This window comes from Phycicoccus mangrovi (genome assembly GCF_018729305.1).
Lineage (GTDB): Bacteria > Actinomycetota > Actinomycetes > Actinomycetales > Dermatophilaceae > Phycicoccus > Phycicoccus jejuensis.
In genome coordinates this window covers 57,672-114,475 of the sequence record NZ_JAHHWP010000017.1, presented here as the reverse complement: position 1 = coordinate 114,475, position 56,804 = coordinate 57,672, and the positions used below count along the sequence as shown (strand labels likewise).

The following is a 56,804-nucleotide window of genomic DNA, read 5'->3' as shown; positions in this document are numbered from 1 at the left end:
ACCGAGGGCGTCCTGCGCGAGGGCCTGCGCGTCACCGAGGTGGCGCGAACGGTCGTCGACCTCGCCCGGATACGGTCCTTCGAGTCGGGGCTCACGGCGGCGGACCACGCCCTGCGCCATGCGATGACCACGCCCGAGGCACTGGTCGCAGCGGCCGGTGACGTGCCGCCGCGAGTGTGGGGGCGGCCCCGGGCGCTGCTCGTGGCCGAGCTCGCCGACGGGCGCTCGATGTCGCCGGGCGAGAGCCTGTCCCGGGCCCGCATGTTCACGCTCCGGCTGCCACGCCCGCAGTTGCAGGTCCCGCTGGAGGACGACGAAGGCTTCATCGGGCTCGGTGACTTCGGGTGGCCCGGGGTTGTGGGCGAGTTCGACGGGCGGCGCAAGTACGCCGTCCCCGAGGGGGCCGACGCCGCAGCGGCCGAGCAGGCGCTGTGGGCGGAGAAGCTGCGGGAGGACCGCATCCGGCGCCGATGGCGCCTGGCCCGGTGGGTCTGGGCGGATGCACTCGAGGAGGCCCGGCTCGCACGGATCCTCCTCGCCGAAGGGGTGCGTCCCGTCGCGCGACCCCGGTGGGTCGACCTCGGTGCCCGCGACGCGTCGTGACCCCCCTGCTCCGCGCGACCTGCGGTGGTGCGCGGACGCTCGCAGGGGGATCCGCGCAGATCGCGGGGAGGAGGGGCGCCGCGGGGGAGGCGGCGTGGTCCGGGGGGTGGGGTGCGGGACGGTACGATGATCGCTGATCCCCCACCCCTCGCCGGGGTGACGCGCGCCCGCCCGACGGCGGTGCGCGGCTTCCGAGACACGAGAGAGATCCCGCACGTGGCATCGACCAACGACCTCAAGAACGGCCTCGTCCTCAACCTCGAGGGCCAGCTGTGGTCCGTCGTGGAGTTCCAGCACGTCAAGCCGGGCAAGGGCCCCGCGTTCGTGCGGACGAAGCTCAAGAACGTCCTGTCCGGCAAGGTCGTCGACAAGACGTTCAACGCCGGCGTCAAGGTCGAGACGGCGAACGTCGACAAGCGCACGATGCAGTACCTCTACAACGACGGCACCGACTTCATCTTCATGGACGGTGACACCTACGACCAGCTCCCGGTGAGCCCCGAGGTCGTCGGCGACGCCGCGAAGTACCTCCTCGAGAACCAGGACGCGATCGTGGCCCGCCACGACGGTTCGGTCCTCTACATCGAGCTCCCCGCCTCGGTGATCCTCGAGATCACCTACACCGAGCCGGGCCTCCAGGGCGACCGCTCGACCGGCGGCACGAAGCCGGCGACCCTCGAGACCGGCGCCGAGGTCCAGGTCCCGCTCTTCCTCGAGCAGGGCACGAAGATCAAGGTCGACACCCGCGACGGCTCCTACCTCGGCCGGGTCAGCTGACCCGTGGCCGCTCGCACCAAGGCCCGCAAGCGCGCCCTCGACCTGCTGTTCGAGGCCGAGCAGCGGGGCATCGACGCCGCGGAGCTGCTGCGTGAGCGGCTGGCCACGCCGGTCACGGAGCACGCGCTGCCCGAGCTGACCGCCGACCTCGTCACCGGGGTGTCGGAGCGCCGCGAGACGATCGACGAGCTCATCACCACCTACGCGCAGGGCTGGTCCCTGAAGCGGATGCCCGCCGTCGACCGCAGCATCCTGCGGCTCGGGGCCTGGGAGGTCCTGTACTCGCCGGACGTGCCCGAGGCGGTCGCCATCAGCGAGTGGGTCGGGCTGGCCACCGAGCTCTCGACCGACGACAGCCCGCGGTTCGTCAACGGCCTGCTCGGCCGGCTCGCCGAGGTCAAGCCGACCCTCGCCTGACAACCCGGTTGCCGCAGCCCCGTGTGGGCGGCACGGTCGGGGGATGAGCGTCCGCCCGGCCACCACCGCCGACCTGCCGCTGCTCGGCCCCCTCGAGGACACCGGTCGTCGGGTTCGCCCACGTCCTCGACCTCGGGGGTGCGTGGCACCTGGAGCAGCTCTCGGTCGACCCCCGCCACCAGGGGCGGGGGCACGGCACCGCGCTGCTCGCGGCCGTCGACGCGGAGGTCGCCGCCCGGGGCGGCGGCACGCTCACCCTCATGACGTACGCCGACGTCGCGTGGAACGGCCCGTTCTACGCGCGTCGCGGCTGGGCGGAGGTCGAGTCGCCGGCCCGCCTGGCCCCGGTGCTCGCGGCCGAGGAGCGCGAGGGCCTGGCGCGACACGGTCGGCGGATCGCGATGGAGCGCCGCTGACGCGGTGCTCGCACCCCGTGGGTCAGCGGGCGCCGGCGCTGGCGAAGACCACCTCGGGCCACGGGGACGCGGCGAGCCAGGCCCGGAAGGTCTCGGCGTCGGCGTCCGCCGGCGGGAAGAGCGGCTGGCGTGCGGCCATCGCCGCGACCACCGGTGTGTCGCCGTCGGCCGCGCAGGGGGCCGCACCGGCAGTGGGGGGAGCGATGGTCGTCACGGGGGCCTCCTTCGACATGGGTCGAGTGGTGCGTCGGCACCAGTGCATCACAGTGTGTTGGGTCTGGCATAGCAGGGCGTTATGCGTCTCACAACCCGGATGCCGTCCGTGCCGGACGCCGCCCGTGGGGGCTGGCGTCGGCCGGCGCACCGTGCTGGACTGTGCGGATGAGCACGCTCGGGCCGCGGCTGGCCGCGGCGATCGCCGCCAAGGACCCCGACACCGTCCGCGCGCTCGTCGCCCCGGACGTCGACTTCCGCGGGCTCACCCCCGGCCGCTCGTGGGAGGGCACCGGCGCCGAGGCGCTCGTCGAGGTGCTCTTCGGCTCGTGGTTCGAGCCCTCCGACGAGGTCCGGGCGCTCCTCGACGTCACCGTCGGCGCGCCCGTGGAGGACACCGAGCGCGTCTCGTACCGGCTGTCGCTGCGCAACGGCGACGGGGACTTCACGGCCGAGCAGCAGGCGTACTACCGCACCGAGGGCGAGCGCATCTCGTACCTGCGCGTCCTCTGCTCGGGCTTCCGGCCGCACACCTCCGGCTGACCGGCCGCACCCGCCGCGACGGCAGGGGTCAGCGGCCGTCGCGCGGCGCGAACACCGTCAGGGCCACCGCGTCGGAGTGCTCGCCGCGCACGTACTCGTCGACCCACGCCCGCGCGTCGGGGTAGGCGGACTCGGCGACGACGCGCTCGCACACGGCGTCGACGTCGATCTCGGTGTGCCGCAACGAGACCTGACCCCCGGTCAGCAGGGCCCACGCCCCGCCGACCCGCCCGTAGGGCATCCCGATGCTGCCGGGGTTGACGACGAGCCGGCGGTCGACGAGCCGGACGAACGGCATGTGCGTGTGGCCGCAGCAGACGGTCCGCACCGTCTCGGGCACGTCGGCGAACGCCTCCGCCCACCGCTCCAGCCGCGTGTCGACGAGGACGACCTCGTCGTCGTCGCGGGGGCTGCCGTGGCAGAAGAGCACGTCGCCGAACCCCTCGATCGACCGGACCGCGGGGTGGGGGAGCCCGGCGAGCAGCTCCACCTGGTCGGGCCGCAGCACCTCCGCCGCGAAGACCGACTCGGGATGCTCGCAGCGGCCGCCGCGAGCGACCTCGACGACCTCGCGGTCGGCGTTGCCCCGCACGAGCAGCACCCGGTCGCCGAGCGCGGTGAGGGCGTCGAGCGTCTCGACGGGCATCGGCCCCGACACGAGGTCGCCGGTCACGACGACGAGGTCGGCGGCGCGGACGTCGGGCTCGGCGAGGACGGCCCCGAGCACGGGGAGGACCCCGTGCGTGTCGGACAGCAGGGCGACGGAGCGGACGGCGGCGACCATCCACCGACCCTAGGGCGTGGCGGCGTCCACGGGGCGGGCCGGAGTGCGACCCGTCCGCCGCCGGCCGCTAGAGTGGCCACCGCAAGACCGCTCGACGTCCTTTAACGACCTGTCCCGTGAGGCAGGGAAGGAGGTCCGCGCCTGTGCGCGCTGACGACATGCTGCCCACCGCAGACGATGCCGCCGCTCCCGGTGCCCCCCGCACCGTGATGAGCGAGCCGGACGTCGCGAGAGCCCTCCGCCGCATCGCCCACGAGATCGTCGAGCGCAACAAGGGCGCCGACGACCTCGTGCTGCTCGGCATCCCGACCCGCGGGGTCGAGCTGTCGCGGCGCCTCGCGGCCCTCCTCCAGGAGGTCGAGGGCGTCGAGGTCCCGGTCGGGGCGCTCGACATCACGATGTTCCGCGACGACCTGCGCCACCAGCCGACCCGGGCGCCGATGCCGACGCGCATCCCGGCGGGCGGCGTCGACGACCGCGTCGTCGTCCTCGTCGACGACGTCCTCTACTCGGGCCGGACGATCCGCGCGGCGCTTGACGCCCTCGCCGACCTCGGCCGTCCGCGGGCCGTGCGCCTCGCGGTGCTCGTCGACCGCGGCCACCGCGAGCTGCCGATCCGGGCCGACCACGTCGGCAAGAACCTGCCGACGGCCCACAGCGAGCGGGTCATGGTGCGGCTCACCGGGGTCGACGACGCCGGCGACTCGGTGACCATCGCCTCCGGCGAGACGCGCGCCGGCCGCCCCTCGACGCCGGGAGGTGCGCGATGAGGCACCTGCTCTCCAGCGCGGACCTGACCCGCGACGACGTCCGGATGCTCCTGGCCACCGCGGCCGAGATGCACGACGTGCAGCGGCGTGACGTCAAGAAGCTGCCGACCCTGCGCGGCCGCACGATCATCAACCTCTTCTTCGAGGACTCCACCCGCACCCGCAGCAGCTTCGAGATCGCGGGCAAGTGGATGAGCGCCGACACCATCAACATCACGGGCAAGGGCTCCTCGACGAGCAAGGGCGAGTCCCTGCGCGACACCGTGATGACGATCGACGCGATGAGCGTCGACTGCGTCGTCATCCGCCACATGGCCAGCGGCGCCGCGCACCAGGTGGCGCAGTGGGTCGACGCGAGCGTCGTCAACGCCGGCGACGGCACCCACGAGCACCCCACGCAGGCCCTGCTCGACGCGTACACGATGGAGCAGCGCCTCGGCAGCCTCGAGGGCCGCCGGGTCGCGATCGTCGGCGACCTCACGCACAGCCGGGTCTTCCGATCCAACGCCATCACGCTGCGCCGCCTCGGCGCCGAGGTCACGCTCGTCGCGCCGCCGACGCTCATGCCGAGCGGCATCCGGCCCTGGGCCGAGCGCGACGGCCTGCACCTGACCGACGACCTCGACGCCGTGCTCGCCGACGGCCCCGACGCGGTGATGATGCTCCGCGTCCAGCGCGAGCGGATGAGCGGCGGCTTCTTCCCGACCCCGAGGGAGTACACCGTGGGCTTCGGCCTGACCCGCGACCGGCTGCGCGCCCTGACCGACGCCAACCCCGAGGCGGTCATCTGCCACCCGGGCCCGATGAACCGCGGCCTCGAGATCAGCGCCGACGCCGCGGACGGGGCCCGCAGCCTCGTCCTCGACCAGGTGTCGGCGGGGGTGGCGGTGCGGATGGCCGTGCTCTACCACCTGCTGGCCGGCGAGGAGGTGGCCGCGTGAGCGACCTGCTCATCACCGGGGTCACCTGGCACGACGCCGACGGCACGCCGCGGACGGGCGACGTCGCCGTCCGCGAGGGGACGGTCACCGAGGTCGGCCGGGTCGAGGACACCGAGGGCCTGACCCGCCACGACGCCGACGGCCTCACCCTCCTGCCCGGCTTCGTCGACCTGCACACCCACCTGCGCCAGCCCGGCCGCGAGGACGCCGAGACCGTCGTGTCCGGCTCGCGCGCCGCCGCGGTCGGCGGCTACACGGCGGTCCTCGCGATGGCCAACACGATGCCGGTCACCGACACCGCCGAGGCGGCCGAGCACGTCCAGCGCCTCGGGCGCGACTGCGGGCTCGTCGACGTCGTCCCGGTCGGAGCCGTGACCAAGGGCCTCGAGGGCGCCGAGCTCGCGGAGCTCGGGCTCATGCACCGCAGCCGTGCCCGGGTCACCGTCTTCTCCGACGACGGGCGCTGCGTCGCCGACCCCCGCGTCATGCGCCGCGCGCTGGAGTACCTGCGGCCCTTCGACGGCGTCATCAGCCAGCACAGCCAGGACCCCTCGCTCGCCGGCCCGCAGGCCTGCTGCCACGAGGGCGAGCTGTCCGGGCGCCTCGGCCTGCCGGGGTGGCCGCCGGTCGCGGAGGCGAGCATCATCGCCCGCGACGCGATGCTCGCCCGGCACACCGGCGGGCGGGTCCACGTCGCGCACGTGAGCACCGCCGAGGGCCTCGACGTCGTGCGCTGGGCCAAGGAGCGCGGCATCCGGATGACCGCAGAGGTCGCGCCGCACCACCTCGCGCTCGGCACCGACCTGCTGACCGGGTACGACCCGGTCTACAAGGTCAACCCGCCGCTGCGTCCCACCGAGGACCAGGAGGCGCTGCGCGAGGGCCTGGCCGACGGCACGATCGACGCCGTCGCCACCGACCACGCCCCGCACGCGCGGCACGACAAGGAGCACGCGTTCGTCGACGCCGCCTTCGGGATGCTCGGCCTCGAGACCGCGTTCTCGGTCGTGCACGACCTCCTCGTCGCCACCGGCCGGATGACGATGGCCGACCTCGCCCGCGTCCTCTCGACGGCGCCGGCGGGCATCGCCCGCCTCGCCGACCACGGCCGTCCCGTCGCCCCCGGCGAGCCGGCCAACCTCGTGCTCGTCGACCCCACGGCAGCGGTCACCGTCGACCGTGACGCCTCCCACTCCCTGTCCCGCAACACCCCGTGGCACGGGCGCACCCTCACCGGGGCCGTGCTCACGACGATCCTGCGCGGTGCCGTCACCGCGCGGGAAGGAGAGCCCGCACCGTGCTGACCACCCGCGAACCCGCCGTCCTCGTCCTCGAGGACGGGCGCACCTTCACCGGCTCCGCCTACGGCCGCCGCGGCGAGACCGTCGGCGAGGCCGTCTTCTCGACCGGCATGACCGGCTACCAGGAGACGCTCACCGACCCGAGCTACCACCGCCAGGTCGTCGTCATGACGGCGCCGCACGTCGGCAACACCGGCTGGAACGACGAGGACGACGAGTCGGGCCGCATCTGGGTCGCGGGCTACGTCGTGCGCGACCCGGCGCTGCGCCCCTCGAGCTGGCGCAGCCGCCGCACCCTCGAGGACGAGCTCGACGCGCAGGGCGTGGTCGGCATCTGCGACGTCGACACCCGGGCCCTGACCCGCCACCTGCGCGAGCGCGGCGCGATGCGGGTCGGCATCTTCTCCGGCGAGCTCGCCGCGCGTCCGCGGCCCGAGCTCCTGCAGCGGGTCACCGAGGCGCCGCCGATGACCGGCGCGTCGCTCGCCGCGGAGGTCGCGACGAAGGAGGCCTACGTCGTGCCCCCGGTGGGGGAGAAGCGTTTCACCGTCGCCGCCGTCGACCTCGGCATCAAGTCCAACACCCCGCGGATGATGGCCGAGCGCGGCATCGAGGTGCACGTGCTGCCGGCCACGGCGACCCTCGACGAGGTCCGCGCCGTCGGCCCCGACGGTGTCTTCTTCTCCAACGGCCCCGGTGACCCGGCGACGGCCGAGGTGCAGGCCGAGCTGCTGCGCGGCGTGATGCGCGAGGGCATCCCGTACTTCGGCATCTGCTTCGGCAACCAGATCCTCGGCAGGGCGCTCGGGTTCGGCACGTACAAGCTCAAGTACGGCCACCGCGGCATCAACCAGCCGGTCATGGACCGCACGACCGGCAAGGTCGAGGTCACGGCGCACAACCACGGGTTCGCCGTCGACGCCCCGCTCGAGGGGTCCACGACGACCGACTTCGGCGAGGCGAGCGTCAGCCACGTCTGCCTCAACGACGACGTCGTCGAGGGCCTCGAGGTCCGGCGGGACGAGCGCCTCGTCGCCTTCTCCGTCCAGTACCACCCGGAGGCCGCGGCCGGCCCGCACGACGCCGCCTACCTCTTCGACCGCTTCTGCGATCTCATGACCACCACCCAGGAGGTGCGCGCCTGATGCCGAAGCGCGACGACATCAAGAGCGTCCTCGTCATCGGCTCCGGCCCGATCGTCATCGGGCAGGCGTGCGAGTTCGACTACTCCGGCACCCAGGCCTGCCGGGTGCTGCGCGAGGAGGGCCTCCGCGTCGTCCTCGTCAACTCCAACCCGGCGACGATCATGACCGACCCGGAGTTCGCGGACGCCACCTACATCGAGCCGATCACCCCCGAGATCGTCGAGAAGATCATCGCCAAGGAGCGGCCGGACGCGGTCCTCGCGACCCTCGGCGGCCAGACCGCGCTCAACTGTGCGATGGAGCTGCACGAGCGCGGCGTCCTCGAGCGCTACGGCTGCCCGCTCATCGGCGCCAACGTCGAGGCCATCCAGCTCGGCGAGGACCGCGAGAAGTTCAAGGGCGTCGTCGACCGCTGCGGCGCCGAGTCGGCCCGCTCGGCCATCTGCCACACGATGGACGACCTCATGGCCGCCGCCGACGACCTCGGCTACCCGGTCGTCGTCCGCCCGTCCTTCACGATGGGCGGCCTCGGCTCCGGCTTCGCGCACACCCCGGAGGAGCTGCGTCGCATCGGCGGCGCGGGCCTGCAGTACAGCCCGGTCACCGAGGTGCTCCTCGAGGAGTCGATCCTCGGCTGGAAGGAGTACGAGCTCGAGCTGATGCGCGACACGGCCGACAACGTCGTCGTCGTCTGCTCCATCGAGAACCTCGACCCGATGGGCGTGCACACCGGCGACTCGATCACCGTCGCCCCGGCCCTCACCCTGACCGACCGCGAGTACCAGCGGCTGCGCGACATCAGCATCGCCGTCATCCGCGAGGTCGGCGTCGACACCGGCGGCTGCAACATCCAGTTCGCGGTCAACCCCGACGACGGGCGGATCATCGTCATCGAGATGAACCCGCGCGTCTCGCGCTCCTCGGCACTGGCGTCGAAGGCCACCGGCTTCCCGATCGCGAAGATCGCGGCGCGGATGGCCATCGGGTACACGCTCGACGAGGTGCCCAACGACATCACGCAGGAGACCCCGGCCTCCTTCGAGCCGACGCTCGACTACGTCGTCGTCAAGTGCCCGCGCTTCGCGTTCGAGAAGTTCCCCGCGGCCGACGACACGCTGACCACGACGATGAAGTCGGTCGGTGAGGCGATGGCCATCGGGCGCTCCTTCACCGAGGCGCTCCAGAAGGCGCTGCGCTCGCTCGAGAAGGCCGGCAGCAGCTTCCACTGGGACGGCCCGCGGCCGACGACCGAGGCGGCCCGCGCGCTGCTCGACTCGGCGCGCCGGCCCACCGACGGCCGCCTCGTCCAGGTCCAGCAGGCGCTGCGCGGCGGGCTGTCGGTCGAGGAGGTCCACGACGCGACCGGCATCGACCCGTGGTTCCTCGACCAGATCGAGCTCGTCAACGAGGTCGCCGAGCACGTCGCGACCGCCGAGGAGCTCACCCCCGAGCTGCTGCGCCTCGCGAAGCGGCACGGCTTCAGCGACACCCAGCTCGCGTCGCTGCGTCGGATGCCCGAGGCCGTCGTCCGCGGCGTCCGCCACGCCCTGGGGGTGCGCCCGGTCTACAAGACGGTCGACACCTGCGCGGCCGAGTTCGCCGCCCGCACGCCCTACCACTACAGCGCCTACGACGAGGAGACCGAGGTGACGCCGCGCGAGCGGCCGGCCGTCCTCATCCTCGGCTCGGGGCCGAACCGGATCGGGCAGGGCGTCGAGTTCGACTACTCCTGCGTCCACGCGAGCTTCGCCCTGCGCGACGCCGGCTACGACACCGTGATGGTCAACTGCAACCCCGAGACGGTCTCGACCGACTACGACACGAGCAGCCGCCTCTACTTCGAGCCGCTGACCCTCGAGGACGTCCTCGAGGTCGTCCACGCCGAGCAGCAGGCCGGCCCGGTGGCGGGCGTCGTCGTCCAGCTCGGCGGGCAGACGCCGCTCGGCCTGGCCAAGGCGCTCAAGGAGGCCGGTGTGCCGATCGTCGGCACCTCGCCCGAGGCGATCGACCTCGCCGAGGACCGGGGCGCGTTCGGCCGCGTCCTCCACGAGGCGGACCTGCCCGCCCCGAAGCACGGCACGGCGTACAGCGCGGCCGAGGCCGTCGAGATCGCGCGGGAGATCGGCTACCCGGTGCTCGTGCGCCCGTCGTACGTCCTCGGCGGCCGCGGCATGGAGATCGTCTACGACGACGAGACCCTCTCGGGCTACGTCGAGCGGGCGACCGTCGCGAGCCCCGAGCACCCGGTGCTCGTCGACCGCTTCCTCGACGACGCGATCGAGATCGACGTCGACGTCCTCTACGACGGCGAGGAGATGTACCTCGGCGGGATCATGGAGCACGTCGAGGAGGCCGGCATCCACTCCGGTGACTCCTCGTGCGCGCTGCCGCCGGTCACCCTCGGCGCGACCGAGCTCGAGCGGGTCCGCGAGTCGACCCGGCGCCTCGCCGAGGGCATCGGCGTGCGGGGCCTCATGAACGTCCAGTTCGCGCTCGCGCAGGACATCCTCTACGTCCTCGAGGCCAACCCGCGCGCCTCGCGCACGGTGCCGTTCGTCGCCAAGGCGACCGGTGTGGCCCTCGCCAACGCGGCGGCCCGGATCATGCTCGGCGCCTCGATCGCGCAGCTGCGCGAGGAGGGCGTCCTGCCCCGCCACGTCGACGGCGGCCGGATGCCGGCCAGCGCTCCGGTGTCGGTCAAGGAGGCCGTGCTGCCGTTCAAGCGGTTCCGGACCGCCGAGGGCCTGGTCGTCGACAGCCTGCTCGGCCCGGAGATGCGCTCGACCGGTGAGGTCATGGGCATCGACCGCGACTTCGGCCGCGCGTTCGCCAAGAGCCAGCTCGGCGCGATCAGCGGGCTGCCCACGAGCGGAACGGTGTTCGTGTCCGTGGCCAACCGCGACAAGCGCGCGATCATCTTCCCGGTCAAGCGGCTGGTCGACCTCGGCTTCCGCATCCTGTCGACGTCGGGCACGGCAGAGGTGCTGCACCGCAACGGGATCGAGGCCGATGTCGTGCGCAAGCACGCCGAGCGCGGCGAGCACGAGCAGTCGGTCGTCGACCTCATCAACGCCGGCGAGATCGACATGGTCGTCAACAGCCCGAGCGGCCCGAGCGCCACGACGCGCGCCGACGGCTACGCCATCCGGGCCGCGACGGCCGCGATGGACAAGCCGATCGTCACCACCGTCCAGCAGCTGTCGGCGGCCGTCCTCGCCATCGAGGCCGTGCAGCGCGACGATCTCGACGTCATGTCGCTCCAGGAGCACACGGCGGCCCTCGACCTGTTCGGCATCGGGGCGCAGGCGTGAGCGGGAGCGGGGTCGTCCAGGTCGCCGGCGAGGTCGTCGCCAACCGGCGGGTCGGGGCCTACCACCACCTGACGATCGTCGCGCCGGGCGTCGCCGAGCTCGCCCGGCCGGGCCAGTTCGTCGCGCTCGCCGTCGGCGGCCCGACGTCGGCCAACCTCCTGCGTCGGTGCTTCTCGCTGCACAAGGTCAAGGCGTCCGGCACCTACGGCGGCACCCTCGACGTCGTCGTCGCGGCGCACGGCCCGGGCACGCAGTGGCTGACCGGCCTGTCGACGCACGACCCCGTCGACGTCGTCGCGCCCCTCGGCCGGCCCTTCCCGCTGCCGGCCGAGCCGGTGCCCTGCGTCCTCGTCGGCGGCGGCTACGGCTCCGCGCCGCTGTTCTGGCTGGCCGAGGCCCTGCGCGAGCGGGGCTGCCACGTCGAGATGGTGCTCGGCGCGGCCTCCGAGGACCGGCTCTTCGGCGTCGTCGAGGCGCGGCGCAGCGCCGACGGCGTCACCGTCACCACCGACGACGGCTCGGCCGGGCGCAAGGGCTGGGTCTCCGACGTCCTCGGCGAGGTCGTCGACCGCACGGGCGCCGGCGTCGTCTACGCGTGCGGCCCGATGGGGATGCTCCGCTCGGTCACCGAGGTCGCGCGGGCCCACGGGGCCGTCGCGCAGGTGGCCGTCGAGGAGTCGATGGCCTGCGGCATCGGCGTCTGCATGACCTGCGTCATGCCGGTGCGCGGCACCGACGGCACGACCCGGATGGTCCGTTCCTGCGTCGAGGGGCCGGTGTTCCGCGGCGACCTCGTGCGCTGGGACGCCATCGGCGGCGGCATCACCCGCGTGCCCGAGGACGCGGTCGGCGCCCCGAGGCCGGGGGGTCACTGATGGTCGACATGAGCACGTCGCTCGCCGGCGCCGCGCTGCCCAACCCGGTGATGACCGCGTCCGGCTGCGCCGCCAACGGCAAGGAGCTGCACCGCTTCTTCCCGGTCTCCGACCTCGGCGCGTTCGTCACCAAGACGGTCATGCGCGACCCGCGCTCCGGCCGGCCGACGCCGCGGATGGCCGAGACCTCGTCCGGGATGCTCAACTCGATCGGCCTCCAGGGGCCCGGCATCGACGCCTTCTGCGAGCAGGACCTGCCGTGGCTCGCCGCGCAGGGCGCCCGGGTGCTCGTCTCGGTCGCGGGCAACACCGCCGAGGAGTTCGGGGAGGTCGTCCAGCGCCTCGTCGCCTCGCCCGCGTGGCCGTGCGTCGTCGGGGTCGAGGCGAACATCTCCTGCCCGAACGTCGCCAACCGCGGGCTCGTCTTCGCCTGCGACCCGGTCTCGTCCGAGCGCGTCGTGCAGATCGTCCGCACCCGTGTGCCCGAGGGGGTGCCGGTGTTCGCCAAGCTCACCCCCGACGTCACCGACATCGTCGCGATCGCCGACGCGGTCCTGCGCGCCGGGGCCGACGGCCTGACGATGATCAACACCCTGCTCGGCATCGTCATCGACACCGACCTGCTGCGCCCGCAGCTCGCCGGCGTCACCGGCGGGCTCTCCGGCCCGGCCGTGCGCCCGGTCGCGGTCCGCGCCGTGTGGCAGGTCACCGCCGCGATGCGCGCGGGCGCCATCCCGACCGCGCCGGTCATCGGCGTCGGGGGAGTGCGCACCGGGGCCGACGCGCTCGAGCTCGTCGCCGCCGGCGCCTCGGCCGTGCAGGTCGGCACCGCCACGTTCAACGACCCGTCCGCGCCGCGGCACGTGCTCGCCGAGCTCGAGGAGCACCTCGCGCGGCACGGCTTCACCCGCTTCGCCGACGCCGTCGGCGTCGCCCACGAGAGGATCGCCACGCTGTGAGCCCCCGACCCTTCGGTGCGCGGCTGCGCGCCGCGATGGACGAGCACGGCCCGTTCTGCCCCGGCATCGACCCGCACGCAGCCCTCCTCGAGGCCTGGGGCCTGCCCGACACGGTCGACGGCCTCGAGCGCTTCGCGATGACCTGCGTCGAGGCCTTCGGCGGGCAGGTCGCCTGCGTCAAGCCGCAGTCCGCGTTCTTCGAGCGCTTCGGCTCGCGCGGCGTCGCCGTCCTGGAGCGGACGCTCGAGGCCCTGCGCGAGGCCGGCACGCTGTCGCTGCTCGACGCCAAGCGCGGCGACATCGGGACGACGATGGGCGGCTACGCGCAGGCGTACCTCTCCGACGACTCGCCGGTGCGCGCCGACGCGGTGACCGTCAGCCCGTTCCTCGGGTACGGCTCGCTGCGGCCCGCGCTCGACCTCGCCGCCGCCACCGGGCGGGGCGTGTTCGTCCTCGCGCTCACCTCCAACCCGGAGGGACCGTCCGTCCAGCACGCGGCCGTCGACGGGCGCACCGTCGCCGCGTCGGTCGTCGGGGGCGCCGCCGCCGACAACGCCGACGCGCGCGCCGCGGGCGGTCTCGGGAGCGTCGGGCTCGTCGTCGGGGCCACGGTCGGCGACGCCGCCCACACCCTCGGCCTCGACCTCGCCGGGTCGGCGGCGCCCCTGCTCGCGCCGGGCCTCGGCGCCCAGGGCGGGACCCCCGAGGGCCTGCGTGCGACCTTCGGCGACGCGCTGCCCCAGGTGCTCGGCAACAGCTCGCGCGAGGTGCTCGGAGCGGGCCCGGACGTCGCCTCCCTGCGCGCCGCGGCCCGCCGTTCCGCGGCCGAGCTGGCGGCCGTGGTCGAGGCGGCGCAGCCCTGAGTCGGGAGCGCTCCCGCGACCGGTAGAGTCGGCCGGGTACAGCCGGGTGTTGAGCAGCCAGCACTCGCAGTGACAGCAAGGATCCGATCCCGTGGCTCTCCCCCCGCTCACCCAGGAACAGCGCGCGGCCGCGCTCGAGAAGGCCGCTGCCTCACGACGTGAACGTGCCGAGGTGAAGAACCGCCTCAAGCACGGCGGCGCGTCCCTCGGTGGCGTCATCGAGGACGGGAAGGTGAACGACGTCATCGGCAAGATGCGTGTCTCCGCCCTCCTCGAGTCGATGCCCGGCGTCGGCCGGGTGCGAGCCCGCCAGATCATGGAGGAGGTCGGCATCAGCGAGAGCCGACGCGTCCGTGGCCTGGGCCAGAACCAGGTCGCGGCGCTGTTGCAGCGCTTCGGGCGGCAGTGACGGCGCGCTCACGCCTCACGGTCCTCGCCGGTCCCACCGCGGTCGGCAAGGGGACCCTCGCGGCGTACGTCCGGGAGCACCACCCCGAGGTGTGGCTGTCGGTGTCGGCGACGACCCGGCGGCCGCGACCCGGAGAGGTCGAGGGCGTGCACTACCACTTCGTCTCCGACGACGAGTTCGACCGGATGGTCGAGCAGGGCGAGCTCCTCGAGTGGGCCGTCGTCCACGGCCGGGCCAAGTACGGCACGCCCCGCGGCCCGGTCGAGGAGGTCCTCGCGACCGGTCGTCCGGCCCTGCTCGAGATCGACCTCCAGGGCGCCCGGCAGGTCCGCGAGACCATGCCCGACGCGTTCTTCGTCTTCCTCGCGCCCCCGAGCTGGGACGAGCTGGTCCGCCGGCTGGTCGGCCGGGGCACCGAGGACGAGGAGGAGCGCGCGGCGCGCCTCGACACCGCGCGCATCGAGCTCGCGGCCGCGGAGGAGTTCGACGTCACCGTCGTCAACGACGACGTTCGGCGCGCGGCCGAGGACCTCGTATCATGGACACGAACCCCTGTCCCCGCAACGAAACGAGACTGACGCGTGTCCGGAACCACGGCGAACCCCATCGGCATCACCAACCCGCCGATCGACGAGCTCCTCGAGCAGGCCGACTCCAAGTACGCCCTCGTCCTCTACTCCGCGAAGCGGGCCCGGCAGATCAACGCCTACTACGCCCAGCTCCAGGAGGGTCTCCTCGAGTACGTCGGCCCGCTCGTCGACTCCGAGGTCCACGAGAAGCCGCTCTCCATCGCCCTGCGCGAGATCAACGAGGGGCTGCTCACCTCCGAGCCCACCACCGAGCCCTCCGAGGGCTGACGCCCGTGAAGGTCGTCCTCGGGGTCGCCGGGGGCATCGCCGCCTACAAGGCGTGCTCGCTCCTGCGCCTGCTCTCCGAGGCCGGCCACGACGTCACCGTCGTCCCCACCGCCTCCGCCCTCCACTTCGTCGGCGAGGCGACGTGGGCGGCGCTGTCGGGCAAGCCGGTCCACACCGACGTGTGGTCCGACATCACCGAGGTCCCGCACGTGCGCATCGGCCAGGAGGCCGACCTCGTCGTCGTCGCCCCGGCCACGGCCGACCTGCTCGCGCGGGCGGCCACCGGCCAGGCCGACGACCTGCTGACCAACGTCCTGCTCACCGCGCGGTGCCCGGTCGTCATGGCCCCGGCCATGCACACCGAGATGTACGAGCACCCGGCGACGCAGGCGAACATCGCCACCCTCACCGAGCGCGGCGTGCACGTCGTGCCGCCGGCGTCGGGGCGGCTGACCGGCCGCGACACCGGCCCGGGGCGCCTGCCCGAGCCGGAGCAGCTCTTCGAGGTCTGCGTGCGCGAGCTCGCGCGGGGCGCCGGGGGAGCGGTGTCGGCGGGTGCCGAGGCCGCTCCGGCTCCCCGGGGTGACCTCGCGGGCCGGCGCGTCGTCGTCACCGCCGGTGGCACCCGCGAGCCGCTGGACCCCGTCCGCTACCTCGGCAACCGGTCCTCCGGCAAGCAGGGGTACGCCCTCGCCGCCGTCGCGGCAGGGCGCGGCGCCGAGGTCGTCCTCGTCTCCGCCGCCTCGCTCGAGGCCCCCGCCGGGGTGCGGGTCGTCCGCGTCGAGACGGCCCTCGAGATGGAGGCCGCCGTGCGCACCGAGGCGGCCGAGGCCGACGTCGTCGTCATGGCGGCGGCCGTCGCCGACTTCCGGCCGTCGAGCTACGCCGACCACAAGATCAAGAAGACGCACGAGCCCGGTGCCGACGGGAGCGCGGACGAGTCCGCGCCGGTCGTCACCCTGGTGCGCAACCCCGACATCCTCGCCGGCCTCGTCGCCTCGCGCGGTGCAGCGGCGTTGCCGGTCGTCGTCGGGTTCGCCGCCGAGACCGGCGACGAGAGCGCCTCGGTGCTCGAGCACGGGCGCGCCAAGCTCGCCCGCAAGGGCTGCGACGTCCTCGTCGTCAACGAGGTCGGCGCCGACGTGACGTTCGGCAAGGACGACAACACCGTGCACGTCCTGCGCCGGGGGAGCGACGCCGTCCTCGACGTCGGTCCGGTCACGAAGACCGCGGTCGCGCAGGCCGTCTGGGACGTCGTCACCGACCTCCTCTGACCGGTCGGTCTGCAGCCCCGCGGCACCGGCGTCCAGTCTCACCCGTCGAGTGAACAGGACACGCCGCCTGCGCTGGTGCGCACGCGGCGTGTTCTGTTCACTCGACGGGTCGAACGGGTCGGTCAGCGGCGGGCGCCGGCCTTCTTGCCGCGGGGGCCCTTGGCCGCGGGCTGCGCGTCGGCCTCGGCGTCCTCCGCCTCGACCTCCTCGTCGATTTCGGGCTCGGTCTCCTCGACGTCCTCCGGCTCGGTCTCGGCGTCCGGCTCCTGCGCCTCGACGGGCTGCGCGTCGGCGTCGGTCTCGTGGACCTCCTCGACGGCGACGTCGTCGACCGCGACCTCGTCGGGCTCCGGCTCCGCGGCGGGGGCGGGCTCCTCGACGGCCCCGACGGCCGCCGGGCCGCCGAGCGTCGCGAGCATGTTGCGGACGTTGGAGAGCTGGGCCGTGATGCTGTCGCGCCGGGCGGTCGCGGCGGCCAGCTCGCGCTCGGAGTCGCGCCGCACACGGTCGGCCTGCTCCTTGGCGGTGCGGACGAGGGCGGCGGCCTCGGCCCGCGCCGCCTCGAGGACACGGGCGGCCTCGCCGGTCTTCGCGGCGTGGTCCTCCTCGGACTCGCGGGCGAGCAGGTCGGCGCGCTCCTGCACGGCGGCGAGGGCGTCGTCCTGGGCGGCGATCTGCGCGTTGAACTCGGCCGCGGCGGCCTCGCGGCGCTCGCCGAGCGTCTTCTCGAAGTCCGCGGCCTGCTGCGCGGTGCGGGCCCGCTGCTGCTCGTAGTAGGCCTCGGCCTCCTCGCGCCGGGCGGCGGCCTCGCGGGCCGCGTCGTCGACGATCGCGTCGGCCTCGGCCTTCGCCTGCGCGACGACCTGGGCCGCGGCGGCGTCGGCCCGGCCGCGCACCTCCTCGGCGTAGCGGTCGGCCTCGGCCCGCGCCAGCGCGGACTCCTCGGTGGCGACGCGCCGGGCCTCGTCGGCGTCGGCGGTCGCGGCGGCGCGGATGGCGCCGGCCTCCTCGTCGGCGAGCCCGAGCATCGTCCCGATGCGCTCGCCGAGGTCGGCGTAGGTCGGGCTGGACGCCTTGCGCGCGTCCTCCTCGAGGGCGGCGAGCCGGGAGCGGTGCTCCTCGAGCTGCGCCGCAGCCGCCTCGTGGTCCTGGCGCGCCTTGGTCAGCTGCACCGAGGTCTCGGCGGCCTCCTGCCGCGCCGACTCCGACTCCTGGCGAGCGGTGTCGACGGCCTGGTGCAGGGCGGCGAGGTGGGCGTCGACCTGCACCGGGTCGTAGCCGCGGAAGACGGTCGGGAACTCGGGCTGCGTCATGAGGACTCCTCGTCGGGGGTGGGGGCGTCGGTGCTCGGGGATGGCTCGTCGTGCACGTCCAGTGCCTCGATGACCCCCGTGAGACGGCTCAGCTGGGTGGTGATGGCGTCACGCCGCGCGGCGAGTGTATGCACCTCGGCGCGGGCCCGTTCGACGGCGGCGTGGGCCTCGGCGCGGACGAGGTCGGCCCGGGCGCGGGCCTCGTCCGAGAGCCGGGTGATCTCGGCCCGGGCCGCCCGGTGCGACTCGTGGGCCTCGCGCTGCATGCGCTCGACGTCGGCGGCGACCTCGTGGCGGACGCGGCGCGCGCCCTCCTCGGCGTCGGCGACGCGGCGCTCGGCCCGGTCCGTGGCCTCGGCCTCACGCCGGCGCGCCTCCTCGAGGATCCGCTCGGACTCGCGCGCCGCGGCCTCCCGGGTCCGCTCCGCGTCGGCACGGGCCTCGGCGAGCACGCTCTCGGCGAGCTCGCGCATCCGGCGGGCCGCGGCGTCGGCCTCGGCCAGCCGGTCGCGGCTCTTGGCTCCGGCGCTGCCGAGGAGGGTCTGGACGCGCTGCCGGTGGGCGCGGGTGCGGTCGACGATCTCGGCGTGGTGCTCGCGGGTGCGGCGCTCGCGCTCCTCCTCGGTGCGGGCGAGGACCTCGCGGACGGTGCCCTGGGCCCACGCGAGGTGCCGCTCGGCCGCCTCGACGACGGACGCGGCCTCCGCCTCCGCCTCCGCGGCCAGCCGGGTCGCCTCCCGCTGCGCGTCCTCGACGAGCAGCTCGGCCTCGACCTGCGCGCCCCGCTCGCGCGTGGTGAGCTCGGCCATCCGGCGGGCGACCTCGGTCTCGGCCTCCTCGCGGTGGCGGACGGCGAACGCCTCGGCCTCCCCGCGCAGCGACGTCAGCTCGGTGTGCGTGGACTCCCGTAGGGCCTCGAGCTCGGCGGCGTGCGCCGCGTGCTCGGCCTGCCAGCGCTCCTGGTGCGCCCGCTCGTCCTCGGCGAGCCGGGCCATCGTCGTGTCGTGCTGCGACCGGGCCGCGCCCAGCAGCTCGGCCGCGCGCTCCTCGGCCTCCCGGAGCAGCGTGGCGGCCTGTTCCTCGGCGAGGCCGATCGCCTCGTCGCTCACCTTGGTCGCCCGCTCACGGAGCAGGGCCGCCTGGTCGGCGGCGTCGGCGAGCAGGATCTCGACCTCGGCGCGGGTCTCCGCGAGGCGCTGGTCGGACTCGGCGCGGGCGTCCTCGAGCCGGGCGGTCAGCGACGCCAGCTCGTGGGCGGCGTCGGCGCTCTCGCCGCGGATGCGGGCCGCCTCCTCGCGCGCGGCGCCCAGCTCGCGGCCGGCGTCCGCCCGCAGCTGGTCGGCGAGCTCCTGCGCGCGCGTGAGGAGCGAGAGCGCCTCGTCGACCGGGCCCGCGGGCACGGACGCGTCGCTCTCGGCGCGCACCGGCTCGTCGTGGATCCCCTCGGACACGCGCGCCATGATTCCACGACCGTGGCCGGAACCCGGACCGGACCCGTCCCGGATCTTACGGACCGGTATCTTGGGCCGGGCGTGCCCGCGCCGATCCGGGGGCACGCTCGCCCATCAAAGGAGTTGCCGCGTGTCCGCACGCCTGTTCACGTCCGAGTCGGTCACCGAGGGTCACCCGGACAAGATCTGCGACCAGATCTCCGACAGCATCCTCGACGCCATGCTCGAGCAGGACCCGCACAGCCGGGTCGCCGTCGAGACGATGGTGACGACCGGTCTCGTCCACGTGGCGGGTGAGGTCACGACCGAGGCGTACGTCGAGATCCCGCGCATCGTCCGCGAGACGGTGCTCGGCATCGGCTACGACAGCTCGACGAAGGGCTTCGACGGCGCCTCGTGCGGTGTCGAGGTGTCCATCGGCCAGCAGAGCCCGGACATCGCGCAGGGCGTCGACACCGCGTTCGAGAACCGCAGCGGCGGCGTCGACCCCAAGGACAAGCAGGGCGCCGGCGACCAGGGCCTGATGTTCGGCTACGCCTGCGACGACACCCCGGAGCTCATGCCGCTGCCGATCTACCTCGCGCACCGGCTGTCCGAGCGCCTCACCGCGGTCCGGAAGGACGGCGGGCTCTCCTACCTGCGTCCTGACGGCAAGACCCAGGTCACGATCGCCTACGACGGCGACACGGCCGTCTCGCTCGACGCCGTCGTCCTCTCGACGCAGCACGCCGAGGACGTCAGCCTCGAGGGCCTGCTCCAGCCCGACATCCGCGCGCACGTCATCGAGCCGGTCCTCGCCGAGCTCGCCGACGGCGGCACGGACCTGCGCACCGACTCCTACCGCACCTACATCAACCCCACCGGCAAGTTCGTCATCGGTGGCCCGATGGGTGACGCCGGCCTGACCGGCCGCAAGATCATCGTCGACACCTACGGCGGGATGGCCCGCCACGGCGGTGGCGCGTTCTCGGGCAAGGACCCGTCGAAGGTCGACCGCTCGGCCGCGTACGCCACCCGCTGGGTCGCGAAGAACGTCGTCGCCGCGGGCCTGGCCCGCCGCTGCGAGGTCCAGGTCGCCTACGCCATCGGCGTCGCGCAGCCGGTCGGCCTCTACGTCGAGACCTTCGGCACCGAGACCGCCCCGGTGGAGAAGATCCAGGACGCGATCCGCCGCGTCTTCGACCTGCGCCCGCTCGCGATCCTCGAGGACCTCGACCTGCTCCGCCCCATCTACCAGCCGACCGCCGCGTACGGCCACTTCGGGCGCACCGCGGTCGAGGGCGTCGAGAACGCCTTCACCTGGGAGCGCACCGACCGCGTCGAGGCGCTGCAGCGCGCGGTGGCCGGCTGACCGGCCGCTCGTCCACAGCCGGAGCCCGCCGCCCCCGAGGGGGTCGACGGGCTCCGCTAGGTTCGGGGCCGTGAGCGGGACGGAGGAGGCGGGGGAGCAGCTGGCCCTCCTCGCCGGTGCCCGGCCCGCCCGCCCGCGCCTGCGCGGCGAGGACCCGCCGGCGCAGGAGCGCCCGGTCGCGCTCGTCCAGGTCGACACCGGCCTGGCCCACCTCGACCGGCCGTTCGAGTACGTCGTCCCCGCGTCGATGGCGCAGGGCGCGGTCCCCGGGGCCCGGGTCAAGGTGCGCTTCGCCGGGCAGGACCTCGACGGCTGGGTCCTCGAGCGTCGCGACGAGGCCGAGCACACCGGGCGGCTCAGCCCGCTGCGGCGGCTCGTCTCGCCCGAGCCGGTCCTCACCCCGGCCGTCCTCGACGCGGCGCGCGCCGTGGCCCGGCGGTACGCGGGCACCCTCGGCGACGTCCTGCGCCTCGCGGTGCCCCCGCGGCACGCCCGGGCCGAGCAGGCCCTCGCGACGGAGCCGCCCGAGCACCCCGCCCTCCCGGAGGCGTCCGCCGCGGCGTGGTCGCCGTACCCGGCGGGCGAGGCCTTCCTCGCGCGGCTGCGCGCCGGGGGCGACCCCGGCGCCGCGGTCCTCGCCCTGCCGGCGACCGACCCGTCGCGGGCCTGGCCGGCCCTGATCGCCGAGGCGGTGCGGGCCACGGTCGAGGGCGGGCGCGGGGCGGTCGTCGTCGTGCCGGACCACCGCGACGTCGTGCGCACGGAGGCCGCGCTCGTCGCGGCGCTCGGTCCGGGTCGGCACACCCGGCTCACCGCCGACCAGGGCCCGCAGGCCCGCTACACCGCCTTCCTCAAGGCGCTGCGCGGCCACGTGCCGGTGGTCGTCGGCACCCGCGCGGCGGCCTTCGCCCCGGTCGCGGACCTCGGGCTGGTCGTCTGGTGGGACGACGGCGACGACCTGCTCGACGAGCCGCGCGCCCCGTACCCGCACGTCCGTGAGGTGCTGCTCGCCCGGGCGGCGCGCGAGGGTGCGGCCGTGCTCGCCGCGAGCCACGTACGCTCCGCGGCGGTCGCGGACCTCGTGGCGTCCGGGCGGCTCACGGTCGTCGAGGCGCCGCGGCGGGCGGTGCGCGACGCCGTGCCGGCGGTCCGGGTCGCGGGGGAGGGCGCCGACGTCGAGCGCGACCCCGCGGTCGCGGCGGCCCACCTGCCGAGCGTGGCCTGGCGCGCCGCGAAGGAGGCGCTGGCGGCGGGTCCGGTCCTCGTCCAGGTGCCGCGGCGCGGGTACCTGCCGTCGCTCTCGTGCCAGGACTGCCGGCGACCCGCGCGCTGCCGGGTGTGCTCCGGCCCGCTCGGGCTCACCGGTCCGCAGGGGCCGCCCGCGTGCCGCTGGTGCGGCCGCGTCGAGACCGCCTTCTCGTGCCCCAGCTGCTCCGGCACGCGGCTGCGCTCGTCGGTCGTCGGTGCCCGCCGGACCGCCGAGGAGCTCGGGCGCGCCTTCCCCGGCGTCCCGGTGGAGCGCTCGGGCGCGGGCACGGTGCTCGACGCGGTCGAGGGCACCCCGCGCCTCGTCGTCGCGACGCCCGGCGCGGAACCGGTGGCCGAGGGTGGGTACGCCGCCGCCCTCCTCCTCGACGCGTGGGCCCTGCTCGACCGGCCCACGCTCGACGCGGGGGAGGAGGCGCTGCGCCGGTGGTGCTCCGCCGCCGCGCTCGTGCGGCCGGCGGCCGCCGGCGGACGTGTCGTGCTGGCGGGCGCACCGCTGCACGTCACCGTCCCCGCGGTCGAGGCCCTCGTGCGCTGGGACCCCGCGTGGTTCGCCGAGCGCGAGCTGGCCGAGCGGCGCGAGCTCTCGCTGCCCCCGACGGCGCGCGTCGCGGCGCTGACGGGCACCCGGGCCGCCCTCGCGGGGGCGCTCGAGGAGCTCACGCTGCCGGAGGGTGGCACGGTGCTCGGGCCGCTGCCGCACGGCGAGCAGCGCTGGCGCGCCCTCGTCACGGTGCCGACCGGCGCCGGGCCGGAGCTGACGAGCGGGCTCGCCGCCCTGCGGGCGAGGGCGTCGGCCCGCAAGGACCCCGACCCGGTCACCGTGCGGGTCGACCCGCGCGACCCCGCCGGCTGACCGGCGGCGCCATCCGCCCTCCTAGACTCGCCGGGTGCGCCTCGTCCTCGCCGGAACCCCCGACACCGCCGTCCCGTCGCTGCGGGCGCTGCTCGCCTCGCGCCACGAGGTGGCCGCCGTCGTCACCCGCCCGGACGCGCGCGCGGGCCGGGGCCGGACGCTGCACCCGTCGCCGGTCAAGGAGGTCGCGCTCGAGCACGGCCTCGAGGTGCTCACCCCGGGCCGTCCCGGCGACCCCGACTTCCTCGACCGGCTGCGCGAGATCGCCCCCGACTGCTGCCCGGTCGTGGCCTACGGCGCGCTCCTGCCCCGGCCGGCGCTCGACGTGCCGCGGCACGGCTGGGTCAACCTCCACTTCTCGCTGCTGCCCGCGTGGCGTGGCGCCGCCCCGGTGCAGCGCGCCGTCATGGCCGGGGACGAGGTGACCGGGGCCAGCACGTTCGTCATCGAGGAGGGTCTCGACACCGGGCCGGTGCTCGGCACGGTGACGGAGCCGGTGCGCCCCACCGACACCGCGGGGACGCTGCTCGAGCGGCTGGCCGGCATCGGCGCCGGGCTGCTCGTCGCGACGATGGACGGCCTCGAGGACGGCTCGCTGCGCGGCGTGCCGCAACCCGAGGACGGCGTCAGCCACGCCCCCAAGCTGACGGTGGCCGAGTGCGAGGTGCGCTGGTCGCTGCCCGCCCACCTCGTCGACCGCCAGGTGCGCGGCGCCACGCCCAACCCCGGCGCGTGGAGCACGTTCCGGGGCGAGCGGCTCGGGATCGGCCCCTTCGCCACCGCCGACCTGCCTCCGGACGTGCCGGCGCTCGCGGCGGGCGAGCTGCACGCCACGAAGCGCGCGCTGCTCGTGGGCACCGCCTCGGGCCCGGTCGTGCTCGGCGAGGTGCGTCCCCAGGGCAAGCGCGCGATGGCCGCCGCCGACTGGGCCCGCGGGGTGCGGATCGCGCAGGGGGAGCGGCTGGGCTGACGGGCCCGGGCGTGCTCAGCCCCCGGGCAGGGGCTGCTCCGGCAGCGGCCCGAGCCCGGCGAGGGCGGGCAGCCAGGGGGTGACGTCACCCCGGACGACGAGGGCGCGCACCTCGTCGGCCGTCCGGCGCGCGGTGACGGCCCGCAGCAGGTCGACGGTGTCGGCGCGCAGGAGGACCGCAGCGTCCTCCGGTCGTCCGGAGGTGACGCGGACGCGGGCGCCGTCGTCCAGCCCGAGCGGGGGCAGTCCGTCGCCGGCCTGCGCGACGCGGCCGAGCATCCGGTCGAGGACGATCTCGACGCCGGCGCCCGAGCGGCCGCCCGGCTCGCCGAGCGCACCGCGCAGGTCGTGCTCGTGGATGATGACGTCGCCGAGGGGCCGCGTGCCGTGGGCCGTCATCCACTGCACGAGGTCCGGTGCGAGGGAACGCCACTCGTCGACGAGTGTGCCGACGTCGCGGCCCCGGCGCGCCTCCACCTGGGCGGCCGTCCACTCCTCGCCGTGGTCGTCCGGCTCGTTGCCGTCGAGCACGTCGGCGCCGAGGCCGACCATGTGCGAGAGCAGGTCGCGGGCGCTCCAGGCGGGCGTGGCGGGTACTCGGACCTCCATCCGCTCGTCACCGACCGCGAGCACGAGGGCGCAGACGCGCTCGTGCGCCTCGCGCCAGGCCGCGACGGCCGCGTCGGTGGTCCCGGTGGTCATCGGGCCTCCAGTGCCGCGAGGTCGCGCTCGGCGTAGCGCCGGTGCCACCACTCCTCGGTGAGGATGGTCAGCAGGCACTCGCGCACCGGGAAGGCCTCCGGCTCGGGCCAGCCCGGCGCGTCGACCGGCACGGTGTCGCGGGCGAGGTCGTCGTCGGTGAGCGTCGCCAGGTGCGCCCGGACCCGGTCGGCGCGGTCACCGCGCAGGGCGAGCGCCACGTCGAGGTCGGGCCGGGCGTCCCGGTCGGCGGTGAACGCGTCGGTGTCGGGGGCCTCCTCCCACGGCAGGGAGAGCGGGTCCCAGGGCGCGGGGTCGCCCTGGACCGCGCGCAGCAGCCAGCACTCCGTCGCGAAGGCGAGGTGACGCAGCGTGTCGACGAACGACCACTCGCCGTCGACGCGCTCGTGCAGGAGGGCGGGGTCGAGACGGCGGGCCCGCTCCACCGTCCCGGCCCACAGGTCCTCGAGGACGTCCCACGCGTGCCGGAAGCCGTCGGCGTCGGTCGGCCGGATGTCCGCGTGCCCCGGTGCGGTCCGGTCGAGCTCGGCGACGACGAGCGGGGCGACGTCGACGCCGTTGACGACGAGCCGGCCGATCTCGCCGCTCACCTCGAGACCCTCGACGTACGCGCCCCGGACCCGCACGTCGGCGAGCAGGATGTCGCGCAGGAGCATCCCGGAGAGGTCGGCGGAGCGCAGTCGCGCCCCTCGCAGGCGGACCTGCTCGGCGGTGGCGCCGCTCAGGTCGACGCGCCGCGCGCTCGTCCCGGAGAGGTCGAGGCCCTCGTGGTCCACGGTGTCCATGGGCCCACGCTAGGGGTGGATGCGGACGAGCGGCGTCCGCTGCCCCGACCGGCCGCCGGTAGCCTGCTGCGGTGCCCGACCGACCCACCCGCCCCCACGGCCGCGGCCCGCGGCAGCGCTCCCGGACCGCCCCCGCGCAGCGCACCCGCGCCGCCGAACCCACCCGCTTCGCCGCCTACACGCTCCTCCGGGCGGTCGCCGAGGGCGCGTACGCCAACCTCGAGCTGCCGCAGATCCTGCGCCGTCGCCGGCTCGAGGGGCGCGACGCCGCCTTCACGACCGAGCTGGCGTTCGGGACGCTGCGCTGGCAGGGCCTCTACGACAAGGTGATCGAGGTCGCCGCCGGTCGCCCGGTGGAGCGGCTCGACCCGGCGGTCCTCGACGTCCTGCGCCTCGGCGTGCACCAGATGCTCGGGATGCGCGTCGCGCCCCACGCCGCGGCCGACCAGACCGTCGGGCTCGCCCGCACCGTCGCGAGCCAGGGGGCGGGCGGCCTCGTCAACGCGGTGCTGCGCCGGGTGGGGGAGCGCTCGCTCGAGGAGTGGGTCGAGGAGGTCGCCCCGCGCGACGGCGGGAGCGCCGCGCTCGCGGTGCGCCACTCGCACCCCGAGTGGGTCGTCAAGGCCCTGCGCGCCGCGCTCCTCGGGCACGGTCGCGCGACGCCCGAGACGGTCGACGCCGAGCTCGACGCCCTCCTCGCGGCCGACAACGTCCCGCCGGTCGTCCACCTCGTCGCGCGCCCCGGGCTCGCGACCGTCGAGGAGCTGCTCGAGGACGCCGACGCCGAGGCCAGCCCCGGCTCGCCCGTCGGCGCGGTGCTCCACGGCGGCGACCCCGGCCGCATCGCCGCGGTGCGCGACGGTCGGGCCGCGGTGCAGGACGAGGGGTCGCAGCACCTCGCGCTCGCGCTGGCCGCGGTCGACGTGCCCGACGACGCCCCGGCCCGCTGGCTCGACCTGTGCGCCGGCCCCGGTGGCAAGGCCGGCGTGCTCGGGGCCCTGGCGCTGCAGCGTGGCGCGGACCTCACGGCCGTCGAGGTCAGCGAGCACCGGGCCGACCTCGTGCGCTCGAGCCTCGCCGCCCTCACCCGGCGTGCCGAGGACGCCGGACGCTCCGTCGAGGTCCGCACCGCCGACGGCCGCGAGATCGGCGAGGACGAACCCGCCTCCTACGCAAAAGTGCTCGTCGACGCGCCGTGCACCGGGCTCGGTGCGCTGCGCCGCCGGGCCGAGGCGCGCTGGCGGCGGACCCCCGCCGACCTGGCCTCGCTCGGACCCCTCCAGCGCTCGCTCCTCGCGTCCGCGCTCGACGCCGTCGCGCCCGGCGGGGTCGTCGCCTACGCGACGTGCAGCCCGCACGTGGCCGAGACGCGGTTCGTCGTCGGTGACGTCGTCAAGAAGCGCGACGACGTCGAGGTCATCGACGCCCGCCCGTTCGTGCGCGACGCCGCGGGCGAGCAGCTGGCCGAGCTGGGTGACGGTCCGTACGTGCAGCTGTGGCCGCACGTGCACGGCACCGACGCGATGTTCCTCGCCTTCCTGCGCAAGCGGGCGGATGCCTGACCCGGCCGGGTCCGGGCCACCGGGGCACCTCGCTAGGGTGGCGGGCGTGCAGATCTCGCCCTCGATCCTCTCGGCCGACTTCGCCAACCTCCAGTCCGAGCTCGAGGCGATCGCCACGGCCGACTGGGCGCACGTCGACGTCATGGACAACCACTTCGTCCCCAACCTGACGCTCGGCCCGCCGGTCGTCGAGGCGCTGCTCAAGGTCTCGCCGGTCCCGCTCGACTGCCACCTGATGATCGAAAACCCGGACCGCTGGGCGCCGGGGTACGCCGAGGCGGGGGCGCAGTCGGTGACCTTCCACGTCGAGGCCGCCACCGACCCAATCGCCACGGCCCGAGCCATCCGCGCCGCCGGCGCGCGGGCCGCGTTCGCCGTCAAGCCGGGCACCGACTTCGCCCCCTACGAGGACCTGCTCGCCGAGGTCGACATGGTGCTCGTCATGACCGTGGAGCCCGGCTTCGGCGGCCAGTCCTTCATGGCCGACCAGATGCCGAAGGTCCGCCAGGTCCGCGAGGCGGTGCGCCGGCGTGGTGGGGAGATCTGGGTGCAGGTCGACGGCGGCGTGTCCGCGGGCACGATCGAGCAGTGCGCCGAGGCCGGCGCCGACGTGTTCGTCGCCGGGTCGGCCGTCTACGGCAAGGAGTCGGCGGCCGACGCCGTCGCCGAGCTGCGCGCCCTGGCCGAGAAGCACCGGCACTGAGCGTGCCCCCCCTCGCCGAGCGCCTCGCGCAGGAGGACGGCTTCGCCGCCGACCTCGACCTGACCGAGGGGCTCGCTCCCGGCGAGGTGCTGGCCGGCGCCGAGCTCGAGGGCTGCCGCCTCAGCGGGGCGGTGCTCGAGCGAGCCGTCCTGCGCGACTGCACGTTCACCGACTGCACGTTCACCGGGTGTGACCTCTCGATGGTCGTCCTCGACGGCTCGCGCTTCACCGACTGCCGGTTCGTCGAGTGCAAGGCCCTCGGCGTCGTCTGGGGCCGGGCGGCGCCCGCCCCGCTCTCGACGCGGCCGTGGGACCTCGAGCGGTGCCGGCTCGACCTGGGCTCGTTCCGCGACGCCGCCGCCGCGGGGTCGCGGTTCGTGGACTGCTCGATGCGGGAGGTCGACCTCGCCGGTGCGGACCTGCGCCGCGCGACCCTCACCGGGTCCGACCTGGCCGGCGCGACCTTCGCCGGCACCGACCTGCGCGACGCCGACCTCGTCGGGGCCTCCGGCTACGTCGTCGACCCGATGGAGAACCGGGTGCGCGGGCTGCGCGTCGACGCGGTCGCGGCCGGTGGCATCCTCCGCGCGCTGGGGCTGGTCGTCGAGGGCTGACCCGACCGTGCGCGGGACGTCACACGGGACCTCGTGGCGGTCGCGCGGGTGAGGGCGCATAATGGCCGCATACGTGCTCCGGGGTCGGTGCAATTCCGAACCGGTGGTGACAGTCCACGACCCGACCGCAGCCAGCGGCCGGTTGACGCGGTGAAACTCCGCGACCGACGGTGAGAGTCCGGATGGGAGGCAGCACGTGTCGACGGGAGCAGTGTCCCGTCGGCGGTCGCCGTGACCGCGCACCGAGGTGTGCGCGAGCCGTCGACCCGTCCACCCGGAGCCCGACCGAGACCGGTTCGAGGCACGAGGACGGACACCGTGGAGCGAGACATCGCGCTGATGCGCCGGGCGCTCGATGCCGCCGTGCGCGGTCCCGAGGCCGACCCCAACCCCCGCGTCGGCTGCGTCGTCACCGACCGCGACGGCGAGGTCGTCGGCGTCGGCCACCACCGCGGCGCCGGCACGCCGCACGCCGAGGTCGACGCGCTCGCCCAGGCCGGGGCCGCCGCCCACGGCGGCACCGCCTACGTCACGCTCGAGCCGTGCGACCACACCGGGCGCACCGGCCCGTGCTCGCGCGCCCTCCTGGACGCCGGGGTGGCGCGGGTCGTCCACGCGGTGCCCGACCCGTCCGCCGAGGCCGCCGGCGGCGCCGAGCGGCTGGCGGCCGCCGGGGTCGCGGTGCAGGCCGGCGTCCTCGCCGAGGACGCCGAAGCGGTCAACCGCACCTGGCTGCACGCCCGGCGCGCCGGTCGGCCCTTCGTCACGTGGAAGGCCGCCGCCACCCTCGACGGGCGCTCGGCCGCGGCCGACGGCTCGAGCCGCTGGGTCACCGGGGAGGACGCACGGGCCGACGTCCACGCCCTGCGCGCCCGGTGCGGTGCGGTCCTCGTCGGCACCGGTACCGCGCTGGCCGACGACCCCGCCCTCACCGTCCGGGACGCCGACGGCCGCCCGGTCGGCCGCCAGCCCCTGCGCGTCGTCGTCGGCAAGCGCGACCTGCCCGACGGCGCCCGGCTCGCCGACGGCGCCGCCGAGACCCTGCACGTCCCGACGCACGACCCCGCCGCCGCCCTGGCGGCCGTGCACGCGCGCGGCGTCCACCACGTCCTGGTCGAGGGCGGGCCGACCCTCGCCGCCGCCTTCCTGCGGGCCGGCCTCGTCGACGAGGTCGTCGCCTACCTCGCCCCGGCCCTGCTCGGCGGCGGCCACCCCGTCGTCGGCGACCTCGGGGGCAGCTCGATCGGGGACGCCCTGCGCCTCGAGACCACCGACGTCACCGTCCTCGGTGGCGACGTCCGCATCACCGCCCGACCGCTGAGGAGCTGACCGTGTTCACCGGAATCGTCGAGGAGCTCGGCACCGTCGTCGCCCTGGACCGGGGCACCGACTCCGCCCGGCTCACCCTGCGGGGCCCGCTCGTCACCTCGGACGCGACGCACGGCGCCTCGATCGCCGTCAACGGGGTGTGCCTCACCGTCGTCGAGCACGGTGACGGCGAGTTCACCGTCGACGTCATGGCCGAGACCCTCCACCGCTCGAGCCTCGGCGCGCTCGCACCGGGCGACCGGGTCAACCTCGAACGGGCGATGGCCGCCTCGTCCCGGTTCGGCGGCCACGTCGTCCAGGGCCACGTCGACGGCACGACGACGATCACCGCCCGCGAGCCGGGGGAGCGCTGGGAGGTCGTGCGGTTCGGGCTGCCGGACGACCTCGCGCCCTACCTCGTCGAGAAGGGGTCGATCACCGTCGACGGGGTGTCCCTCACCGTCGTCGACGTGACGGACGGGTCGTTCTCGGTCTCGCTCATCCCGACGACGCTCGACCTGACCACGCTGGGGCACAAGGGGGTCGGCGACCCCGTCAACCTCGAGGTCGACGTCCTCGCCAAGTACGTCGAGCGCCTGCTGGCCACCCGGTTCGCCCCGACGGAGGTGGCCCGGTGAGCGCCGGCCCCGGTCCCGCCCCGACCCTCGCCTCGGTCGAGGAGGCCCTCGACGCCCTGCGCGCCGGCCGGCCGGTGCTCGTCGTCGACGACGCCGACCGCGAGAACGAGGGCGACGTCGTCCTCGCCGCCGAGACCCTCGACCCGTCGTGGACCGCGTGGGCGGTGCGCCACAGCTCGGGCTACCTCTGCGCGCCGATGCCCGAGGAGACGGCCGACCGGCTCGGCCTGCCGTTGATGGTCCGCGACAACGCCGACCCGCTCGGGACCGCCTACACGGTGACCGTCGACGCCGCGGTCGGCGTGACGACCGGCATCTCGGCCGCCGACCGCACCCGGACGGCGCGCGTCCTCGCCGACCCGGCCTCGACGCCGACCGACCTGCGCCGGCCCGGGCACGTCGTGCCGCTGCGCGCCCGCGCCGGCGGCGTGCTCGTCCGGCCCGGGCACACCGAGGCGACCGTCGACCTCTGCCGGCTCGCGGGGCTGGAGCCGGTCGGGGTCATCGGCGAGCTCGTCGAGGACGACGGCACGATGACCCGCCTCGACGGCGTGCTCGCGCTCGGCGCGCGCCACGACCTGCCGGTGCTCGCCATCGCCGACCTCGTCGCGTGGCGCCAGCGCCACGACCGCGTCGTCCGGGTCGCCGACACCGTCGTCCCGACGCCGCACGGCCGCTTCCGGGCGCTGGCCTACCGCGACGACGTGACGGGGGAGGAGCACCTGGCGCTCGTCAGCCCGCGGGGGCTCGGCACCGGCCCGGTGCTCACCCGCGTGCACTCCGAGTGCCTGACCGGCGACGTCCTCGGCTCGCAGCGCTGCGACTGCGGCCCGCAGCTGGACCGTGCGCTGGAGCGCGTCGGCGCCGAGGGCGGCCTCGTCGTCTACCTGCGCGGCCACGAGGGCCGCGGCGTCGGGCTCGCCGCCAAGCTGCGCGCCTACGAGCTGCAGGACCGCGGGCTCGACACCGTCGACGCCCAGCTCGAGCTCGGCCTGCCCGTCGACGCCCGCGACTACACGCCGGCCGCCGGCGTCCTCACCGACCTCGGCGTCGACGCGGTCCGGCTGCTCACGAACAACCCGGCCAAGGTCGAGGGCCTGCGCACCCACGGCATCGAGGTCCCGGCCGTCGAGCGGCTGCGCACGACGCCGCTGCCGACCAACAGCGAGTACCTGCGCACCAAGCGCGACCGGATGGGCCACGACCTCGTCGTCGACGCCCACGACCCCCGAGAGAACCCGAGGAGCACGGCATGAGCGGAGCAGGGTCCCCGAGCGTCGCGGCGGACGGGCGCGGCCTGCGGGTCGCGGTCGTCGCCGCGTCGTGGCACGACGCGGTGATGGACGGCCTCCTCGACGGCGCCCGCCGCGGGCTGGCCGAGTGCGGCGTCGAGGACCCCCTCGTCGTCCGCGTCCCCGGCACCGTCGAGCTGAGCGTGGCGTGCGCGCGCCTCGCCCCCGCGCACGACGCCCTCGTCGCGCTCGGGGTCGTCGTCCGCGGCGGCACGCCGCACTTCGACTACGTCTGCCAGAGCGCGACGGCCGGCCTCACCGACGTCGCCGTGCGCACCGGCGTGCCCGTCGGGTTCGGGGTCCTGACCTGCGACGACGACGCCCAGGCCCTCGACCGCGCCGGGCTGCCCGGCTCGCGCGAGGACAAGGGGCACGAGGCGGCCGTCGCGGCCGTCGCGGCCGCGGTCACCCTCCGCGACCTCGGCGCCCGTGCGCCGCTGCCCACCGCCGACCGACAGGACGGATGACGACCGTGCCCCTCCTCGCCGCCGCGGCCCAGCCGGGCCCGAACCTCTTCCAGCAGCTGCTCGACGCGAGCATCCCGATCGGGAGCTACCAGCTGCACTACCTCGAGGTCCTCGGGGTGCTCATCGGCATCGTCTCGGCGTGGTTCGGGATGCGGCGCGCCGTCTGGGCGTGGCCGGTCGGCATCGTCGCCAACGTCATCCTCTTCTTCGTCTACCTCGGCGCGCTGGTCGGGGCCGACCAGCGGATCCCCCTGCTCGGGCAGGTCGGGCGCCAGGTGTTCTTCATCGTCGTCAGCGTCTACGGCTGGGTGACGTGGGCCGCCCTGCGCCGCCGGCGCGGCGGGGGAGCGGCCCCGGCGGTCGACCCGCGCTGGATGACCGCCCGCGAGCGGGCCGTCGTCGTCGCCGGCTGGCTGCTGGGCACGGTGCTCGTGCACCAGGTCTTCCAGGCCATCCTCGACGCCAACCCCAACCCGTACTACACGCCGGCCTGGTGGTTCTCGTGGTGCGACGCGTGGATCTTCGTCGGCTCCGTCGTCGCGACCTACGCGATGGCCCGCGGCTGGAACGAGTTCTGGCTGGCCTGGATCGGCGTCGACCTCGTCGGGGTGCCGCTCGGCTTCGCGACCGGGTACGTGCCGACCTCCGTCATGTACGTCTTCTACGGGATGTTCGTCCTCTACGGCTTCTCGCAGTGGGTGCGGGTCACCCGCGCGGCCGGCGAGGCGGCGTCCCGCGACGACGTCGTGGCGCCCGTCGCCTGACCGGCGGTCGGACACCCCTCCGCGCCCCCGTACGCTGGTGCCCGTGAAGACGTTCGACGCGCTGTACGCCGAGCTCGCCGAGAAGGCCCGGACCCGTCCCGAGGGCTCGGGCACGGTCGCGGAGCTGGACGCCGGCGTCCATGCCATCGGCAAGAAGATCGTCGAGGAGGCGGCCGAGGTCTGGATGGCCGCCGAGCACGAGGGGCGCGAGCGCACCGCCGAGGAGGTCAGCCAGCTGCTGTACCACCTCCAGGTGCTCATGCTCGCCGCCGACCTCTCCCTCGACGACGTGTACAAGCACCTCTGAGCCGGCCTCCCCGCCGCCTGTCGACGCCCCACCCCAGGAAGACCCCCATGCTGCGTATCGCCGTCCCCAACAAGGGATCCCTCGCCGACCCGTCGGCCGCCATGCTCCGCGAGGCCGGGTACCGGACCCGCCGCGACACCAAGGAGCTCGTCGTCACCGACGTCGACAACGGGATCGAGCTGTTCTACCTCCGCCCGCGCGACATCGCCGTCTACGTCGGCTCCGGCACCGTCGACTGCGGCATCACCGGCCGCGACCTGCTCCTCGACTCCGCCTCCGCGGCGGTCGAGGTGATGCCGCTCGGCTTCGGTGCCTCCACCTTCCGCTGGGCCGCGCGCCCCAACACCGCGACCGACGTCGCCGGGCTCGCCGGCCGTCGCATCGCGACGAGCTACTCCGGCCTCGTCGAGAAGCACCTCGCCGACCAGGGCGTCGAGGCCTCGGTCGTGCGCCTCGACGGCGCCGTCGAGACCGCGATCACCCTCGGGGTCGCCGACGTCATCGCCGACGTCGTCGAGACCGGCGCGACGCTGCGCAGCCAGGGCCTCGAGGTCTTCGGCGAGCCGATCCTGCGCAGCGAGGCCGTGCTGGTGCGGCGCGAGGGCAGCGAGGAGACCGCCGGCATCGAGGTCCTGCGCCGGCGTCTGCTCGGTGTCGTCACGGCCCGCCACTACGTGATGCTCGACTACGACGTCCCCGCCGCCCTCGTCGACCGCGCCTGCGCCGTCACCCCCGGTCTCGAGAGCCCGACCGTGTCGCCGCTGCAGAACCGCGACTGGTGCGCCGTCCGCGCGATGGTGCCGCGGATCGGCACGAACGGCGTGATGGACGAGCTGTACGACCTCGGCGCCCGCGCCATCCTCGTCACCGACATCACGGCCTGCCGGCTCTGACCCGGGTGCCGACCGTGACCGACGCCCCCGCCCCCGACGCCCCCTTCCGGCCCCGGCGCGGGCGGGTCGTGCCGCTCGTCGTCGCCGGCGTCTTCGTCCTCATCTGCACGGCGGTCGCCGTCGGGATGGGCGTCGCGGGCCAGTGGGGGCTCGGCGACCAGCTGGCCCTCGTCGTCTTCGGCGTCGCCGTCGCCGCGTTCCTCGCGCGCTACGCCGCCATCCGCGCGACCCCCGGCGAGGCCGGGCTGACGGTGCGCAACCTCATGCTGACCCGCACCGTCGGCTGGGACGAGATCGAGGCCGTGCGCTTCGTCGACGGCGACCCGTGGGTGAGCCTCGAGCTCATCGACACCGACGTCGTCGCGGTCATGGCCGTGCAGCGGGTCGACGGCGAGCGCGGCCGCGCCGAGGCCGCGCGCCTGCTCGAGCTCGTCCGGGCGCGCCGCCGCGGCTGATCAGGCGGCGACGCTCTCGCGCTCGGACCCCACCCGGGCCGCGGTGGGCCGCAGCCGGCCGAGCGCCAGCAGCTGCGGGAGGGCCATGAGCGCGAGCAGCGCCCAGAGCAGCGTGAACCCACCCGAGGCGTCACGCACCGCGCCCATCGTCGCGGGGCCGAGCGAGGCGAGCGAGTAGCTGACGAGGAAGGCCATCGCGGTCAGCCGCGCGCTGTCGCGGGGGGTGACCGAGTACCGGACGAGCAGGCCGAGGCCGAGCGCGAAGCAGGCGCCCTGACCCGCACCGATGAGCAGGGCCCAGCCCCAGGCGAACGCGTCCGGGGCGAGCCAGACCCCGGTCTCGCCGATGCCTCCGAGGAGGGTCGCCCCGGCGAGCAGCCACCGCGGGTCGTGGACCCGGTCGAGCAGGGTCGGCGCGACGAGGCCGCTGACCAGCTGCGCGCCGGTGAAGACGGACATGAGCAGCCCGGCGTCGCCAGCGCTCCACCCGTGGGACTCGTAGGTCGGCGCGAGCCAGGCCAGCGACGAGTAGAACTGCCACGACTGGAAGGTCAGGTAGGCCGCGAGCGTCCAGGCGGTCACGTTGCGCCACGGGAGCCGGTACGTGACGTCCTCGGCGTCGGGGTCGGCGGGCGCGGCGGCCGCCCGTCGCGCGGAGCGACGCGCCAGCGGCACCCACACCAGGCCCGCCAGGGCGGCCAGCGGCGCCCACGCGAGCAGGGAGCCCGCCCAGCCACCGAGCGCGCCGGACAGCGGCACGGCGACGGCCGAGGCGACGGCGGCGGCGCCCATCATCGCCATCATCGTCAGGCCGGTGCCGAGGCCCGACCGGTGGGCGGGGAAGACGCTCTTGACGATGCCCGGCAGCAGCGTGCCGGCCACGGCGATGCCGGCGCCGGCGACGAGCGTGCCGGCGTAGAGCGACCACGTCTGCCCGCCGCCGACGCCGCGCACGACGAGGCCGACGAGCACCAGCCCCACGCCGTGGCCGACAGCGACGCCGGGGCCGACCCGGCGCGCCAGGACGTTGGCGACCGGCGCGAGCAGGCCCATGCAGAGCACCGGCAGCGTCGTGAGGACGCCCATCGCCGCGCCGGAGAGGCCGAGGTCGTCGCGGACGGTCTCGGCGAGCGGGGGCAGGCTCGCCATGAGGGTGCGCAGGTTCGCCGCGACGAGCACGAGCGCGGTGACGACGAGCCAGGGCGGCGTCGCGGTCGTCGGGCGGGCGGAGGTGGTCACGAGGCGCTCACCGCGGCATCCTCACACGCGTCTCAGGGCAGGTGGGACTCCGGGACCAGCTGGAGCGCCTCGTCGTCGTCGAGGCCGGCGACGACGAGGAGGTCGACGACGATCGATCGGACCTGCCCGCGGACCATCTCGGCCGACAGCCCGGCCGACGGCTCGGCGCGCGCGGAGAGCCCGGCGACCCGGGCGAGGACGACGCGGCCGGCGGACGGCAGCGCGTGCTCGTCGAGGACGCGGGCGAGGTCGTCGGCGGCCCGGGCGAGCTCGGCGACGAGGTCGACGTACCGCGGCGGCACCGTCTCGTCGCGGCGGACGGCCACCCCGGCGCGGCGGGCGAGCACGCGCAGGTTGCGCACGCACCGGTCGAGGGGGACGACGAGGGCCGAGGCCGCGACGGCCTGGGGCCGGTGCCGGCGCAGGAGCGGCGACTGGCGCACGACCGCCACGCCCTCGGCGGCGGCGGTCCGCAGGTCGGTCAGCCGGTCCTCCAGCGCCCGGGCCTCGTCCAGGGCCTCGCGGGCGAGGCCGACGTCGCCGGTGCGCAGCGCCTCGGCCACCGACTCCAGGGTGCGCGCGACGGCCCGCACCGTCCGGGCGGCCTCCGCGCGGGGCCGCGCCACCGGGCTCGTCGGGACCATCGCCCCGATGACGAGCGCGACGAGGCCGCCGACGAGCGCGTCGAGCCAGCGGCCGACCCCGGTGCTCGTCGTCGCGGCGAAGGCGACGATGAAGACCGACTGGACGCCCGCCTGGATGACGACGAGCTGCCCGGACGAGACGACGATGGCGATGACCATCGCGGCGACGACGACGAACGCCATCTGGAGCCCACCGCTGCCGAGCAGGAGGATCGTCACGTCGCCGACGAGCACGCCGATGGCGACGCCGACCGTCACCTCGACGATGCGCCGCAGGCGCTGCCCGTAGGTGAGCCCGAGGCAGAGGATCGCGGTGACCGGGGCGAAGAACGGCTGCGGGTGGCCGAGGGCGAGCCGGGCGGTGAACCACGCGACGACGACGCCGAGGCCGATCTGGAGCAGGAAGACGACGCGGTCGTGGAGGCGGTGCAGCCCGCGGCCGAGCGCCGCGCGCGCGGCGAGGGTCACCGGCCCTCCGTCGACACCCGGACGTCGGCGTGCTCGCGGGTGCGGTCGTCGGCGAAGACCCGCTCCTCCTGGGCGGCCCAGCGCTCCCAGTGCGGGCGGAAGGTCTCGCCGTCGCGGTCGATGCCCCGCCGCATCCGCTCGTCCCTGGGTGCCTCGACCCACACGCGGACGGCGGCGTAGTCGCCGGCGCGGCCGACGCTCGCGCCGCAGCCCTCGACGACGAGGACCGGGGCCGCGGGCACGTCCCGTGTCTCGCCCCAGCCGTGGCGGTCCCAGTCCCACACCCGGTAGCGCGCGTCCTCGCCCCGCGACAGCGGGTCGAGGACCTGCTCGACGAGGAGGGGGACGGCGTCGGCGAGCCCGTCCCAGCCGGGGTAGAGCTCGTCCATGTGGACCACCGGGGCGGCCAGCGCCTCGACGACGCCCTTCGCGAGCGTGGTCTTGCCGGAGCCGCTCGGGCCGTCGACGGCGACGACGGCCGTCGCGCCGCAGCGCGGGCGGGCGTCGTGGAGGGCCTCGAGGACCGCCTCGACGTGCTCCGGCTCGGCCGGGTCCGTCACCTGGAACCACACGGTCACCGACCCTAGCGCCGCCACTACGCTGACGCCGTGTCGTCCGTCGCCGTCCGTGTCATCCCGTGCCTCGACGTCGACGCGGGCCGCGTCGTCAAGGGCGTCAACTTCCGCGGCCTGCGCGACGCGGGGGACCCCGTCGAGCTCGCCCGCCGCTACGGCGAGCAGGGCGCGGACGAGCTGACCTTCCTCGACGTCACGGCGAGCAGCGGGGACCGCGCGACGATGTACGACGTCGTGGCGCGCACGGCCGAGGAGGTCTTCATCCCGCTGACCGTCGGCGGGGGCGTTCGCACGGTCGACGACGTCGACCGCCTGCTGCGCGCCGGCGCCGACAAGGTCGGCGTCAACACCGCCGCCATCGCGCGCCCGGAGCTCATCGCCGAGACCGCCGACCGGTTCGGGGCGCAGGTGCTCGTCCTGTCGGCGGACGTGCGCCGCCGTCGGACCGAGGACGGCTCGCCCGCAGGCGGGTTCGAGGTGACGACGCACGGCGGGCGCACCGGCACCGGCCTCGACGCCGTCGAGTGGTGCGCGCGGGCCGAGTCGCTCGGCGCCGGCGAGATCCTCCTCAACTCGATGGATGCGGACGGCACCAAGGACGGCTTCGACCTCGAGCTGATCCGGCTGGTCCGGGCCGCCGTCTCGGTCCCGGTCATCGCGAGCGGGGGAGCGGGCGCCGTCGAGCACTTCGCGCCCGCCGTCGAGGCCGGTGCGGATGCGGTCCTCGCCGCGAGCGTCTTCCACTTCGGGGACCTGACGATCGGTCAGGTCAAGGACGCCCTGCGCGTCGACGGGCTGCCCGTGCGCTGAGGCCACGGGCGCGACGGAGGGGGAGAGATGCTCGACACCGCGCACCCGCGCGACCTCGTGATGGTGGGGGCCGTGTTCGGCCTCGCGACGTTCATCTGGTCCGGCTGGGCCCAGGAGGGTCCGCCGCGGCCGGTGCTGTGGCGGGTGCTGCTCGGAGCGCTCGGCGTCGCCGGGCTCGCGCTCGCCGGCTGGAGCACGACGCAGGCGGTGCGGCACTGGAGCGGGTCGAGCGCCATCGAGCCGGGGAGCCGGGCCTTCACCGTCCACCTCGTCGTGGGCCTGCACTTCGTCGCGCTCGCGGTCGTCTTCTCCCAGCCGGTGCTGCACCTCACCGCGGGGCTGCTCGTCGCGGTGGCGGTGCTCGCGGCGCTCGTCCCGGCCGGCGCGGTGGCCCGCAGCTTCTGGTGCGGGGTGCTCGGGGCGCCGGTGTTCCTCGCCGTCGGGCTGTGGTGTGCCCTCACCGGAGAGCCGCTCCTCGACCCCTCCCGAGCCGGTGGGCGCGCCCTACACTCACGCTCGTGACCGCCTCCCGCGCACGGCAGCTGCACCTCGTGGTCGCCCTCGTGGCGACCTTCGCCCTCGCGTTCCAGACCGTCCTCGTGCTCTCGGGGGAGGCGGTCCTGAACGACGAGGTGCCGCCGCTGGCCACGCGCCTGTACCGCCTGGTCGCGTACTTCACGATCCAGAGCAACGTCCTCGTCGCCGTCACGGCGTGGCAGCTGTGGCGCGACCCGCTGCGCGACGGCCGCTGGTGGCGCCCGGTGCGGCTCGCCGCGCTCGTCGGCATCACCGTGACCGGGCTCGTGCATTTCGTCCTGCTGCGGCCCCTGCTCGACCTCAGCGGCGCGAACTGGTTCGTCGACAAGCTGCTCCACGTCGTCGTGCCGGTGCTCGCCGTGCTCGTCTGGGTGCTGGTCGGCCCCCGCCCGCGCACGACGTGGCGCACCGCCCTCGAGGCCGTCCTGTGGCCGGTCGCGTGGACCGCGTGGACCCTCGTCGTCGGTGGCCTGAGCGGCTGGTACCCCTACCCGTTCCTCGACCACCGGGAGAACGGTGTCGGCGCCGTCGCCGTCGCGGTCGTCGGCATCACCGTGCTCTTCCTGCTGCTCTTCGCCGCGGTCGTCGCCCTCGACCGCCGGCTCAGGCCGGCCAGTCGAGCTCGGTGACCTCGCCGCCCACGACCGTGGCCGTCATCGTCACGCCGTGGGTGCCCACCGGGTAGAGCTCGTAGTCGCCGGCGAGCAGCTCGGGGTAGACGAGGCACGACACGGTGCCCGACGGGGTCGGCCGGGGCACGACCCCGACGTGGGGGAACGGCGACGCGTGCGCATGGCCGTGCGGTCGGTCGTGGTCGTGGTGGTGGTGCGGGTGGTCGTGGTCGTGCGGGTGGTCGGCGACCGCCCCGGCGGGCCGGATCTCGACCTCGAGGTCGTCGAGGTCGGGGCGGTGGTCGGGCATCGTCACGACGAGCGCGCCGACGTCGCCGCCGATGTCGAGGGGCACGGGCCCCTGTCCGGCGTACGGGTTCTCGGTGGTGGGCACGGCGGTCCTCTCGGTCGGTGTGGTGGTGCCAGCCGGTGGCCCGCCCCACCCACCGCGGGGGTGGGTGGGACGGGCCGGTCGGTCAGGCGGCGCCGCCGGCGGTACCGGGCGTGGTCTGGTACCCCCCGGCCGGGGTCCCCAGGTAGGGGAACTCGTCGAGGAACGGCGGGTTGGTGTTGCTCGTGCCGTCGGTCAGGCCGGCGGTCGCGTCGTCCGGCGTGAACGACGGGTCCACGAGGGGGATGGTCGCCCCGGCCACGGCGCGCAGCTCGATGGCCACGACGTCGTCGACCGGGCGGCGACCGTTGGGGAACCCCGCGGCGTCACCCGCGACGAGCCCGATGGGGTTCGGCTTCTTCGCCGGCGGGACCGCGAGGTTGAGACGCAGCATGTCCGCCTGGTTCGCGCCGGTGTAGTTCTGGAAGCCCGGCACGACCCCCTTCGGGATGCCCGTCAGGAGGATGGCGAGCAGGTCGGCGCGGTCCTTCTTGTAGGCGGCCAGGCGGGGGAACACCCCGGGATAGAGCACCGGCAGGAGACCGGCGAGCTCGGGCCGCGCCACGTACTGCGCGAACCGCTTGTCACCGTCAGGCCCGACCGAGTTCCACGTGTCCTTCTCGGCCATCGGGGTGATGACCTCGTTGAACAGCGGGTTGCCCAGCCGCGAGACCTGCCGGAAGGGCCCGGCGTCCTCGGCCTTGCCCTGCCCGACCTTGAGGACGCGGATCTTCTGGCGGCTGGCCGTAGCCCACACCCCGATGACCGAGCGGGCGTCGTCGACGTCCGTCGGCGCCCCGTGGCCGGCCGTGAGGTCGGTCTTGGGCACCTGGATCGCGATGCTGTGGACGTTGAGCCCCTGGGTGCCGTTGACCCCCGCCGCCGCGGCGGACGGGATGAGGTGCGCCATCTGGTAGGGCCGCAGCGTCCCGAGGTCGAAGATGCTGCCGAGGTCGACGTGGAAGCCCTCCGCCCGCTGCCCGGCGAACACGGTGCGCCCGCCCGCGATGCGGTGGACCGCCTGCGCGGCGAGCTTCTCGTAGTTCGGCGTGCTGCGCGGCCCGACGTTGACCGGCGGGCAGGCCAGCCGCTCGGCGAGCGTCGTCCACCCCTTGCCCTTCTCGTACCGCGTCACCGAGTAGTACTGCGGGCGGGTCCACGTCGAGTCACTGATCGAGGTGATCGGGCCCGTGTTGTAGAGGAAGGTCTTCTTGTTGCGGATGCCGGTGACGAACCGGAACCGGTACACGATGTCGGCCTCGCCGGCCGTCCCCGAGTTGCTGACCTTGATCTCGTAGAGCACGTCGTCGCCGAACTCGTAGAAGTTCGGACCGCCCTGCGGGTTCTGGAAGGGGATGAAGTTGGCGATGAGCGTGACGTGGCTCGGCTTGTCCGGGCTGACGAACGCGTAGACGTCGGTGTTGTCGGCGACGGGGTCCTTGGAGACCTCGGGGGCCTCGCGGTGGGAGGACATCAGGCCTTCCCTCCCGACGCCTTGACGAGCCGGCGGACGAGGGCGGGGTCGTGGACCTCGACCTCCTCCTCGCCGACCATGAGCGAGATGACCCCGGAGCCGGGGTCCTCGATGTACGCGACGAGCACGGCGTCGTCGAGCTCGCCGAGGACGTCGTCCTTGTCACGGGTGGCGCCCTGCGCCGCCGTGGCCGTGGCGACGACGGCAATGGCCGTCGTCGTCCCCGCCGCCGCCAGGAGGCCGCGTCGTGATGTCCCTGCCATGGTGCTTCCCTTCGTGGGGCGCGGGAGGACCTCCCGCGCGGGAGCGGGCCGCGGACGTCGACCACCCGGGTCCACAGCGACCCGTTGGTGTTCGGAGCCGTCCCCCGGGTCGGATGGGTCGACCCGTCACGGCAGAATGGGCGGGTGCCGACCGACCCCGCCCTCGACCCCGCCGTCGCCGCCCGCCTGAAGCGCGACGAGCACGGTCTCGTCGCCGCGATCGTCCAGCAGCACGACACCGGTGAGGTCCTCATGCTCGGCTGGATGGACGACGAGGCGCTGCGCCGCACCCTGACCGAGGGGCGCGTGACGTTCTGGTCGCGCAGCCGGGAGGAGTACTGGCGCAAGGGGGACACGTCCGGCCACGCCCAGCACGTGCGCTCGGTCGCGCTCGACTGCGACGGCGACGCGCTCCTCGTCCGCGTCGAGCAGGTCGGTGCCGCCTGCCACACCGGCGACCGCACGTGCTTCGACGCGGGGGACCTGGGCGCGGTCGTCGGGGCCGGCGCATGAGTGCCGCCGAGACCCCCGACCTCGCCTACGGGCAGACCTGGCCGGGGCTCGACGCGTTCGGCGTGCTCGCGCGCGACCGGCGCGTCATCCCCGTCGTCCGGCGCCTCATGGGCGACGCCGAGACGCCGGTCGGGGTCTACCGCAAGCTCGCCGGCGACCGGCCCGGCACCTTCCTCCTCGAGTCCGCCGAGCACGGCGGCGTGTGGTCGCGCTGGTCGATCATCGGGGCGGCCAGCCGGGCCACCCTCACCGAGCGCGACGGCGAGGCGCACTGGCTCGGCGAGCCGCCGGTCGGCGTGCCCACCGACGGCCCGGCCACCGAGGCGCTGCGCGCCACCATGGAGGTCCTCGCCACACCGCCCATCGCCGGCCTGCCCCCGCTGACCGGCGGGATGGTCGGCGCCGTCTCGTACGACGCGGTGCGCCGCTGGGAGAAGGTCCCGAGCGACCTGCCGGACGAGCTCGGCGTCCCCGAGCTCGCGATGATGCTCGCCACCGACCTCGCCGTGCTCGACCACGCCGACGGCTCGATCCTCCTCGTCGCCAACGCCGTCAACTACGACGACACCGACGAGCGCGTCGAGCAGGCCTGGTCCGACGCGGTCGCGCGGCTCGACGCGATGACCGCGGCGCTCGCGGCCCCGGCCCCGAGCACCGTCGCCGTCGTCGACACCGAGGCCGTCGAGGCCGCGATGGCCGGCGTGCGCTCGAACACCACCCGCGAGCGCTACGAGGAGGTCGTCGAGCTCGCCAAGGAGGACATCCGGGCGGGCGAGGTGTTCCAGGTCGTCCTCTCGCAGCGGTTCTCGCTCGACTGCCCGGCCGACCCGCTCGAGGTCTACCGCGCCCTGCGGGCCTCCAACCCGAGCCCCTACATGTACCTCTTCCGCTTCCCCGCGCCCGACGGGTCCGACTACGCCGTCGTCGGCAGCAGCCCGGAGGCGCTCGTCCGGGTCACGGGGGAGCGGGCCATCACCCACCCGATCGCCGGGTCGCGGCCCCGCGGCAAGACGCCGGAGGACGACGTCCGGCTCGCCGAGGAGCTGCTCGCCGACCCCAAGGAGCGCGCCGAGCACGTCATGCTCGTCGACCTCGGCCGCAACGACCTCCAGCGGGTCTGCCGCCCCGGCACGGTCGACGTCGTCGAGTTCATGGACGTGCGCCGATACAGCCACGTGATGCACCTGGAGTCGACGGTCGTCGGCGACACCCGGCCCGGTGTCGGGGCCTACGACGTCCTCGTGTCGACGTTCCCGGCCGGCACCCTCTCCGGCGCCCCGAAGCCGCGGGCGCTCGCGCTCATCGAGCACTACGAGCCGTCACGACGCGGCGTCTACGGCGGCGTCGTCGGCTACCTCGACTTCCACGGCGACCTCGACATGGCGATCGCCATCCGCACCGCGCTCGTGCGGGACGGCGTCGCGCACGTGCAGGCCGGCGCCGGCGTCGTCGCCGACTCGGTGCCCGCCCGCGAGCACGAGGAGTGCGTCGCCAAGGCCACGGCCGCGCTGCGCGCCGTCGCGACGGCCGGGGCGATGCGGACCGTGTCGTGAGGCGGCTGACCGGCAAGGGCCCCGTCGCCCTGCTCGCGCTCCTCGGCGCGGGCGTCGTCCTCGTCGCCGGGTTCCGGCCGTGGGTGTCGGGGTCCGTCGCCGACGCGGTCCTCGGTGGCAGCCGGGTCGAGGCCACCGGCGCGGAGGTCGCGCCCGGCCTGTCCGCGATCGCCCTGGCGGTCGCCGCGGCGGCCGTCGCCGTCGTCGCCGCCGGGCGCGTGGGCCGCACGGTCGCCCTCGTCCTCTGGGCGGGGTGCCTGGTCGTCGCCGGCGTCCTCACCGTCCGGGTGCTCGCCGACCCCTCCGGCGCGCTCGGGCCGGTGGCGGCCACCCGCGTCGGCCGCACCGGGACGGTCGAGGCGGTCGCCTCCGCGACGGCGATGCCCTGGACGGCGCTCCTCGGCGTCCTCCTCGCCGCGCTCGCCCTCGGCTGCGCGCTCGTGGGCGCGCGCCGCTGGGCCGGGCCGTCCCGCCGCTACGAGGCGCCGGGTGCGGCCGAGGGCCACGTCGCCGGCCGGAGGGGCGAGCGCGTGGCGAGCGACTGGGACGACCTCTCCGCCGGGCGCGACCCCACCGACGTCGGCGACGACGCCACGACCTGACAGAATCGACACGACGTCACGTCCCGGGCCGACCGGCCCCCGACCCCTTCCGAGGTGGAGCCCCCATGAGCGAGATCGAAGACCACGGCCACAGCCTGGCGGCGTGGACCGCGGTGGGCATCATCATCGTCGCGTCGGCCGTCATGTGCCTCGCCGTGATGTTCCCGAACGTCCCGCTGTTCATCGGCGGCGCGGTGCTGGCCGTCGTCGGCGGCATCGCCGGCAAGGTCCTCTCCATGGCCGGGTACGGCGCGGCCGGGCGCGACCGCGGCGAGGCCCCCTCGATCCGATGACCGACGGTCCTCCCGTGACCTCCGTCCTCGACTCCATCGTCGCCGGGGTCCGCGAGGACCTCGCGGAGCGCGAGGCGCACCTGCCGCTCGAGCGGGTGCGCGAGCTCGCGTCGGCCGCCCCGCCGGCGCTCGACGCCGAGGCGGCGTTCCGGCGCCCGGGCGTCTCGCTCATCGCCGAGGTCAAGCGCGCGAGCCCCAGCAAGGGCGCGCTCTCGGACATCCCCGACCCCGCGGCACTGGCTGCCTCCTACGAGGCCGGCGGCGCGAGCGCGATCTCGGTCCTCACCGAGCAGCGGCGCTTCGGCGGCAGCCTCGCCGACCTCGACGCCGTGCGCGCAGCCGTGTCGATCCCCGTGCTGCGCAAGGACTTCGTCGTCACCGACTACCAGGTCTGGGAGGCGCGGGCCCACGGCGCCGACATCGTGCTGCTCATCGTCGCCGCGCTCGACGACGACCTGTTCCGGTCGCTCCTGGCGCGCGTCGGCGAGCTCGGGATGACCGCGCTCGTCGAGGTCCACGACGAGGCCGAGACGCAGCGCGCCGTCGACGCGGGCGCCACCGTCATCGGTGTCAACGCCCGCAACCTCAAGACCCTCGAGGTGCACCCCGACACCTTCTCGCGGCTGCGGCCGCTCGTCCCGGACGGCGTCGTCATCGTCGCCGAGTCGGGCATCACCGGTCCCGCCGACGCCGCGGCGTACGCCGCGCAGGGCGCCGACGTCGTCCTCGTCGGCGAGGCCCTCGTCCGCGACGGCGACCCGGCGGCCGGGGCCGCCGCGATCGTCGCCGCCGGAGCCGTGGAGGCGACCCCGTGACCGACACCACCGACACCACCGAGACCGGCCTGACCGTCGACGAGCTGCCCCGCCCGGGCCGGTTCGGCGACTTCGGCGGCCGCTACGTGCCCGAGGCGCTCGTCCCGGCGCTCGAGCAGCTCGACGAGGCCCGCCAGAAGGCGGCCGTCGACCCCGAGTTCCAGGACGAGCTCGCCCGCCTGCACGCCACGTACACCGGACGGCCGAGCATCATCACCGAGGTGCCGCGCTTCGCCGCGCACTGCGGCGGCGCCCGGGTGGTCCTCAAGCGCGAGGACCTCAACCACACCGGGTCGCACAAGATCAACAACGTCCTCGCCCAGGCGCTGCTCACGAAGCGCATGGGCAAGACCCGCATCATCGCCGAGACCGGCGCGGGCCAGCACGGCGTCGCGACCGCCACCGCCGCGGCGCTCATGGGCCTGGAGTGCACGGTCTACATGGGCAAGGTCGACACCGAGCGCCAGGCGCTCAACGTCGCGCGGATGAAGATCCTCGGTGCCGAGGTCGTCGCCGTCGAGCACGGCTCGGCCACGCTCAAGGACGCGATCAACGAGGCCCTGCGCGACTGGGTCACGAACGTCACGACGACGCACTACGCCATCGGCACGGTCACCGGCCCGCACCCGTTCCCGGAGATGGTCCGCGACTTCCACGCGATCATCGGCGAGGAGGCCCGGGCGCAGGTCCTCGAGCTGACCGGGCGCCTGCCCGACGCCGTCGTCGCCTGCGTCGGCGGCGGCTCGAACGCGATGGGCATCTTCCACCGCTTCGTCCCCGACGCCGGCGTGCGGCTCATCGGTGTCGAGGCCGGCGGCGAGGGCGTGGAGTCCGGGCGCCACGCCGCCCGCTTCGCCGCGGACGCGACCCCCGGTGTGCTCCACGGCGCGATGAGCTACCTCATGCAGGACACCGACGGGCAGACGGTCGAGTCGCACTCGATCTCGGCCGGCCTGGACTACCCGAGCGTCGGTCCCGAGCACGCCCACCTGCGCGACAGCGGCCGCGCCGAGTACCGGTACGCCACCGACGACGCGGTGATGGAGGCCTTCCGGCTGCTCTGCCGCACCGAGGGCATCATCCCGGCGCTGGAGTCGGCGCACGCGCTCGTCGGCGCGATGGAGGTCGGGCGCGAGCTCGGTCCCGAGGGCCTCGTCCTCGTCAACCTCTCGGGCCGCGGTGACAAGGACATGCACACCGCCGCCGCGTACTTCGGCCTCGTCGAGGAGGGCACCCAGTCGTGAGCACCACCCAGGCCACCCGCCTCGGGGAGGTCCTCGAGCGCTGCCGCGCGGAGGGTCGCGCCGCGCTCGTCGGCTACCTCCCGGTCGGCTACCCGAGCGTCGAGGACTCCATCGAGGCCATGAAGGTCCTCGTCGAGGCCGGGTGCGACATCGTCGAGGTCGGCGTCGCGTACAGCGACCCCGTCATCGACGGCCCGGTCAACCAGGAGGCGATGGCCGCCGCCCTCGCCGCCGGGGTCCGCGTCGACGACGTCTTCACCGCCGTCTCGGCCGTCCGCGACGCGGGCGCCGTCCCGGTCGTCATGACCTACTGGAACCTCGTGCTCAAGCGGGGCGTCGAGACGTTCGCCGCCGACCTCGAGGCCGCCGGCGGCGCGGGCCTCATCACCCCGGACCTCGTGCCGGACGAGGCCGACGACTGGCTGGCCGCGAGCGAGCGGCACGGCCTGGACCGGGTCTTCCTCGTCGCCCCGAGCAGCACCCCGGACCGCCTCGAGAAGGTCACCTCGGCCTGCCGCGGCTTCGTCTACGCGGCCTCGACGATGGGGGTCACGGGGGTGCGCACGAGCGTCGACACCGACGCCCGCACGCTCGTCGAGCGCGTCCGCGAGGTCACCGACGTCCCCGTCTGCATCGGCCTCGGCGTCTCGACGCGCGAGCAGGCGGCCGAGATCGCCGCCTACGCCGACGGCGTCATCGTCGGCTCCGCGCTCGTGCGGACCCTCGCCGGCGACGGGGAACTCTCCGATCGGCTCGAGGCGTTGCGCAGTCTGACCACCGAGCTGGCCCAGGGTGTCCGGGAGGGGAAGCGATGAGCACGAGCACCGACGAGGTGGGCACCGCGCCCGCCGCCTGGTACCGCTCCGAGCGCGTCCTCGACGTCGTCGGGCTCGCGGCCCGCCTCTTCCTCGGGGTCGTCCTCGTCTGGGCCGGGTTCGCCAAGGTCGGCCGCCCGCTCACCTCGCAGCGCGCGGTGCAGGCCTACGACCTGCCGTTCCTCTCGATGGACGTCGCCGGCTGGATCGGCCTCGCGCTGCCCTTCCTCGAGATCGTCCTCGGGGTCCTGCTCGTCCTCGGCCTGTTCACGCGGCCGGCGGCGATCGTCGGCACGCTGCTCATGGTCGTCTTCGTCCTCGGGATCTCGCAGGCGTGGGCGCGCGGCCTGACCATCGACTGCGGCTGCTTCGGCGGCGGCGGCCAGGTGGGCGCCAACGAGACGAAGTACCCTCAGGAGATCGCGCGGGACGCCTCGTTCGCCCTCGCCGGCGCCTGGCTCTGGTGGCGGCCCCGCACCCTCGCCTCCCTCGACCGCGTCCTCTTCGGACACTGACCGACCGCACCGAAAGGCATCACCCCCGACATGGCCAAGAACTCGACGAAGCCGAGGCCGGGCAACGCCCGCCAGGCGAAGATCCAGGCGGCGCAGAAGGCGAACGGCGGCGGGGGTGTCAACAAGATCGTCGTCGCGACGGTCGTCGTGGTCGTCGCCATCGTCGCGGTCGTCGGTGGCGTCATCTGGATGGAGACCTCGCAGAAGAACGCCGTGACCGGCGGCGGCAACGCCGTGCCGGCCGGCGCCGCGGGCCTCGGCGCCGGGTACCCGGCCTTCACCGACGTCCAGGCCGCAGCGGGCGCGCCGACCCTCGACGTCTTCGAGGACTTCCAGTGCCCGGCATGCAAGGCCTTCGAGGACCAGCTCGGCCCGACCGTCGAGTCCCTCGCGAAGGAGGGCAAGGTCAAGGTCGTCTACCACGTGAAGAACTTCCTCGACGACAACCTGCGCAACGACAGCTCCACCAAGGCCGGCAACGCCGCCTTCTGCGCGGCCGACGCCGGCAAGTTCCAGGAGTTCCACGACCAGGCGTACGCCAACCAGCCGACCGAGGGCGCCGGGTTCACCGACGCGCAGCTCAAGGGCTTCGCGTCCGCGGCCGGCATCACCGGCAGCGCGCTGACGACCTGGCAGCAGTGCTACGACGCCAACAAGTACGTCGACTACGTCAACTCGGTCGAGAAGAAGAGCTTCGAGGACGGCGTGCGCGGCACCCCGACCCTGCGCCTCGACGGCAAGGACCTCGACCTCGGCCAGGTCGGCACCCCCGAGCTGCTGACCCAGGCGATCCAGGACGCCACGAAGTGACCCCGGCGCTCCGGCAGGCGGGTCGTCGGGCGTGACGACCTACCTGCCGAGCCCGACGGTCGCGGCGTTCGACCTCGGGCCCCTGACGATCCGGGCGTACGCCCTGTGCATCCTCGCGGGCATCGTCCTCGCGGTGTGGCTGACCGGCCGTCGCCTCGCGGCGCGCGGGGTCGACTCCGGCGTCGCGCTCGACGTGTCGGCCTACGCCGTCATCCTCGGGATCATCGGCGGCCGGCTCTACCACGTCATCACGACGCCCGAGCCGTACTGGGGCGAGGGCGGCCGCCCGCTCGACGCGCTGAAGATCTGGAACGGCGGCCTCGGCATCTGGGGCGCGATCGCGCTCGGTGCCGTCGGCGTCTGGATCGGGTGCCGGCGGGCCGGCGTCCCCTTCCTCACCTTCGCCGACGCCGCCGTGCCCGGTGTCGCCTTCGCCCAGGCGATCGGCCGGTGGGGCAACTGGTTCAACAACGAGCTGCACGGCGGCCCGACCACGCTCCCGTGGGGGCTGACCGTCCACCAGTGGGACCAGGCCGCCGGCCGCGCCGTCACCGACGCCTCCGGCAACGCCGTCGTGGCGGGCGTCTACCACCCGACCTTCCTCTACGAGTCGCTCTTCCTGCTCGTCCTCGGGTTCGGGCTCCTCGCGCTCGACCGCCGTCGCCGCCTCGCACCCGGGCAGCTGCTCGGCCTCTACGTCGCCGGCTACCCGATCGGGCGCATCGTCGTCGAGAAGATGCGCACCGACGAGGCCGAGCTCATCCTCGGGCAGCGGCTCAACGTGTGGACGAGCATCCTCGTCTTCCTCCTCGGGGTCTGGATCGTGTGGCACACCGGTCGTCGGGCCCGCCGGGCCGAGACCGATTAGGTCGACGAGCCCGCCGCGGAGGCGTCCACGGCGGAGCACCCCGAGTCCCAGGATGTGGGATAGCGGCGCTCGAATGGCAAGACGCGGGGGGCCGGGGATAGCATTCCGGCACGTGGCCAGAGACGTCCGCGCCTGACCTTGCCGTGCCCGGTCCCGCGAGGGGCCGTCGACCCCCGAGGACGGTGATCCGACGTGACCGTCGCCCGCTTCTCCGCCCAGCCCGACGACGTCGGGCTCTACCGCCGCGAGCACGAGCACGACGCGTGCGGTGTGGCGATGGTCGCGACGATGCGGGGGAGCGCGGGCCACGACATCGTCGCCCACGCCCTCGACGCGCTGCGCAACCTCGACCACCGCGGCGCCACCGGTGCCGACCCGCTCGTCGGTGACGGCGCCGGCATCCTCACCCAGGTGCCCGACGCCTTCTTCCGGGCCGTCGTCGACGCCGAGCTGCCGCCCGCCGGCGCCTACGCGGCCGGGATGGCCTACCTGCCGACCGACGCCGCCGAGCGCGAGGCCGCCCAGGAGCGCATCGAGGCGATCGCCGCCGAGGAGGGCCTGCGGGTCCTCGCCTGGCGCGACGTGCCCGTCGTCCCCGACCTCGTCGGCGAGGCCGCCCGCGCGACGATGCCCTGCTTCCGGCAGCTGTTCGTCGCGTCCGAGCAGGGCCTCACGGGCATCGAGCTGGACCGGGTCGCCTTCGTCCTGCGCAAGCGTGCCGAGCGACAGGCCGAGGTCTACTTCCCGTCGCTGTCGGCCCGCACGGTCGTCTACAAGGGGATGCTGACGACGGGCCAGCTCGAGCCCTTCTTCCCGGACCTCTCGGACGAGCGCTTCGCGACCGAGCTCGCCCTCGTGCACTCGCGCTTCTCGACCAACACCTTCCCGAGCTGGCCGCTGGCGCACCCGTACCGGCTCATCGCCCACAACGGCGAGATCAACACCGTCAAGGGCAACCGCAACTGGATGCACGCCCGCGAGAGCATGCTCGCGTCCGACGTCCTGCCCGGCGACCTCTCGCGCATCTCGCCGATCTGCAGCCCCGAGGCGTCGGACTCCGCGTCCTTCGACGAGGTCCTCGAGCTGATCCACCTCGGCGGGCGCAGCCTGCCGCACGCGGTGCTCATGATGATCCCCGAGGCGTGGGAGAACCACGCGACGATGGACCCCGCCCGCCGGGCCTTCTACGAGTTCCACTCGACGTTCATGGAGCCCTGGGACGGCCCGGCCGCCGTCTGCTTCACCGACGGCACCCTCGTCGGGGCGGTCCTCGACCGCAACGGCCTGCGTCCCGGCCGCTACTGGGTCACCGACGACGGCCTCGTCGTCCTCGCCTCCGAGGCCGGGGTCCTCGACCTCGAGCCCGAGAACGTCGTGCGCCGGGGTCGCCTGCAGCCGGGCAGGATGTTCCTCGTCGACACCGCCGCCGGGCGGATCGTCGGTGACGAGGAGGTCAAGTCCGGGCTCGCCGGCGAGCACCCGTACGAGGAGTGGCTGCACGCGGGCCTCATCGGGCTGAAGGACCTGCCCGAGCGCGAGCACATCGTCCACACCGCCGCCTCGGTGGCGCGCCGCCAGCGCACCTTCGGGTACACCGAGGAGGAGCTCAAGGTCGTCCTCGCGCCGATGGCCCGCACCGGCGCCGAGGCGCTGGGGTCGATGGGTACCGACACGCCCATCGCGGTCCTGTCCGAGCGGCCGCGGCTGGTCTTCGACTACTTCACCCAGCTCTTCGCGCAGGTCACCAACCCGCCGCTCGACGCCATCCGCGAGGAGCTCGTCACCTCGCTCGCCGGCTCGATCGGGCCGGAGGGCAACCTGCTCGACGCCAACCCGGCGCACGCGCGCCAGGTCGTCCTGCCGTTCCCGGTCATCGACAACGACGAGCTCGCGAAGATCGTCCACATCAACGCCGACGGCGACCTGCCCGGCTTCGAGACGGTCGTCGTGCGTGGCACGTACGACGTGAGCGGCGGCGAGGCGGCCCTGCGGGCGCGCCTGCACGAGATCTTCGCCGAGGTGTCGGAGGCCATCGCCGGGGGAGCGCGCTTCGTCGTCCTCTCCGACCGCGACTCCGACCGCGACCTCGCGCCGATCCCGTCGCTCCTGCTCACCTCCGCGGTGCACCACCACCTGATCCGCGAGAAGACCCGCACCCAGGTCGGCCTCGTCGTCGAGGCCGGTGACGTGCGCGAGGTCCACCACGTCGCGCTCCTCGTCGGCTACGGCGCCGCCGCGATCAACCCCTACCTCGCGATGGAGTCCGTCGAGGACATGGTCCGCCGCGGCGACATCACCGACGTCACCGAGGAGAAGGCGGTCGCCAACCTCATCAAGGCGCTCGGCAAGGGCGTCCTCAAGGTGATGTCGAAGATGGGCATCTCGACCGTCGCGTCCTACCGCGGCGCCCAGGTCTTCGAGGCCATCGGGCTCTCCCAGGAGCTCGTCGACGAGTTCTTCACCGGCACGGTGAGCCAGCTCGGCGGCATCGGCCTCGACGTCGTCGCCGCCGAGACCGCGGCCCGGCACGGGATGGCCTACCCGCCGGACGGCATCCGCCAGGCGCACCGCAAGCTCGTCGTCGGCGGCGAGTACCAGTGGCGCCGCGAGGGAGAGCCGCACCTGTTCGACCCCGAGACGGTCTTCCGGCTCCAGCACGCGACGCGCCAGCGGCGCTACGACGTCTTCAAGCAGTACACCCAGCGCGTCGACGAGCAGTCCGGCCGGCTGATGACCCTGCGCGGGCTCTTCGAGCTCGGCGGCGCGACGCCGCGCGAGCCGGTGCCGCTCGAGGAGGTCGAGCCCGTCGAGTCGATCGTCCGGCGGTTCTCCACCGGCGCGATGAGCTACGGCTCGATCAGCAAGGAGGCGCACGAGACGCTCGCCGTCGCGATGAACCGCCTCGGCGCGCGCTCGAACACCGGCGAGGGCGGCGAGGACGTCGACCGGCTGCTGGACCCGGTGCGCCGCTCGGCCATCAAGCAGGTCGCCTCGGGCCGCTTCGGCGTGACCTCGATGTACCTGACGCACAGCGACGACATCCAGATCAAGATGGCCCAGGGCGCCAAGCCCGGCGAGGGCGGCCAGCTGCCCGGCCCGAAGGTCTACCCGTGGGTCGCGCGGACCCGGCACTCGACGCCCGGCGTCGGCCTCATCAGCCCGCCGCCGCACCACGACATCTACTCGATCGAGGACCTCGCGCAGCTGATCCACGACCTCAAGAACGCGAACCCGCAGGCGCGGGTCCACGTCAAGCTCGTCTCCGAGGTCGGGGTCGGGACGGTCGCCGCCGGTGTCAGCAAGGCGCACGCCGACGTCGTCCTCATCAGCGGCCACGACGGCGGCACCGGTGCCGCGCCGCTCACCTCGCTCAAGCACGCGGGCGGCCCGTGGGAGCTCGGCCTCGCCGAGACCCAGCAGACGCTCGTCCTCAACGGCCTGCGCGACCGGATCGTCGTCCAGGTCGACGGGCAGATCAAGACCGGGCGCGACGTCGTCGTCGCCGCGCTGCTCGGCGCCGAGGAGTTCGGCTTCGCCACGGCGCCGCTCGTCGTCTCCGGCTGCGTGCTCATGCGCGTCTGCCACCTCGACACGTGTCCCGTCGGCATCGCGACTCAGAACCCGGAGCTGCGCACGCGCTTCTCGGGGCAGCCCGAGTTCGTCGAGACCTTCTTCGAGTACATCGCGGAGGAGGTGCGCGAGCACCTCGCCGCGCTCGGCTTCCGGAGCATCGAGGAGGCGATCGGCCAGATCCAGCACCTCGACGTGAGCAAGGCCGTGCAGCACTGGAAGGCCTCGGGGCTCGACCTCGGGCCGGTCCTCACGGCCGTCGAGAGCCCCGACGGCTCGGGCATCCGCCACCGCGTCGCGCAGGACCACGGGCTCGAGAAGGCGCTGGACCACCAGCTCATCGCCGCGGCCCGCGACGCCATCGACCACGGCGAGGCGGTACAGGCGCGCTTCGCGATCCGCAACGTCAACCGGACGGTCGGCACGATGCTCGGCCACGAGGTGACCAAGGCGCACCCGGACGGGCTCGCGGACGGCACGATCGACCTCACCCTGACCGGCTCCGCCGGGCAGAGCTTCGGGGCCTTCCTCCCGGCCGGTGTCACGCTGCGGCTCGAGGGCGACGCCAACGACTACGTGGGCAAGGGCCTCTCCGGCGGACGCGTCGTCGTCCGCCCGGCCCCGGGCTCGGCGCTCGTCGCCGAGGAGAACGTCATCGCCGGCAACGTCATCGGCTACGGCGCGACCTCCGGCGAGCTGTTCCTCCGCGGCCGGGTCGGCGAGCGCTTCTGCGTCCGCAACTCCGGCGCCACCGCCGTCGTCGAGGGCGTGGGCGACCACGGCCTCGAGTACATGACCGGTGGCACGGCGCTCGTCCTCGGCCCGACCGGACGCAACGTCGCGGCCGGCATGTCCGGCGGTGTCGCGTACGTCCTCGACCTCGACCACGACCGGGTCAACCCAGAGCTGGTCGACCTCCTGCCGCTCCGGCCGGACGACGAGCTCGTCGTCCACGACCTCCTCGAGCGCCACGTCCGGTGGACCGACTCGGGTGTCGCGGCGCGGCTCCTCGCCGACTGGGGCAGTGCCCGGTCGGCCTTCACCCTCGTCCTCCCGCGCCAGTACCAGCGCGTCCTCGACGTGCGGGCGCAGGCGGAGACGGAGGGACTCGACCCCGACGGCCCCCAGGTGTGGGAGCGGATCATGGAGGCCTCCCGTGGCTGACCCCCAGGGTTTTCTCAAGACGCGTGAGCGCGAGCTGCCGCGCCGCCGCCCGGTCCCGGTGCGCATCCGGGACTGGAAGGAGGTCTACGAGGCGCAGGCGGTGCCCGAGCTGCAGCGCCAGGCCGGTCGCTGTATGGACTGCGGGATCCCTTTCTGCCACAGCGGGTGTCCGCTGGGCAACCTCATCCCCGAGTGGAACGACCTCGCGTGGAAGGGGGAGTGGCGCGAGGCGATCGAGCGGCTGCACGCCACGAACAACTTCCCCGAGTTCACCGGTCGGCTCTGCCCGGCGCCGTGCGAGTCGGCGTGCGTCCTCGGCATCAACCAGCCGCCGGTCACCATCAAGCAGGTCGAGGTGACGGTCGTCGACCGCGCCTTCGAGAACGGCACGATCCTTCCGGTCTCCCCGGAGCGGCTGTCCGGCAAGACCGTCGCGGTCGTCGGCTCCGGCCCGGCCGGCCTCGCGGCCGCCCAGCAGCTGACGCGCGCGGGGCACACCGTCGCGGTCTACGAGCGGGCCGACCAGCCCGGCGGCCTGCTGCGCTACGGCATCCCCGAGTTCAAGATGGAGAAGGCCGTCCTCGACCGGCGCATCGCGCAGATGAAGTCCGAGGGCACCCGCTTCCGCACCGGCGTCGACGTCGGTGGCGACCTCACCGGGGCCGACCTCCGCAAGCGGTTCGACGCGGTCGTCGTCGCCATCGGCTCGACCGTGCCGCGCGACCTGCCCGTCCCCGGCCGCGAGCTCGACGGCGTGGTCCAGGCGATGGACTTCCTGCCGCCGGCCAACCGGGTCGCGCTCGGGCAGAGCGTCGAGAACCAGGTGACCGCCACCGGCAAGGACGTCGTCGTCATCGGCGGCGGCGACACCGGCGCCGACTGCATCGGCACGGCGCACCGCCAGGGCGCCCGATCGGTGACGAGCCTCGAGATCATGCCGCAGCCCGGCATCGAGCGCGCCGGCGCCCACCCGTGGCCGACCTACCCGATGCTCTTCCGCGTCGCCTCGGCGCACGAGGAGGGCGGCGAGCGGGTCTACGCGACGACGACGAGCGAGGTCGTCGGCGACGACCAGGGCCGGGTGCGCGCGCTGCGCCTGCACGAGGTACGGATGGGCGAGAACGGCTTCGAGAAGGTCGAGGGCTCCGAGCGCGAGATCCCGGCGCAGCTCGTGCTGCTCGCGATGGGCTTCCTCGGGCCGCAGCCCGGCGGGCTGCTCGAGCAGCTCGGGGTCGACAAGGACGAGCGCACGAACGTCGCGCGCGACGGCCACTTCATGTCGTCGGTGCCGGGCGTGTTCGTCGCCGGCGACGCCGGCCGCGGGCAGTCGCTCATCGTCTGGGCCATCGCCGAGGGTCGTTCGGTCGCCCACGAGGTCGACGCCTGGCTCATGGGCAAGCCGTCGCGGCTGCCCCGCCCGGTCGCGCCGACGGACCGCCCGCTGACGGCCTGAGCCGACACCCCGGTCCGACCTCCGGCCCGACACAGGGCTTCGTCCACGAGACCCCGGTTCCGAGCCGGGGTCTCGTGGACATCTCGGGGTGACCCCGAAAAGGAGAGGCGCGTGGGGATGGTGGGGTTCGGCGGGGGAGCGACCGCGATGTGGCCCGCGTCACGATGGAAGCGGTTGCACCGATAGGCTCGGCGGCATGCGTCGCGCCAAGATCGTCTGCACCCTCGGCCCCGCCACCTCCAGCGCCGAGAACCTGCGAGAGCTCGTCCGGGCCGGGATGGACGTGGCCCGCCTCAACCTCAGCCACGGCGTCCACGCCGACCACGAGCAGGTCTACCTCGACGTCCGCCGCGCGAGCGACGCCGTCGGCCGCGCGGTCGGCGTGCTCGTCGACCTCCAGGGCCCGAAGATCCGCACCGCGCGGTTCCAGGACGGGCCCGTCGTCCTCCAGAACGGCGCGACCTTCACGATCACCACGCGCGACGTCCCCGGTGACGTCACCGAGGTCGGCACGACGTACGACGGGCTGCCGGGCGACGTCCACACCGGCGACCGCATCCTCATCGACGACGGCAAGATCGCGCTCATCGCCACCGACGTCACCGAGACCGACGTCGTCTGCCAGGTCCTCGAGGGCGGCCCGCTGAGCAACAACAAGGGCATCAACCTGCCGGGCGTCGCCGTCTCGGTGCCGGCGCTGTCCGAGAAGGACGAGGATGACCTGCGCTGGGGCCTGCGGGTCGGCGCCGACATGATCGCGCTGTCGTTCGTCCGCAGCGCCGACGACATCCGCCGCGTCCACGAGATCATGGACGAGGAGGGCCACCGCCTCCCGGTCATCGCGAAGATCGAGAAGCCGCAGGCCGTCGAGAACCTCGACGAGATCATCCGCGCCTTCGACGGCGTCATGGTGGCCCGCGGCGACCTCGGCGTCGAGATGCCGCTGGAGCAGGTGCCGCTCGTGCAGAAGCGCGCCTGCGAGATCGCGCGCCGCCGGGCCAAGCCGGTCATCGTCGCGACCCAGGTGCTCGAGTCGATGATCGAGAACAGCCGCCCGACCCGCGCGGAGGCCTCCGACGCCGCCAACGCCGTCCTCGACGGCGCCGACGCGCTCATGCTCTCCGGCGAGACGAGCGTCGGCAAGAACCCGTTCGCCGCCGTGCGGACGATGGCCCGCATCATCGAGAACACGGAGACGCACGGGCTGCACCGCATCCGCCCGCTCGGCACCCGGCCGAACTCCAAGGGCGGCGCCGTCACGGCTGCGGCCGCCGAGATCGGCGAGCTGCTCGGGGTCAAGTACCTCATCACGTTCACCGAGGGCGGCGACTCCTCGCGGCGCCTGTCGCGGGTGCGCCCGCGCATCCCGATGCTCGCCTTCACGCCCAACCAGTCGACGCGCAG

At 74.6% G+C, this 56,804-nt stretch carries 58 protein-coding genes, 1 pseudogene and 1 riboswitch (2 of these 60 cut by a window edge); of the genes and pseudogenes, 47 read left to right on the top strand and 12 right to left on the bottom strand.

Translation table 11 applies throughout. The features are described from left to right. The 4 genes and pseudogenes from KMZ30_RS16085 to KMZ30_RS16070 form a co-directional block, all read left to right on the top strand. Positions 1–603, top strand: the 3' portion of a protein-coding gene (locus KMZ30_RS16085) for a hypothetical protein (RefSeq protein ID WP_215513651.1). It extends 354 nt beyond the left edge of the window; 603 of the gene's 957 nt are visible here — the last part of the coding sequence; its start codon lies off the left edge, out of view; its stop codon occupies positions 601–603. A 216-nt stretch (positions 604–819) separates the two neighbouring features. Next, on the top strand, positions 820–1,380 hold the full coding sequence (gene efp, locus KMZ30_RS16080; protein WP_030528275.1) for an elongation factor P: 561 nt from the start codon (positions 820–822) through the stop codon (positions 1,378–1,380). Between the two features lie 3 nt (positions 1,381–1,383). Further along, positions 1,384–1,797 (top strand): transcription antitermination factor NusB, encoded by a 414-nt coding sequence (gene nusB / locus KMZ30_RS16075; protein ID WP_030528276.1) that lies wholly within the window; start codon positions 1,384–1,386, stop codon positions 1,795–1,797. Between the two features lie 110 nt (positions 1,798–1,907). Then, a pseudogene (locus tag KMZ30_RS16070) lies at positions 1,908–2,213 on the top strand (GNAT family N-acetyltransferase); the annotation flags it as partial. 22 nt (positions 2,214–2,235) lie between these two features. On the opposite strand, the gene KMZ30_RS16065 reads toward KMZ30_RS16070, so the two are convergent. Then, the gene (locus KMZ30_RS16065) at positions 2,236–2,427 is read right to left on the bottom strand and encodes a hypothetical protein (protein WP_215513652.1); all 192 of its coding nucleotides are present in this window, start codon (positions 2,425–2,427) and stop codon (positions 2,236–2,238) included. 167 nt (positions 2,428–2,594) lie between these two features. Between KMZ30_RS16065 and KMZ30_RS16060 the strand changes: the two genes are divergently transcribed. Then, complete coding sequence (locus tag KMZ30_RS16060; protein ID WP_215513653.1) at positions 2,595–2,969, top strand: nuclear transport factor 2 family protein; 375 nt, start codon at positions 2,595–2,597, stop codon at positions 2,967–2,969. Positions 2,970–2,997: 28 nt separating this feature from the next. Here KMZ30_RS16060 and KMZ30_RS16055 read toward each other — a convergent pair whose 3' ends face one another. Continuing rightward, on the bottom strand, positions 2,998–3,753 hold the full coding sequence (locus KMZ30_RS16055) for a metallophosphoesterase family protein (RefSeq protein ID WP_215513654.1): 756 nt from the start codon (positions 3,751–3,753) through the stop codon (positions 2,998–3,000). Positions 3,754–3,911: 158 nt separating this feature from the next. Here KMZ30_RS16055 and pyrR point away from each other — a divergent pair, with 158 nt between their 5' ends. The 12 genes from pyrR to coaBC all read left to right on the top strand — a co-directional run bounded on the left by pyrR (position 3,912) and on the right by coaBC (position 16,458). After that, a complete protein-coding gene (gene pyrR / locus KMZ30_RS16050) occupies positions 3,912–4,523 on the top strand; it encodes a bifunctional pyr operon transcriptional regulator/uracil phosphoribosyltransferase PyrR (RefSeq protein ID WP_215513655.1) in 612 nt (203 codons plus the stop codon). After that, the gene (locus KMZ30_RS16045) at positions 4,520–5,464 is read left to right on the top strand and encodes an aspartate carbamoyltransferase catalytic subunit (protein WP_030528282.1); all 945 of its coding nucleotides are present in this window, start codon (positions 4,520–4,522) and stop codon (positions 5,462–5,464) included. Before pyrR ends, KMZ30_RS16045 begins: the two co-directional genes overlap by 4 nt. Beyond that, a complete protein-coding gene (locus KMZ30_RS16040; RefSeq protein WP_215513656.1) occupies positions 5,461–6,768 on the top strand; it encodes a dihydroorotase in 1,308 nt (435 codons plus the stop codon). The genes KMZ30_RS16045 and KMZ30_RS16040 overlap by 4 nt, the downstream gene beginning before the upstream one ends. Next, entirely contained in the window at positions 6,762–7,910 is a 1,149-nt protein-coding gene (gene carA / locus KMZ30_RS16035; RefSeq protein ID WP_215513657.1) for a glutamine-hydrolyzing carbamoyl-phosphate synthase small subunit, read from the top strand. Before KMZ30_RS16040 ends, carA begins: the two co-directional genes overlap by 7 nt. Continuing rightward, entirely contained in the window at positions 7,910–11,221 is a 3,312-nt protein-coding gene (gene carB, locus KMZ30_RS16030; RefSeq protein WP_215513658.1) for a carbamoyl-phosphate synthase large subunit, read from the top strand. Before carA ends, carB begins: the two co-directional genes overlap by 1 nt. Beyond that, positions 11,218–12,096, top strand: a complete 879-nt coding sequence (locus KMZ30_RS16025) for a dihydroorotate dehydrogenase electron transfer subunit (RefSeq protein ID WP_215513659.1) — start codon at positions 11,218–11,220, stop codon at positions 12,094–12,096. The genes carB and KMZ30_RS16025 overlap by 4 nt, the downstream gene beginning before the upstream one ends. 8 nt (positions 12,097–12,104) lie before the next feature. Beyond that, positions 12,105–13,055 (top strand): dihydroorotate dehydrogenase, encoded by a 951-nt coding sequence (locus KMZ30_RS16020; protein WP_226902892.1) that lies wholly within the window; start codon positions 12,105–12,107, stop codon positions 13,053–13,055. Beyond that, the gene (gene pyrF, locus KMZ30_RS16015; protein ID WP_372447521.1) at positions 13,052–13,918 is read left to right on the top strand and encodes an orotidine-5'-phosphate decarboxylase; all 867 of its coding nucleotides are present in this window, start codon (positions 13,052–13,054) and stop codon (positions 13,916–13,918) included. Before KMZ30_RS16020 ends, pyrF begins: the two co-directional genes overlap by 4 nt. 91 nt (positions 13,919–14,009) lie before the next feature. Then, positions 14,010–14,327, top strand: coding sequence for an integration host factor, actinobacterial type (gene mihF, locus KMZ30_RS16010; protein ID WP_030528289.1), 318 nt, complete (start codon positions 14,010–14,012; stop codon positions 14,325–14,327). Then, positions 14,324–14,905 (top strand): guanylate kinase, encoded by a 582-nt coding sequence (gene gmk / locus KMZ30_RS16005; protein ID WP_215513661.1) that lies wholly within the window; start codon positions 14,324–14,326, stop codon positions 14,903–14,905. The genes mihF and gmk overlap by 4 nt, the downstream gene beginning before the upstream one ends. A 3-nt stretch (positions 14,906–14,908) precedes the next feature. Further along, entirely contained in the window at positions 14,909–15,184 is a 276-nt protein-coding gene (gene rpoZ, locus KMZ30_RS16000) for a DNA-directed RNA polymerase subunit omega (protein WP_215513662.1), read from the top strand. A 5-nt stretch (positions 15,185–15,189) separates the two neighbouring features. Then, entirely contained in the window at positions 15,190–16,458 is a 1,269-nt protein-coding gene (gene coaBC, locus KMZ30_RS15995; protein ID WP_215513663.1) for a bifunctional phosphopantothenoylcysteine decarboxylase/phosphopantothenate--cysteine ligase CoaBC, read from the top strand. A 122-nt stretch (positions 16,459–16,580) separates the two neighbouring features. Here the strand turns inward: coaBC and KMZ30_RS15990 are convergent, their stop codons facing one another. Beyond that, positions 16,581–17,771: a DivIVA domain-containing protein gene (locus KMZ30_RS15990; RefSeq protein ID WP_215513664.1), complete on the bottom strand. Its 1,191-nt coding sequence runs from the start codon at positions 17,769–17,771 to the stop codon at positions 16,581–16,583. After that, positions 17,768–19,222, bottom strand: coding sequence for a coiled-coil domain-containing protein (locus KMZ30_RS15985; protein ID WP_215513665.1), 1,455 nt, complete (start codon positions 19,220–19,222; stop codon positions 17,768–17,770). The genes KMZ30_RS15990 and KMZ30_RS15985 overlap by 4 nt, the downstream gene beginning before the upstream one ends. Positions 19,223–19,352: 130 nt before the next feature. On the opposite strand from KMZ30_RS15985, the gene metK reads away from it, so the two are divergent. The 3 genes from metK (at position 19,353) to fmt (ending at position 23,665) form a co-directional block, all read left to right on the top strand. Further along, positions 19,353–20,573 (top strand): methionine adenosyltransferase, encoded by a 1,221-nt coding sequence (gene metK / locus KMZ30_RS15980; protein ID WP_215513666.1) that lies wholly within the window; start codon positions 19,353–19,355, stop codon positions 20,571–20,573. 70 nt (positions 20,574–20,643) lie between these two features. After that, entirely contained in the window at positions 20,644–22,695 is a 2,052-nt protein-coding gene (locus tag KMZ30_RS15975) for a primosomal protein N' family DNA-binding protein (protein ID WP_215513667.1), read from the top strand. 34 nt (positions 22,696–22,729) lie between these two features. Further along, positions 22,730–23,665 (top strand): methionyl-tRNA formyltransferase, encoded by a 936-nt coding sequence (gene fmt, locus KMZ30_RS15970; protein ID WP_215513668.1) that lies wholly within the window; start codon positions 22,730–22,732, stop codon positions 23,663–23,665. A 15-nt stretch (positions 23,666–23,680) separates the two neighbouring features. Here fmt and KMZ30_RS15965 read toward each other — a convergent pair whose 3' ends face one another. Together KMZ30_RS15965 and KMZ30_RS15960 are read right to left on the bottom strand one after the other, a co-directional pair. Then, positions 23,681–24,367, bottom strand: a complete 687-nt coding sequence (locus tag KMZ30_RS15965; RefSeq protein ID WP_215513669.1) for a maleylpyruvate isomerase mycothiol-dependent enzyme family protein — start codon at positions 24,365–24,367, stop codon at positions 23,681–23,683. Continuing rightward, positions 24,364–25,170 carry a DinB family protein gene (locus KMZ30_RS15960; protein ID WP_215513670.1) on the bottom strand — a complete coding sequence of 269 codons (807 nt, stop codon included), beginning with the start codon at positions 25,168–25,170 and terminating at the stop codon, positions 24,364–24,366. Before KMZ30_RS15960 ends, KMZ30_RS15965 begins: the two co-directional genes overlap by 4 nt. 71 nt (positions 25,171–25,241) lie before the next feature. On the opposite strand from KMZ30_RS15960, the gene KMZ30_RS15955 reads away from it, so the two are divergent. The 11 genes from KMZ30_RS15955 (at position 25,242) to KMZ30_RS15905 (ending at position 34,173) form a co-directional block, all read left to right on the top strand. Continuing rightward, positions 25,242–26,732, top strand: coding sequence for an RsmB/NOP family class I SAM-dependent RNA methyltransferase (locus KMZ30_RS15955; RefSeq protein WP_215513671.1), 1,491 nt, complete (start codon positions 25,242–25,244; stop codon positions 26,730–26,732). Between the two features lie 46 nt (positions 26,733–26,778). Then, a complete protein-coding gene (gene rpe / locus KMZ30_RS15950) occupies positions 26,779–27,435 on the top strand; it encodes a ribulose-phosphate 3-epimerase (RefSeq protein ID WP_215520063.1) in 657 nt (218 codons plus the stop codon). 2 nt (positions 27,436–27,437) lie between these two features. Beyond that, positions 27,438–28,049, top strand: a complete 612-nt coding sequence (locus KMZ30_RS15945; protein ID WP_215513673.1) for a pentapeptide repeat-containing protein — start codon at positions 27,438–27,440, stop codon at positions 28,047–28,049. Positions 28,050–28,118: 69 nt separating this feature from the next. Further along, positions 28,119–28,249: riboswitch (FMN riboswitch) on the top strand. 118 nt (positions 28,250–28,367) lie between these two features. Then, complete coding sequence (gene ribD / locus KMZ30_RS15940; protein ID WP_372447522.1) at positions 28,368–29,378, top strand: bifunctional diaminohydroxyphosphoribosylaminopyrimidine deaminase/5-amino-6-(5-phosphoribosylamino)uracil reductase RibD; 1,011 nt, start codon at positions 28,368–28,370, stop codon at positions 29,376–29,378. Positions 29,379–29,380: 2 nt separating this feature from the next. Further along, positions 29,381–29,995, top strand: a complete 615-nt coding sequence (locus tag KMZ30_RS15935) for a riboflavin synthase (RefSeq protein WP_215513674.1) — start codon at positions 29,381–29,383, stop codon at positions 29,993–29,995. Beyond that, positions 29,992–31,251 (top strand): 3,4-dihydroxy-2-butanone-4-phosphate synthase, encoded by a 1,260-nt coding sequence (gene ribB, locus KMZ30_RS15930; RefSeq protein ID WP_215513675.1) that lies wholly within the window; start codon positions 29,992–29,994, stop codon positions 31,249–31,251. Before KMZ30_RS15935 ends, ribB begins: the two co-directional genes overlap by 4 nt. After that, entirely contained in the window at positions 31,248–31,754 is a 507-nt protein-coding gene (gene ribH, locus KMZ30_RS15925; RefSeq protein ID WP_215513676.1) for a 6,7-dimethyl-8-ribityllumazine synthase, read from the top strand. Before ribB ends, ribH begins: the two co-directional genes overlap by 4 nt. Further along, the gene (pnuC, locus tag KMZ30_RS15920) at positions 31,751–32,518 is read left to right on the top strand and encodes a nicotinamide riboside transporter PnuC (protein WP_215513677.1); all 768 of its coding nucleotides are present in this window, start codon (positions 31,751–31,753) and stop codon (positions 32,516–32,518) included. The genes ribH and pnuC overlap by 4 nt, the downstream gene beginning before the upstream one ends. A gap of 43 nt (positions 32,519–32,561) precedes the next feature. Further along, complete coding sequence (locus tag KMZ30_RS15915; RefSeq protein WP_030528308.1) at positions 32,562–32,825, top strand: phosphoribosyl-ATP diphosphatase; 264 nt, start codon at positions 32,562–32,564, stop codon at positions 32,823–32,825. Positions 32,826–32,872: 47 nt separating this feature from the next. Beyond that, positions 32,873–33,718 carry an ATP phosphoribosyltransferase gene (gene hisG / locus KMZ30_RS15910; protein ID WP_215513678.1) on the top strand — a complete coding sequence of 282 codons (846 nt, stop codon included), beginning with the start codon at positions 32,873–32,875 and terminating at the stop codon, positions 33,716–33,718. Between the two features lie 14 nt (positions 33,719–33,732). Beyond that, the gene (locus KMZ30_RS15905) at positions 33,733–34,173 is read left to right on the top strand and encodes a PH domain-containing protein (protein ID WP_215513679.1); all 441 of its coding nucleotides are present in this window, start codon (positions 33,733–33,735) and stop codon (positions 34,171–34,173) included. Here the strand turns inward: KMZ30_RS15905 and KMZ30_RS15900 are convergent, their stop codons facing one another. From KMZ30_RS15900 to KMZ30_RS15890, 3 genes are read right to left on the bottom strand one after another with little or no spacing between them, the layout of a single operon-like run. Continuing rightward, positions 34,174–35,412 (bottom strand): MFS transporter, encoded by a 1,239-nt coding sequence (locus tag KMZ30_RS15900; RefSeq protein ID WP_308284333.1) that lies wholly within the window; start codon positions 35,410–35,412, stop codon positions 34,174–34,176. It abuts the gene before it with no gap. A gap of 32 nt (positions 35,413–35,444) precedes the next feature. After that, positions 35,445–36,524, bottom strand: coding sequence for an FUSC family protein (locus tag KMZ30_RS15895; RefSeq protein WP_215513680.1), 1,080 nt, complete (start codon positions 36,522–36,524; stop codon positions 35,445–35,447). Beyond that, positions 36,521–37,102 (bottom strand): nucleoside/nucleotide kinase family protein, encoded by a 582-nt coding sequence (locus KMZ30_RS15890; protein WP_226902897.1) that lies wholly within the window; start codon positions 37,100–37,102, stop codon positions 36,521–36,523. The genes KMZ30_RS15895 and KMZ30_RS15890 overlap by 4 nt, the downstream gene beginning before the upstream one ends. 30 nt (positions 37,103–37,132) lie before the next feature. On the opposite strand from KMZ30_RS15890, the gene hisF reads away from it, so the two are divergent. Genes hisF through KMZ30_RS15875 form a run of 3 tightly spaced genes read left to right on the top strand, consistent with a single transcriptional unit; the run spans position 37,133 to position 39,075 of the window. Further along, complete coding sequence (gene hisF, locus KMZ30_RS15885) at positions 37,133–37,909, top strand: imidazole glycerol phosphate synthase subunit HisF (protein WP_030528314.1); 777 nt, start codon at positions 37,133–37,135, stop codon at positions 37,907–37,909. A gap of 27 nt (positions 37,910–37,936) precedes the next feature. After that, positions 37,937–38,431, top strand: a complete 495-nt coding sequence (locus KMZ30_RS15880) for a hypothetical protein (RefSeq protein WP_215513681.1) — start codon at positions 37,937–37,939, stop codon at positions 38,429–38,431. Then, positions 38,428–39,075, top strand: a complete 648-nt coding sequence (locus KMZ30_RS15875; protein ID WP_215513682.1) for a Pr6Pr family membrane protein — start codon at positions 38,428–38,430, stop codon at positions 39,073–39,075. Before KMZ30_RS15880 ends, KMZ30_RS15875 begins: the two co-directional genes overlap by 4 nt. On the opposite strand, the gene KMZ30_RS15870 is transcribed toward KMZ30_RS15875, so the two are convergent. From KMZ30_RS15870 to KMZ30_RS15860, 3 genes are all read right to left on the bottom strand, one after another. Further along, the gene (locus KMZ30_RS15870) at positions 39,050–39,451 is read right to left on the bottom strand and encodes a hypothetical protein (RefSeq protein WP_215513683.1); all 402 of its coding nucleotides are present in this window, start codon (positions 39,449–39,451) and stop codon (positions 39,050–39,052) included. The genes KMZ30_RS15875 and KMZ30_RS15870 overlap by 26 nt on opposite strands. A gap of 82 nt (positions 39,452–39,533) precedes the next feature. After that, positions 39,534–40,922: a DUF4331 domain-containing protein gene (locus KMZ30_RS15865; RefSeq protein ID WP_215513684.1), complete on the bottom strand. Its 1,389-nt coding sequence runs from the start codon at positions 40,920–40,922 to the stop codon at positions 39,534–39,536. After that, positions 40,922–41,185, bottom strand: coding sequence for a hypothetical protein (locus KMZ30_RS15860; protein WP_215513685.1), 264 nt, complete (start codon positions 41,183–41,185; stop codon positions 40,922–40,924). Before KMZ30_RS15860 ends, KMZ30_RS15865 begins: the two co-directional genes overlap by 1 nt. 144 nt (positions 41,186–41,329) lie before the next feature. Between KMZ30_RS15860 and hisI the strand changes: the two genes are divergently transcribed. The 13 genes from hisI to pyk form a co-directional block, all read left to right on the top strand. Continuing rightward, entirely contained in the window at positions 41,330–41,698 is a 369-nt protein-coding gene (hisI, locus tag KMZ30_RS15855) for a phosphoribosyl-AMP cyclohydrolase (protein WP_215513686.1), read from the top strand. Continuing rightward, positions 41,695–43,251 carry an anthranilate synthase component I gene (locus KMZ30_RS15850; protein ID WP_215513687.1) on the top strand — a complete coding sequence of 519 codons (1,557 nt, stop codon included), beginning with the start codon at positions 41,695–41,697 and terminating at the stop codon, positions 43,249–43,251. The genes hisI and KMZ30_RS15850 overlap by 4 nt, the downstream gene beginning before the upstream one ends. Continuing rightward, the gene (locus tag KMZ30_RS15845) at positions 43,248–43,853 is read left to right on the top strand and encodes a Trp biosynthesis-associated membrane protein (RefSeq protein ID WP_215513688.1); all 606 of its coding nucleotides are present in this window, start codon (positions 43,248–43,250) and stop codon (positions 43,851–43,853) included. Before KMZ30_RS15850 ends, KMZ30_RS15845 begins: the two co-directional genes overlap by 4 nt. A gap of 65 nt (positions 43,854–43,918) precedes the next feature. Continuing rightward, complete coding sequence (locus KMZ30_RS15840; RefSeq protein WP_215513689.1) at positions 43,919–44,146, top strand: HGxxPAAW family protein; 228 nt, start codon at positions 43,919–43,921, stop codon at positions 44,144–44,146. 14 nt (positions 44,147–44,160) lie between these two features. Further along, the gene (gene trpC / locus KMZ30_RS15835; protein ID WP_308279820.1) at positions 44,161–44,961 is read left to right on the top strand and encodes an indole-3-glycerol phosphate synthase TrpC; all 801 of its coding nucleotides are present in this window, start codon (positions 44,161–44,163) and stop codon (positions 44,959–44,961) included. Continuing rightward, a complete protein-coding gene (trpB, locus tag KMZ30_RS15830) occupies positions 44,958–46,205 on the top strand; it encodes a tryptophan synthase subunit beta (protein ID WP_372447523.1) in 1,248 nt (415 codons plus the stop codon). The genes trpC and trpB overlap by 4 nt, the downstream gene beginning before the upstream one ends. Beyond that, the gene (gene trpA / locus KMZ30_RS15825) at positions 46,202–47,020 is read left to right on the top strand and encodes a tryptophan synthase subunit alpha (protein WP_215513691.1); all 819 of its coding nucleotides are present in this window, start codon (positions 46,202–46,204) and stop codon (positions 47,018–47,020) included. The genes trpB and trpA overlap by 4 nt, the downstream gene beginning before the upstream one ends. After that, on the top strand, positions 47,017–47,535 hold the full coding sequence (locus tag KMZ30_RS15820) for a MauE/DoxX family redox-associated membrane protein (protein WP_215513692.1): 519 nt from the start codon (positions 47,017–47,019) through the stop codon (positions 47,533–47,535). The genes trpA and KMZ30_RS15820 overlap by 4 nt, the downstream gene beginning before the upstream one ends. 30 nt (positions 47,536–47,565) lie before the next feature. Beyond that, positions 47,566–48,345: a DsbA family protein gene (locus KMZ30_RS15815; RefSeq protein WP_215513693.1), complete on the top strand. Its 780-nt coding sequence runs from the start codon at positions 47,566–47,568 to the stop codon at positions 48,343–48,345. Between the two features lie 31 nt (positions 48,346–48,376). After that, on the top strand, positions 48,377–49,213 hold the full coding sequence (gene lgt / locus KMZ30_RS15810) for a prolipoprotein diacylglyceryl transferase (protein ID WP_215513694.1): 837 nt from the start codon (positions 48,377–48,379) through the stop codon (positions 49,211–49,213). 192 nt (positions 49,214–49,405) lie between these two features. Beyond that, entirely contained in the window at positions 49,406–53,947 is a 4,542-nt protein-coding gene (gene gltB / locus KMZ30_RS15805; protein ID WP_215513695.1) for a glutamate synthase large subunit, read from the top strand. Beyond that, on the top strand, positions 53,940–55,400 hold the full coding sequence (locus KMZ30_RS15800) for a glutamate synthase subunit beta (RefSeq protein ID WP_215513696.1): 1,461 nt from the start codon (positions 53,940–53,942) through the stop codon (positions 55,398–55,400). The genes gltB and KMZ30_RS15800 overlap by 8 nt, the downstream gene beginning before the upstream one ends. Positions 55,401–55,596: 196 nt before the next feature. Then, a protein-coding gene (gene pyk / locus KMZ30_RS15795) for a pyruvate kinase (protein WP_215513697.1) crosses the window boundary here: on the top strand, positions 55,597–56,804 show its 5' portion. 256 nt of this gene lie beyond the right edge of the window; the window shows 1,208 of its 1,464 coding nt (coding positions 1–1,208); its start codon is at positions 55,597–55,599; its stop codon lies off the right edge, out of view.

Bases quoted from the DNA above. Each gene is read 5' to 3' on its own strand.
- KMZ30_RS16060 (WP_215513653.1), top strand. From the start codon at position 2,595: ATGAGCACGCTCGGGCCGCGGCTGGCCGCGGCGATCGCCGCCAAGGAC.
- KMZ30_RS16055 (WP_215513654.1), bottom strand. From the start codon at position 3,753: ATGGTCGCCGCCGTCCGCTCCGTCGCCCTGCTGTCCGACACGCACGGG.
- pyrR (WP_215513655.1), top strand. From the start codon at position 3,912: ATGCTGCCCACCGCAGACGATGCCGCCGCTCCCGGTGCCCCCCGCACC.
- KMZ30_RS16045 (WP_030528282.1), top strand. From the start codon at position 4,520: ATGAGGCACCTGCTCTCCAGCGCGGACCTGACCCGCGACGACGTCCGG.
- carB (WP_215513658.1), top strand. From the start codon at position 7,910: ATGCCGAAGCGCGACGACATCAAGAGCGTCCTCGTCATCGGCTCCGGC.
- KMZ30_RS16020 (WP_226902892.1), top strand. From the start codon at position 12,105: ATGAGCACGTCGCTCGCCGGCGCCGCGCTGCCCAACCCGGTGATGACC.
- KMZ30_RS15990 (WP_215513664.1), bottom strand. From the start codon at position 17,771: ATGACGCAGCCCGAGTTCCCGACCGTCTTCCGCGGCTACGACCCGGTG.
- KMZ30_RS15965 (WP_215513669.1), bottom strand. From the start codon at position 24,367: ATGACCACCGGGACCACCGACGCGGCCGTCGCGGCCTGGCGCGAGGCG.
- KMZ30_RS15960 (WP_215513670.1), bottom strand. From the start codon at position 25,170: ATGGACACCGTGGACCACGAGGGCCTCGACCTCTCCGGGACGAGCGCG.
- ribH (WP_215513676.1), top strand. From the start codon at position 31,248: ATGAGCGGAGCAGGGTCCCCGAGCGTCGCGGCGGACGGGCGCGGCCTG.
- pnuC (WP_215513677.1), top strand. From the start codon at position 31,751: ATGACGACCGTGCCCCTCCTCGCCGCCGCGGCCCAGCCGGGCCCGAAC.
- hisG (WP_215513678.1), top strand. From the start codon at position 32,873: ATGCTGCGTATCGCCGTCCCCAACAAGGGATCCCTCGCCGACCCGTCG.
- KMZ30_RS15880 (WP_215513681.1), top strand. From the start codon at position 37,937: ATGCTCGACACCGCGCACCCGCGCGACCTCGTGATGGTGGGGGCCGTG.
- KMZ30_RS15865 (WP_215513684.1), bottom strand. From the start codon at position 40,922: ATGTCCTCCCACCGCGAGGCCCCCGAGGTCTCCAAGGACCCCGTCGCC.
- KMZ30_RS15860 (WP_215513685.1), bottom strand. From the start codon at position 41,185: ATGGCAGGGACATCACGACGCGGCCTCCTGGCGGCGGCGGGGACGACG.
- KMZ30_RS15850 (WP_215513687.1), top strand. From the start codon at position 41,695: ATGAGTGCCGCCGAGACCCCCGACCTCGCCTACGGGCAGACCTGGCCG.
- KMZ30_RS15840 (WP_215513689.1), top strand. From the start codon at position 43,919: ATGAGCGAGATCGAAGACCACGGCCACAGCCTGGCGGCGTGGACCGCG.
- KMZ30_RS15820 (WP_215513692.1), top strand. From the start codon at position 47,017: ATGAGCACGAGCACCGACGAGGTGGGCACCGCGCCCGCCGCCTGGTAC.
- KMZ30_RS15815 (WP_215513693.1), top strand. From the start codon at position 47,566: ATGGCCAAGAACTCGACGAAGCCGAGGCCGGGCAACGCCCGCCAGGCG.